Here is a 57,671-nt window from a genome sequence, read left to right as displayed (position 1 = left end):
ACTGGTCCACCAGTGCCGTCACGGGCACGCGTGAGCCGTTGCGCTTGGCTTCGTCGAGCACCAGGCCCAGGTCCTTGCGCATCCAGTCCACGGCAAAGCCAAAGTCGAACTTGTCGTCCACCATGGTCTTGCCACGGTTGTCCATCTGCCAGCTCTGGGCTGCGCCCTTGCCGATCACGTCGAGGACTTGTTTCATGTCCAGGCCCGCGTTCTGACCAAACGCCACCGCCTCGGACAGGGCCTGCACCAGTCCGGCAATACAGATCTGGTTGACCATCTTGGCCAGCTGGCCCGCGCCGCTTTCGCCCAGCAGCGTGAAGGCGCGCGAGAACGCCATGGCCACCGGCTGGGCGGCCTCGAAGGCTGCCGCATCGCCACCACACATCACGGTGAGCAGACCGTTCTGCGCACCGGCCTGCCCGCCCGACACGGGCGCATCCACAAACTGCAGGCCCAGGGCCTTGGCAGCTGCGTGCAGCTCGCGCGCCACCTCGGCCGACGCGGTGGTGTGGTCCACGAAGATCACGCCCGGCTTCATGCCCGCAAACGCGCCGTCGGCGCCCAGCGTGACCGAGCGCAGGTCATCGTCATTGCCCACGCAGCAGAACACGATGTCCGCACCCGCAGCTGCCTCGCGCGGTGTTGCTGCATGTTTTGGCGCCTTGGCGCTTGCGTACTCTGCGCACCAAGCTATCGATTTGGTAGCGGTACGGTTGTACACCGTGACCTCATGCCCCGCCAGCGCGAGGTGGCCAGCCATCGGGTAGCCCATCACTCCCAGGCCCAGGAAGGCGACTTTGCGGGAAGGGGTGGCGTCGTAGTTTCGGGGGTTGGTGCTTGGCATGGAAATGGTTCTTGTAAGAAAAGGCCGCCATGTCGGCGGCGTTTGAAACTGGCGCGGCCTGGGCCAGTGGACGCCGTGGAACTGGCTTTGCCAGGCCACTGGCGTCGTCCCCCTTCCCATCGCGCAGCGATGAGAGAAGGGGGAAGCGGCGCAGCCGCTCAGGGGAGTGTCACACGATCGCGAAGTGCTCGGTACCCGATGCAAGGTCGGGCGACTTGGCGCGCTGGCTGTTGAGCTTGATCTGCAGGCGCAGGTCATTGAGCGAGTCGGCGTTGCGCAGCGCATCTTCGTACGTGATCAGGTTGGCCTCGTACAGGTCGAACAGCGCCTGGTCAAAAGTCTGCATGCCGAGGTTGCGGCTCTTCTTCATGATCTCCTTGATTTCGTGGACATCGCCCTTGAAGATCAGGTCGGAGATCAGCGGTGTATTGAGCATGATCTCCACGGCGGCTGCCCGGCCCTTGCCGTCCTGCTTGGGGATCAGGCGCTGCGACACCATGGCGCGCAGGTTGAGCGACAGGTCCATCAGCAGCTGCGGACGGCGCTCTTCAGGGAAGAAGTTGATGATCCGGTCCAGCGCCTGGTTGGCGCTGTTGGCGTGCAGCGTGGCCAGGCACAAATGGCCGGTTTCCGCAAAGGCCACGGCATGCTCCATGGTTTCGCGGTCGCGGATTTCGCCCATCAGGATCACGTCGGGCGCCTGGCGCAGCGTGTTCTTCAGGGCTGCTTCCCAGCTGTCGGTGTCCAGGCCCACTTCGCGCTGCGTGACCACGCAGTTCTTGTGCGGGTGCACGAATTCCACCGGGTCTTCCACCGTGATGATGTGGCCGAACGAGTTCTCGTTGCGCCAGTCCACCATGGCGGCCAGCGTGGTCGACTTGCCCGAGCCCGTGGCACCCACCAGGATGCACAGGCCGCGCTTGGCCATCGTGACTTCCTTGAGCACCTGGGGCACGCCCAGTCCGTCGATGGTGGGCAATGTGAGCGGAATCGTCCGCATCACCATGCCAACCTTGCCCTGCTGGATGAACGCGTTCACCCGAAAGCGCCCGATGCCCGCGGGCGAGATGGCGAAGTTGCACTCCTTGGTGCGCTCGAAGTCCGCCACCTGTTTGTCGCTCATCACTGCGCGCGCCAGCGTGAGCGTATGGTTGGGCGAGAGTGGCTGGGGCGACACTTTGGTCACCTTGCCGTCCACCTTGATGGCGGGCGGAAACTCCGCGGTGATGAACAAGTCGCTGCCGTTGCGGCCCACCATCAACTTGAGCAGGTCATTGATGAATTTACTGGCCTGATCGCGTTCCATCAGAGTTTCTCCCGGGTCTGTTCGTCGGTCGGTCGACCGTGGGTCTTGGTTCGCCGCATCATTACTTCTGGTTGTCGCTCAGGCGGGCACTCACTACACGCAGGCGCAGCGACAGCTTGCGGGCCAGCAGCGCAATCAGGCTGGCGGCCAGCTGCGGGTCCTTGGTCATCATGTCGTCCATGGCTTCGGCGCTCAGCACGGCAATTTCGCAGTCCGTGAGCGTGGTGCAGGCCGAAAAGCGGATGCCGCTGTCGAGCAGCGACATCTCGCCCAGGATGTCGCCGGGCCGTGTCTCGGCCAGGCGCAGTTGCTCGCCCCAGGGCTGCACGCGGTCCACGGCGATGGTGCCGGTGAGCAGCACCACCATGAAGTTGCCGTACTCGTCCTGGCGGATCACGTCGCGGTTGGACGGAATGGCCGCAAATTCGAAGAAGCGCTCCATGCGCTCCACGGCGTCCTTGTCCAGGTGCGCCATGTATTTGTCCTTGGCCCACAGCCCCTGCAGCAGCTTGCCGCCACGGCTCGTGGGCAGGCGCTTGGCGCCCACTTCCACCGCACGGGCTTCCCAGGGCACCAGCATCGAATCGTCCACGCCCTGGCCGGCAAAGGCCGTGGAGAACAGCACGGAATCCGTGTGATCCTCCGCGGGCTTGCCACCCCGGGTTTTCATTTTCAGAAGGCTCAGAATGCCTTTCATACAGTGCTCCGGTGCGCGGCACATCGTGAGGCCGCTAGGTACATGGGTGGGCGCAGATCAGCCAGGGAAATTCTCAGGAATCTTGGCCTTGGCGCGCGCCTCGGCGGGGCTGATGATGTTGCGCCGCACGAGGTCGGTGAGGTTCTGGTCCAGCGTCTGCATGCCGACGCTGTTGCTGGTCTGGATGGTGGAGTACATCTGCGCGACCTTGGCCTCGCGGATCAGGTTGCGGATGGCGCTGGTGCCCAGCATGATTTCGTGTGCCGCCACGCGGCCCGAGCCATCCTTGGTCTTGCACAGCGTCTGCGAAATCACGGCCTGCAGCGATTCGGAGAGCATCGCACGGACCATTTCCTTTTCTTCGGCGGGGAACACGTCGATGATCCGGTCGATGGTCTTGGCGGCGCTGGACGTGTGCAGCGTGCCGAACACCAAGTGGCCCGTTTCCGCCGCCGTCATGGCCAGGCGGATGGTTTCCAGGTCGCGCATTTCGCCCACCAGGATGGCGTCCGGGTCTTCGCGCAGCGCGGACTTCAGCGCGGCCGCGAACGACAGCGTCATCGGGCCCACTTCACGCTGGTTGATCAGGCACTTCTTGGACTCGTGCACGAACTCGATCGGGTCTTCCACCGTGAGGATGTGGCCGTACTCGGTTTCGTTGAGGTAGTTCACCATGGCTGCGAGCGTGGTGGACTTGCCCGAGCCCGTGGGGCCGGTCACCAGCACGAGGCCGCGAGGTTTGAGGGCCAGGTCACCGAAGATCTTGGGTGCATTGAGCTGCTCCAGCGTCAGGATCTTGCTCGGAATGGTCCGGAACACGGCGGCCGCGCCGCGGTTCTGGTTGAAGGCGTTGACCCGGAAACGTGCCAGGCCTTCGATTTCGAACGAGAAGTCGACCTCGAGGAACTCTTCATACGTCTTGCGCTGCGAGTCGCTCATGATGTCGTACACCATGGCATGCACCGTCTTGTGGTCGAGCGCATCGACGTTGATGCGCCGCACGTCGCCGTGGACCCGGATCATGGGCGGCAGGCCTGCGGAAAGGTGCAGGTCGGAGGCCTTGTTCTTGACGCTGAACGCGAGCAGTTGGGTAATGTCCACGGAGTCCCTCTATCGTTTGGTACGCTTGCCAAACATTATGACCACGATTGCTAACAACCTCCAACAGGTTCTGGGCAGGATGGCGCAGGCATGCAAAGCTGCCGGGCGCGATCCGGCCGGCGTTTCCCTGCTGGCGGTTTCCAAGACCTTTGGCGCCGACGCCGTGGCCGAGGCCGTGGCCGCCGGCCAGCGCGACTTTGGCGAGAACTACATCCAGGAAGGGGTGGACAAGATCGTCGCCCTGCGCACTGCCCAGCCCGGCGTGGCGCTGCAGTGGCACTGCATCGGGCCCATCCAGAGCAACAAGACGCGCCTGGTGGCCGAGCACTTTGACTGGGTCCACACGGTGGACCGCCTGAAGATCGCCGAGCGCCTGTCGGCCCAGCGCCCGGAGCACCTGGCGCCGTTACAAATATGCGTGCAGGTCAACATCGATGGCGGCCCCACCAAGTCGGGCGTGGCGCCGACTGAGGCCTTGGAATTGGTCCGCGCTGTCGCGAAACTGCCACGGCTGGTGGTGCGCGGGATCATGAGCATTCCGGACCATGCTCCTGAATTTGAAGCACAACGCGCCCTTCATGCGAGCGCCAAGGCGCTTTTCGACCAGATAGCGGCGCTGCAGGAACCCCGCCTCGAGCGCTTCGACACCCTGTCCCTGGGCATGACGGCCGACCTGGAGGCCGCCATCCACGCCGGCAGCACCCTCGTGCGCGTGGGCACCGGCATCTTCGGCGGCAGAAACTAGAGGGCAACCCCCTGTGGCGCTGCGCGCCTCGGTGCTGGCCGCCGCAGTCGGCAGCTCTTCAGGCCGTCCAAGCCTGCGCAGGCAGGCTTGGAGCCGCGGCCCTCAGCCCCTTCTCTCGAATTGCTACGCAATGCGGGAAGGGGGACACCGTCAGCGCTGCGGGGCGGCCCTTGCGCGGCGGTCACTGGCTTGAAGCGTGTCGGTATTGAACGGCACGGGGAAAAGGCGCACGTAGGGGGGCGCCGCTCCTGCCTTACCTGCCGGTGAAACGCCCCACGCAGTCCAGCGCCGCTGTCACATCCGCCTCGCTCACATCCAGATGCGCCACCCAGCGCAGGCGGGTGGCGACGCCGTACAGGCTGCTCGTCACCCGCACGCCGTGCTCGGCCAGCCAGGCCGTGAAGGCCGGGGCCACGTCCGCGTGCAGGTCGGTGAAGAGGATGTTGGTCTGCCAGGGGTGGACCGTGATCTTGCCCTGCAGCACCGGATGGCTCTGGTTGATATCGCTCAGCCCCTGGGCCAGACGCGCCAGGTTGGCGTGGTCGTCGGCCAGGCGGCGCACGTGGTGCTCCAGCGCGTAGTGGCCCGCAGCGGCCAGCACGCCGGCCTGGCGCATGCCGCCGCCCAGGATCTTGCGGGTGCGGCGCGCCTGGCGGATGAAGTCGCGCGAGCCCAGCACCAGCGAGCCGACCGGTGCGCCCAGGCCCTTGCTCAGGCACAGCGACGCTGAATCGAAATGGCTGCACAGCGCACGCGCCTCGTCGTACACATCGGTGCCGTGGCGCGCCGCATTGGCCGTGGCGGCATTGAACATCCGTGCGCCGTCCAGGTGCATCGCCAGCCCCCGGCTGCGCGCCAGCTGGGCCACCTCGGCGACGTAGGCGGGCGGCAGCACCTGGCCGCCGGTCGTGTTCTCCAGCACCACCAGGCGGGTGCGCGCGAAATGCGGGTCGTCGGGTTTGATGGCAGCGGCGATGTCGGCAATGCGCAGCGTGCCATCGGGCTGTGTCTCGACCGGCTGCGGCTGGATGGAGCCCAGCACCGCCATGCCGCCGGCCTCCCAGCGGTAGGTGTGCCAGCTCTGGCCCACGATGGCCTCGTCGCCGCGCTGGCAGTGGCCCCACAGCGCGATCAGGTTGGTCTGCGTGCCCGAGGGGGCGAACAGCGCGGCCTCGAAGCCCAGCAGCTGCGCCGCATGCTCCTGCAGTGCGTTCACCGAAGGGTCGTCGGCAAACACATCGTCGCCCAGCGGGGCTTTGAACATGGCCTCGCGCATGGCGGGCGTGGGCTGGGTGACGGTGTCGCTGCGAAAGTCGGGCATGGGCGCGGTCCTTGTGGGTCGGGTCAATGAATGCAATGACCGGCCATGGTAGCGGCGCTCCGCGGCGGCTGCCGCTGTGGGGTTACGGCCCCTTCCCAAGCCGCGGCGTCAGGGCCGGTTCATCTTGCAGTCGGTGCCTTGCGCCAGCTCATTGCCGGTGTAGGCCGCATCGGTGCGAAAGCCGTAGTTCGTGCCTTCCCAACCGGCCTTGACCGTCTTGCCGTCCACCGGCGCGATGGTGTTGACCACCTGCGGCAGCAGCAGCTGGTGGTCCTCGCCGCGCATGCGCACGGGGCCCACCACCGAGTCGATGGTCAGCTCTTCCAGCGCGCGTGCCACCTTCACCGGGTCCGTGGACTGGGCCTTGTTGATGGCCGCCGCCAGAAAGCGTGGCGTCATCTCGATGCGTGGTGCAAGGAAGTCCTTGGTCGTCTTGGCCTTGTAGGCCTTGGCCAGCGCATCCACTTTGGGCGTATCGGCCTGGCCCGGGTGCCATTCGGCCACCCAGGTCAGCTGGCCCTGTTTGGCCTGCGACACCGCCAGCACCGTGCCAGGAATGGAGCCCGCGCTGTGATTGAAGTAGCGCAGGTTGTAGCCCGCATCGCCCGCAGCCTTGAGCAGCAGCGTCATGTCCTGCCCCCAGTTGCCGGTGATGACCGAGTCGGCCTCGCTGCTCTTGACCTTGGCGAGGTAGGGCGCAAAGTCCTTCACGCGGCCGATGGGGTGCAGCGCCTCGCCCACGAACTGGATGTCGGGCCGCGCCAGACCCACCATTTCGCGGCCGTAGTGCGCCCACTGCTTGCCGTGCGCGTAGTCCTGGTTCAGCAGATACACCTTCTTGATGTCCGGCTGCTTCTTGATGTAGTTGGCAATGGCCTTCATCTTCATGGCCGTGTTGGCTTCAAACTGGAAGTGCCAGAAGTTGCACGCCTTGCCCGTCAGCTCGGGGTCGATGGACGAGTGGTTCAGCACCAGGATCTCCTTGCCCGGGTTGCGCTGGTTGTGGCGCGCTGCGGCCTGCACCAGCGCCGTGACCACCGATGAGCCCGAGCCGCCGGTCACGATGGCCTTGGCGCCCTGGTCGATGGCGGCCTGCAGCGCGCTCTGGCTCTCCTGCGCCGAGAGCTTGCTGTCGAACTGCAGCAGCTGCAGCTTCACGCCCTTGAGCACGCCACCCTTGGCGTTGATGTCCTCGATGGCGTACTGCGTGTGCGTGAGCATCAGCTCGCCCACGTTGGCGAACGGGCCGGACAGCGGGTCGATGTAGGCGACCTTGAAGGTCTCCTGCGCGCTGACGGCCGTGCCGATGAGCAAGGCTGCCGCGGCGGCCAGTGGGGTGGTGAGGAAGGCGGTATTCATGGTGTCTTTGTCTCCTGTCGTAGTAAGGTTTGTCTTGGTCTGATGGGGCGCCGCCGCAGAGGGGCGTGGGGTGCTATGCGGTGTCCCGCTTGCGGGTGCGCCGCAGGCCCAGCACGCGCCAAGCCAGTTGTGCCAGCTCCTGCGCCACCTCGTCCTGCGACAGGCGGCCGTCGGGCCGGTACCAGTTGTAGAGAAAGCCGGGCAGGCTGCACGCGGCCAGCGCGGTGATCTTGGTGTCGTTGAACTCGAACATGCCGTCGTCGCGGCCCTGTTCGAGCAGCGCGCACAACTGGTCGTAGAAGTGGTTCGCCAGATGCTTTTGCGCCGCCAGGTACTCGGGCCGGTAGACCTGCGGCTCGCGGTACGGGAAGAACGCCGACGGGTGGTGCGCCAGCGTCGCGCGAATCAGCCGCTCGATGCCCTCCGTCACCTTCACATGCGCAGGCCGGTCATCGTCCGCCGCAAAGTCCATCGCAGTGAAACACGCCACGGCAGGCGCCCACGACAGCGTCTCGAAGATCTCCTGCTTGTTGCGGAAGTAGTAGTACACAAAGGGCTTGGTCACGCCCAGCTGCTGCACGATCTGCTCGATGGTGGTGTTGGCGTAGCCCTGCGCATCGAACAGCGCCTCGGCTGCGCGCAGGATGCGTTCACGCTTCTCGTCCGACCCGGCCGTGGCGGCCTTTTGCCGGCCGGTGGCCTGCACGGGGGGCTGCTGTTTCATGGCTGTCCTTTGTGCGACGGTTGATTTATACCCATGGGTAGCATTGTTCTACCGAGCGGTATATATTGGCAAGACGCTGGCGGGTGCGGCCACCCAGAGAAAACCCTGAGTGGCCGCCAAGAACCAGCGATTCCAGACACCTCGGAGACAACGCCATGCCTTCTGCCGCACCGCAGCTGCCGCTGCACGAACACCTGCGCCGCCACGCGCGCGAAACGCCCGACCGTGTGGCCTACCTCTGGTACGGCCAGCCCCTCACCTGGGCGCAGCTTGATGCGGCCAGTGATGCATTTGCCGCGCGCCTGCAGGCGCTGGGTGTGGGCAAGGGCGAGCCCGTGGCGCTGTTCATGAACAACTGCCCGCAGTACGTGATGGCGCACTACGGTATCCAGAAGATCGGTGCCATCGTCTGCCCCTGCGGGCCGCTGAACAAGGAGCATGAGCTGGAGTACCAGCTCACCGACCTGCAGGCCCGCGTGATCGTCGCGGCCGATGTGCTGCTGCCCGTGGTGGACAAGGTGCGCGCCAAGACCGCGCTGCAGCAGGTGTTTGTGGTGCGCTATGCCGAGCTGCTGCCCGAGGGCGCGCCCAGCATCGACGTGCCCGCCGAGCTGCTGGCCATGCGCGCTGCCATGGCGCCGGTGCCTGCGGGCTGCGAAGACTTCCTGGCCGCCACCCGCACCGGTGCGCGGCCTGCGCCTGTGGCGCTGTCGATGGACGACATCTCGCTCATGACCTACACCTCTGGCACCACCGGGTTACCGAAGGGCGCGATGCTGAGCTACGGCAACGCTACCTTCAAGACCGCCGCATCGGCCGACTGCAACGGCATGACCCCGCACGAGACGCTGCTGGCGGTGGCACCGCTGTACCACATCGCCGGCATGGTGATGGGCGTGAACCTGCCGGTCTACACCGGCGCCACCGCCGTGCTGCTGTACCGTTTTGACCCACTGGGCGTGGCCCAGGCGCTGGAGCGCCACCGCGTCACCTGGTGGTACAGCATCGCGCCCATGAACGGCGCGCTCATGCAGGTGCCCGGCGCACGCGACATGGACTGGAGCGCGCTGCGCCGCAACCCGGTCACGAGCTTTGGCATCACCTTCACCGAGGCGCTGGCCCTGCAGTGGCAGCAGTTCGCGCCGAACTGCATTGCGCACGAGGCGGCCTATGGCCTGTCGGAAACCCACACGGTGGACACCGCCATGCCGGTGGACGCGATCCGCTGGGGCACCCAGGGCAAGCCCGTGCCGGGCAACACCCTGCGCATCGTCGACCCCGACACCGGCGCGCCGCTGGCCGTTGGCGAGGTGGGCGAGATCACCATCCACGGCCCCGGCAACTTCAAGGGCTACTGGAACAAGCCCGAGGCCACGGCCAAGACCCTGCGTGACGGCTGGGTCTACACCGGCGACATGGGCAAGATCGATGCGGACGGCTATGTCACCTTCATCGGCCGTTTCAAGGAAATGATCAAGGTGTCGGGCTACAGCGTGTTCCCCGAAGAGGTCGAGACCCTGCTCATCAAGCACCCCGCCGTGGCCCAGGCCGCCGTGATTGGCGTGCCCGATGCGGAAAAGGGCGAGGTGGTGCGCGCCTTCATCGTCAAGAAGTCCGGCCAGGAGGTGGACGCCGCCGGCCTGGTGGCCTGGTGCCGCGAGAACATGGCGCCCTACAAAGCCCCGCGCGAGGTGCGTTTCATCGACGCACTGCCCGCCACCGGCGCTGGCAAAGTGCTGCGCCGCCTGCTTCGGGATGCGTGAAACACCCCCTGAGTCGCCTGCGGCGCCTTCCCCCTCTCTCTACGCGCTTCGCGCTAGGGAGGGGGACGCTCCCACCGCGGCGGGGCGGCCCTTGCGCGGGAGCCCTGGTGTGGGCCCCGCCAGCTGCAAGCGCTGCGAGGCAAGCGCAGTTCTATGAGTCCATCAATTGGAAGAAAAATGGCCGCCAGCGCTTATCAGTAAATCGCTAAATGCTATAAAAACAGAAGCAAATCATGACCCTGCCCCTCTTTGCCAAAGTCCTGATCGCCAACCGGGGCGAAATCGCACTGCGCACCGTGCGCGCCCTGCACGACCTGGGCATTGCCAGCGTGGCCGTGTATGCCGACGACGACGCCGCCAGCCCCCATGTGCACGCAGCCAGTGCGGCCGTGGCGCTGGGCGCCACCGGCCCGGCGGCGTACCTGGACGGTGCGCGTCTCATCGCCATCGCCCAGGCGCAGGGCTGCGATGCCGTACACCCCGGCTACGGATTCCTGAGCGAGCGCGCCGACTTTGCCCGTGCGTGCGCCGAGGCGGGGCTGCGCTTCATCGGCCCCACGCCTGTGCAGCTCGCGCTGTTCGGCGACAAGGCGCAGGCCCGTGCGCTGGCGCAGCAGGAGGGTGTGCCGCTGATGCCCGGCACGCAGGCGGCGGTGACGCTGCAGGAGGCGCAGGCCTTCTTTGCGCAGCATGCCCATGCCGGCATCGTCATCAAGGCCATCGGCGGCGGCGGCGGGCGCGGCATGCGCGCGGTGGCGTCGGCCGATGACTTGCCCGCTGCCTACGCGCGCTGCCGCAGCGAGGCGCAGGCCGCCTTTGGTGTGGACGGCGTGTACGTGGAGCGCCTGATGGGCAACGCCCGCCATATCGAGGTGCAGGTGCTGGGCGACGGACGCGAAGTGATCGCGCTGGGCGAGCGCGAATGCACGCTGCAGCGGCGCTTTCAGAAGGTGGTGGAGATCGCGCCCAGCCCTTCGCTGCCCGCAGCGCTGCGCGAGCGCATCACCACCGCCGCACTGTCCATGGCGCGGGCGGTGCAGTACGAAGGCCTGGGCACCTTCGAGTTTCTGGTGGACTTGGCGTCGAGCGACCTGCCGTTTGTCTTCATCGAATGCAACCCGCGCCTGCAGGTGGAGCACACCATCACCGAAGAGGTCACCGGCGTGGACCTGGTGCAGGCGCAGATCGCGCTGGCCGCGGGCCGCACGCTGCAGGACATCGGCCTCGACCCTGCCGCACCGCCTGCCGTGTTGGGCTTTGCCGTGCAGTGGCGCATCAACGCCGAGACGCTGGACGCACAGGGCAACGCCACCCCCGGCAGCGGTACGCTCAGCCGCTTTGACCTGCCCGCAGGCCCAGGCGTGCGCGTGGACACGCACGGCGCAGCGGGCGCCGCGCCGTCACCGCACTACGACACGCTGCTGGCCAAGCTCATCGTGCACACGCGCAGCCCGCACTTTGCCGATGCGCTGCGTCGCTCGCAGCGTGCGCTGGCCGAGTGCCGCATCGAGGGCGTGGCCACCAACCTGGCGCTGCTGCAGGCCCTGGCCTCTCGGCCTGAGATGGAAAGCCAGCAGGTGCACACCCGCTGGCTGGAGTCCGTGCTGCCCGCATTGCTGGATGCTACTAAAAACATAGCTGCTAGCGCTTATTCATCCAGCGGTAGCGGCCCAGAAGACTATAAAAATACGGTGTCCGCACCCTCGGGCGCCGTGCTCGCCCCCATGCCCGCGCGCCTGGTGCAGCTCAGCGTGGCCGAGGGCGACGTGGTCGCTGCCGGCGCCGAGCTGGCCGTGCTCGAAGCCATGAAGATGGAGCATGTGCTGCTGGCCCCACACGCGGGCCGCGTCGGCGCGCTGCTGGCCGTGGCCGGTGGCTACATCGCGCAGGGGCAGCCGCTGCTGGTGCTGGACGCGGTGGATGAGGCGGCCGATGTCGAAGTGCAGGGCGGTATGGCACATGACCCGCACCACATCCGCGCCGACCTGCAACGCGTGATCGACCGCCACGCCTTCACGCTCGACGCGGCGCGCCCCGACGCCATGGCCAAGCGCCACGCGCAAGGTGGCCGCTCCGCGCGCGAGAACATTGCCGACCTGTGCGACGACGGCAGCTTCATCGAATATGGCGCCCTCGCCATCGCCGCGCAGGCGCGCCGCCGCAGCAAGGAGGACCTGATTGCCAACACGCCCGCCGATGGCATGGTCACGGGCATTGGCGGCATCAATGGCGCACTGTTTGGCGACGAGAAGTCCCGCGTCGTGGTCATGTCGTACGACGCCACCGTGCTGGCTGGCACCCAGGGCGCGCGCAACCACGCCAAGACCGACCGTATGCTCGGCATCGCGCTGGCGCAGAAGCTCCCGGTGGTGCTGTTTGCCGAAGGCGGCGGTGGACGCCCGGGCGATACCGACATGCCCATCGTGGCAGGCCTGCACGTGCACACGTTTGCCAGCTACGCCGCACTGTCGGGCCAGGTGCCGGTGATCGGCATCGCGGCGGGGCGGTGCTTTGCGGGCAACGCGGCGCTGCTGGGCTGCAGCGATGTGATCATCGCCACGCGCGGCAGCAACATCGGCATGGGCGGCCCGGCCATGATCGAAGGCGGCGGACTGGGCGTCTTCAAGCCCGAGCAGATCGGCCCCAGCCGCGTGCAGCATGCCAATGGCGTGATCGACGTGCTGGTGGACGACGAAGCCGGGGCGGTGCAGGCTGCGCGCCACTACCTGTCGTTCTTCCAGGGCCGCACATCGCAGTGGTCTGCACCCGACCAGCGCCTGCTGCGCGCCGTGGTGCCAGAGAACCGCCTGCGCGTGTACGACACCCGCACGGCGATGGCGGGCCTGGTGGACGAGGGCAGCCTGCTGCCGCTGCGCACCGGCTTTGGCGCCGGCATCCACATCGCGCTGGCCCGCATCGAAGGACGCCCCGTGGGCATCCTGGCCAACAACCCGCTGCACCTGGGCGGCGCCATCGACGCCGACGCAGCGGACAAGGGCGCGCGCTTCATGCAGCTGTGCAACGCGCATGGCCTGCCCATCGTGAGCCTGGTCGACACGCCCGGCTTCATGGTCGGCCCCGAGGTCGAGGCCACGGCCCAGGTGCGCCACGTGAGCCGCCTGTTCGTCACTGCTGCCAGCCTGCGCGTGCCCACCTTCAGCGTGGTGCTGCGCAAGGGCTACGGCCTGGGCGCCATGGGGATGACGGCGGGGGGTTTTCATGCCCCAGTGTTCACGGTGGCGTGGCCCACCGGTGAGTTCGGCGCCATGGGCCTCGAAGGCGCGGTGCGCCTGGGCTTTCGCAAGGAGCTGGAGGCCCTGCCCGAAGGCGCCGAGCGCGACGCGCTGTTCGCCAAACTGCTGGCCAAGTCGTACGCCAACGGCGAGGCGCTGCACATGGCCGCCACGCTGGAGATCGATGCGGTGATCGACCCGGCCGACACCCGGGCGTGGCTCGCGCGCGGGCTGGCATCGGCGCAGGTGGGGCCGCTGGGGCACCGTTTCGTGGACACGTGGTGATAAGCTGGCCCGCTGATTTGTTCAACGGAGAGACTGCCCATGCCCGGCCTTTTGCCCGATATCGACCCTGATGGCCTGCTCGAATTTTCGGTGGTCTACACCGACCGCGCGCTCAACCACATGTCCAAGCGCTTCACCGGCGTGGTGCAGGACATTCTGGGCACGCTGAAAGAGGTCTACCACGCCCACACCGCCGTGCTGGTGCCCGGCAGCGGCACCTTCGGCATGGAGGCCGTGGCCCGCCAGTTCGCCAACCGCGAGAAGGTGCTCATCGTGCGAAACGGCTGGTTCAGCTACCGCTGGACGCAGATCTTCGACGCCGACAAGGGCCTGGGCGGCGGCTCGGTCGTGTGCAAGGCGCGCCCGCAGGGCAGCGGCCCGCAGGCGCCCTGGGCGCCATGCCCGGCCGACGAAGTCGCAGCCACCATCCGCGCCGAGAAGCCCAAGGTGGTGTTCGCCCCCCATGTGGAGACGGCCAGCGGCATCATCCTGTCCGACGACTACATCCGCACCGTGACGGCTGCGGCCCACGATGTGGGCGCGCTGTTCGTGCTGGACTGCGTGGCGTCCGGCGCCATGTGGGTGGACATGCAGGCCACCGGCGTGGATGTGCTCATCAGCGCGCCGCAAAAGGGCTGGAGCGGCTCGCCCTGCTGCGCCATGGTGATGCTGAGTGAGCGCGCGCGACAGGCCATCGACGGCACCACGAGCAGCAGCTTTTCGTGCGACCTCAAGAAGTGGATGCAGATCGCCGAGGGCTATGAAAAGGGCCAGCACGCGTACCACACCACCATGCCCACCGACGCGCTGGTGCGCCTGTCCGAAGTGATGGCCGAGACGCGCGCCTATGGCTTTGCCAAGGTGCGCGACGAGCAGATCGAGCTGGGCGCCAAGGTGCGCGCACTGCTCGAATCGCGTGGCTTCCCCAGCGTGGCCGCCGAGGGCTTCAAGGCCCCTGGCGTGGTGGTGAGCTACACCACCGACCCCGGCATCCAGAACGGCAAGAAGTTTCTGGAAGTGGGTTTGCAGACCGCTGCGGGCGTGCCGCTGCAGTGCGACGAAGGCCCGGACTTCAAGACATTCCGCGTCGGCCTGTTCGGCCTGGAAAAGTGGCACAACGTGGACCGCACGGTGGGCCATTTGTCGAAGGCGCTGGACCAGATTGCAGCCGCGCCCTGACATGCGTTGTGGCGCGGCGCGGGGCGTCGTGCCACCGCGCACCTTGTTGGCATGAACAGCAGCCCGCTACCCCCTTCTTCAGACACCACCGAAGACCCGGCACGCGCCCTGCGGCGCGCCAAGCGGCAGGCCCTGGGCTTGTTGCTGCTGGTCACTGCGGTGTTCGTGGCGACCAGCGTGGTCGAGCGCGGACTGTGGCTCAATTGCGTGAAGGCCATGGCCGAGGCCGCCATGGTGGGTGCGCTGGCCGACTGGTTCGCGGTGGTGGCGCTGTTCCGCCGCCCGCTGGGTTTGCCCATTCCGCACACCGCGGTCATCGCGCGCAACCAGGCGCGCATCGGCCGCAACCTGGCCACCTTTGTACGCGACAAGTTCCTGGATGTGCCTTCGCTCGTGTCGCTGATCCGCCGGCACGACCCCGCTGAGCGGCTGGCGCAGTGGCTCACGGCGCCGGGCAACGCCGCGCTGCTGGGGCACCAGGCCACGCGCCTGGCGTCGGCCGCGCTGGAGACGGTGCAGGATGCGCAGGTGGAGCGCTTTATCCAGAAGGCCGCGCGCACGCTGATCGGGCAGGTGGACATGTCGCGCGCCCTGGCGGCGGTGCTCGATACCCTCACGCACAACGGTCGCCACCAGGCGCTGCTGGACGACGTGCTGGCGAAACTCATCGAATTGCTGCAGAACGAACAGACCCGCGCCTGGGTGGCGCAGACCATCGTGCTGTGGCTCAAGAAAGACCACCCGCGCACCGAAAAGCTGTTACCCAGCGACTGGCTGGGCGACAAGGGGTCGGCCCTGCTGGCACGCGCTCTGGAGAGCGTGATGGCCGACGTCGCCGCCAACCCGCAGCATGCCTTGCGCGCGCAGTTTGATGCGGCGGTGCAGCGCTTCATCGAGCGCCTGCGCTGCGATCCGGAATGGGCGCGCAAGGGCGAGGAGATCCGCACCTGGTTGCAGACCGACGCCACTGTGGGCGGCTATGTGCAGACCTTGTGGCTGGACCTGCGAGGTGCGTTGCAGCGCGACCTGGCCGATGCCGATTCGGTGCTTGCGCGGCAGGTGGGCAAGTTGGGGTTGTGGCTGGGGGAGTCTCTGGCGGGGGATGCGGCGCTCAGGCAGTCGTTCAATGATCGGCTGGAACGTTGGGTGGAGGACCTGGCGCCGGATGTGTCGGCGTTCATTGCTCAGCACATTGAGGAGACGGTGCGGCGGTGGGATACCGAGGAGATGACGCAGCTGATTGAGCTGAACATTGGCAAGGACCTGCAGTACATCCGGATCAATGGGACGGTGGTGGGTGGGTTGATTGGGTTGGTGCTGTTTGCGGTGTCGCACGCGGGGGAGATTGGGCGGGCGATGGTGGGTGGCTGAGCCTGTTGAAGCCAGGGCTTGCGCGCTGGTTGGGGTGGCTGCCTTTGCCAAGGGCGGAAGCCGGGACTCGCCCCGGCGGGCGAGGTACTTGTTCTTTGCTTCGCCAAAGAAAAGTACCCAAAAGAAAGGCGACCCCCAGTCTGCGACCCCTGCGCTTCGCTACGGGGCAAACCTGCGGCGGTGCGGTTGCGGGGTGCGCCGTGGAACTCGCTTTGCGCTGCGCGCGCCGCTCGGACAACCACGGCGAGTCAGTTCACGAAGCACGCGCGCTCCGACGCGCATGCTCACCCCGCAACCGCCCCGCCGCAGGCGCAGCCAGCAGGGGTGGGGGAGCCGAACAGCCAAAAGCCGAACAGCCATTCGGGCCATCGCGTTGCTCGGCCGCGCCCGAGCTGTGTCGGCTAGCGTGCCGCCTGATCCGCAGCCATGTTGGCCGCATGTTCTTGCTGCAGGTGCTGCGCAATCTGCGCCCAGGCCAGCTTGGCGTCGGCGTCTTGCGCCCAGGCATAGCAACTGGCGATGTGCATGGCCGTCACCGCATGGTGGGGGTCGAGCGCAAAAGCCACCTCGCACTGTAGTGCCGCCTGTCGCCACATGGCAGTCGCATCTTCTGATCCTTCTTTCTGCAGCGCATGGGCTTCGGCCACCCACGCCTGACCCAGGCGAAACGCTGCTGCGTGTTGCGTGGGGTCGGCTTCGTGCGCCCGTTGAAACAACACCCCCGCCTGCCGCCACAGCGCTCGCGCTGCGGCAAAGTCTTGCGTGGCCACGGCCTGTGCCTGGGCGACTAGGGCGTTGCCGGATTGGAGGAAGGTATTGGGGGAGTCGCTGAGCATGGGTTTGGAAGAAGGATGGAGGGGGCGGATTGTCGGTGGTTTTGCTGGATGCTACCGGGCGATAGCTGCCGATGGCACCAGAGAAAGCAGCCGCTCACCGGCAACATGTGGAACCGCTGCAGAATGCGCACGCTGGGGCAACCCGTTAGGCCCGCACAGTAACAACGCCTCCGCGCCCGTATGCCAGGAAGTTGTCTTCGGCAAGGAACAGTCGTCGATCCGCTTGGCGCGATACCCGGGTGTTCATCCTGGCGACTACGTCGGCGCGCACGTTGATCACTGGTTTCAATGGTGTGCCGAGAATTCCAATGAAGCCCGCCTTCTTGCTAATGGGGAAAAACAATTCAGTGTTTTGCGTTAGGAACGATGGGTGACCGTGGAAGCCGTGTTCCATAACTAAGGAGAACGGGTAGTCAGAGGTGATGAACGAGCTGTCCTCTGGAGCTATCAGTACAGTCCAAGTGCGTTTGCCGAGCGCTGTCAAGAGTTCATCATGCGCGCGAAACTCTTCACGCAAAGTACCTTCGTTCCCAAAGTCGATGATGTAGTGTCGACCTTCGACGAACTGACGTGCGCGCTCGTAGCTCACATCTCCTTTGAACTCTTCGTCAGTCTGTTGAGCCAACGAGAGATGGTGCTCCCAATTGGCCTGAGATGCTACAAGCCACTTAAGTTTCTCGTCTGCGACGCGTGTTCGAGCACTGTTCAAGTTTCGTCTAGATTTTGGGTTCTGCACGATCACCAAACTCAGAAGATTGAGTATCAGATTGTGGTCCTCATCACTTGGGAACTCCCTTGATTCAGTCACACGACGAATTGCTTGTATGGCTCTATCCTCTATTGGGGCTAGGGCGTTTTCGATTGCATCTGGTGGTAGACCCTCAATATCTATGCGCTTGAAGTCCTTCTCGACCGCAACATTCAATGGCGACGTCCGAAAGCTCCTACTTTCCTGGAGGTCCAGGACGTGCAGCATTCCATCTTTTCGCCCGGAATCAGTGAAGCCGGCTAGATAACCCTGGGGGAGAAAATGATGTCGGCGGGCGACTGTCGGCATAACTTGGGATTCTTCGTGTTGAACGCGAGTGATGGCTTTGTAACTCTCACTTGGACGGCGGTCCTTGGCTCACTGCGGGCGGCGCCGGGGGCGGCATCGTTCAAAACCGCGGCAAATCCGGATGCTTGATCTGCCCCCCTCGCACCAACATCTTCCCGTACTCCGCACACCGATTCAGCGTCGGAATCACCTTCCCCGGATTCAGCAACCCCGCCGGGTCGAACGCATGCTTCAACCCAAACATCTGCGCGTTCTCCTCCGCAGAAAACTGCACACACATGCTGTTGAGTTTTTCCACGCCCACGCCGTGTTCGCCCGTCACCGTCCCGCCCATGGCCACGCTGGTCTCCAGAATCTCCGCGCCAAACAGCTCGCAGCGGTGCAGTTGGTCGGCATCGTTCGCATCGAACAGGATCAGCGGATGCAGGTTGCCGTCGCCGGCGTGGAACACGTTGGCGCAGCGCAGCTGGTATTTCTTTTCCATCTCCTGGATGGCCAGCAGGATGTCCGCCAGGCGCTTCCTCGGGATGGTGGAGTCCATGCACATGTAGTCGGGGCTGATACGGCCGCTGGCGGGGAAGGCGTTCTTGCGGCCACTCCAAAAGCGCAGGCGCTCGGCCTCGTCCTGGCTGACCGAGATGGCGGTGGCGCCGGCAGCGCGCAGCACCTCGCTCATGCGGCCGATTTCTTCTTCCACTTCTTCGGGCGTACCGTCGCTTTCGCACAGCAGGATGGCTTCCGCAGTCAGGTCGTAGCCTGCGTGCACAAAATCCTCGACGGCGGCGGTCATGGGCTTGTCCATCATCTCCAGGCCTGCGGGGATGATGCCGGCCGCGATGACGGCGGCCACGGCGTCGCCCGCTTTGCGCACGTCGTCAAAGCTGGCCATGATGCAGCGCGCCAACTGGGGCTTGGGGATGAGCTTGACCGTCACTTCGGTGGTCACGGCCAGCATGCCTTCGCTGCCGATCACGGCGGCCAGCAGGTCGTAGCCGGGGGCGTCGAGTGCCTCGCTGCCGAATTCGACGGGCTCGCCTTCCACCGTGAAGCCTTTCACCTTGAGCACGTTGTGCACGGTGAGGCCGTATTTGAGGCAATGCACGCCGCCCGAGTTCTCGGCCACGTTGCCGCCGATGGTGCAGGCGATCTGGCTGCTGGGGTCGGGAGCGTAGTAGAGGTTGTAGGGTGCCGCCGCTTCGCTGATCGCCAGGTTGCGCACGCCACACTGCACCACGGCCGTGCGGCTTTCGGGGTTCAGGTCGAGGATGCGGTTGAACTTGGCCAGCGACATCGTCACGCCCATGGCGTGGGGCATGGCGCCGCCCGACAGGCCCGTGCCCGCGCCCCGTGCCACCACGGGCACCTGCAGCCGGTGGCAGACCTGCAGCACGGCCTGCACTTCGTCGTAGGTTTCAGGCAGGCACACCACCAACGGGCGCTGGCGGTAGGCGGTGAGGCCGTCGCATTCGTAGGGCGTGGTGTCTTCGGTGTGCCAGAGCAGCGCGTGTGCGGGGAGCACACGCCCCAGGGCCTGGACAACCTCGGCCTGGCGTGCGGCGCGTTCGGACAGGGCTGCGGTGGGTTGGGCGGCAGTGTTCATGGCTGCCACTGTAGAGGAAGGCTGCGCGCGGGAGCGTGAGTTTTCTTGCAGCAGTCTGTGAAATGGCCTGGATGTGGCTGTTTGCTATGGTTTATATAGCTATTGGCGCTTTTGGATAAAGCGCTGAAGGCCAATTGACTCGAAATTTTGTTGTGAGCAGAGCCCGCAGCCCCCTCAAACAGGCCCGGGGCTGACCGGGCGTTGGCTGCCTTCCAGAAGCCACAGGCGTTTGCTGGCCCGCGTCATGGCGACATAGAGCATGTTGCGCTCCCGATAAGCCTCTTGTCGGGCGGCACTGCGCGGAAAGCGCCCGCGCTCGACCAGGGGTACGGCCACATAGTCGTATTCATGCCCTTTGCAGCGCTCCACCGTCAGCAGTTGCAGGCTCGATGCTTCCTGCTGCGTGTGCTGCTGGATGCTGGCCTGCACCATGAGCGCCAGCCGGCCCAGGAATTCGTCCACCGACAACCCGGCGCAGATGCGGGCCAGTGCGCGGAGGCTGTCTGTGCAATAGCGCAGCTCGTCCGGGCTGATGGGCGCCTGCGTAAAGAGCTGAAGCACCAGTGGGTGCCCGCACAGTTGCCCGGCGTCCGCACAGGCCTCGGGGGGCAAGGCCAGCAATTGTTCGCACAGGGGCGAAGCCACGGGGGCCTGGGGGTTGAAGCTGGCGCGCACCAGAAATCGGCGCATCAGGTCCCGCTTGCCGATGAGTTCTGCGGCCACGACGCGGGTGTCCACTTCGGCGGGGGAGTCTTCCACCAGCGCTTGTATGTCGAAAGCGCCATTGGCCAGCACATCCTGGTCGGGCTGGCTGCCGCGCTGCACGTAGCGCAGCAGGCCGTCCATCGCGCTGCTCAGAATGCCCTGCGTGAGCCGTACCCCGTCGCCGCAGCCCTGCATGGCCCCCATGATGGCGAGCACCAGCGCGATCTCGCGGCGCTGGTAGAAGCGTTTCATGCCTTTGCAGGCGTAGTGCACGCCTTCATGGGCAAACATCCATTCGAGCAGGATCGAGTCTTCCGGCGACCGCAGCACCACGTTCAGGCACGGTGCCGTGGGGCTGCCGGGCAAATGGGTCGAATGGGACGACTGCGACGGTGGGGGCGGCTGGTGCAGCACGGCGTCGTGGATCGCCAGCAGTTGCCGGGCGCAATCCTCGTCGTCGGTGTAGCTGCGCCGCTCAAACGCGGCAGGCTTGGTGGGGTAGTGCGCCGAAAACTTCACGCCGAACAAGGGGTTGAGCCCCTGGCAGATGGCGTTGCCGAAACGGTAGGTGGTGTTGAGGGCGACGACCTGCGTGTCTGCGGGCAGCTCTTGCCGGATGCGGGCCAGGCTGTCGCCAAAGACGGAGAACGCGCCGGGCAGGATGTGCTGGTTGAAGTCTCCCGCGCCGACAAAAAGACCGTTGCCGCCCTGCACCAGCGTCCGCAGCACCATCATGGCGGCCTCGTCCAGGTCCTGCAGCTCATCGAACAACACCGCATCAAAGCGCCCCTGCAGCGGCGCAAAGGCCTCGCCAAAATCCAGTTCGCCGAGCTGTGTGGCGATTTCATAGGTGCAGTCGCCGGGTGCGTAAAACTGCGGCTCGTTGTTCAGCCCCCTGCGCAGGCGCTCGTACTTGACCAAGAGCTGGTAGAGCCCGTAGTCGAGCTGGTGCTCGCGGCAGTAGGGCCCGGCGCCCAGTTCCGACTGGTCGATGGCGCGCAGCAGCAGCCGCTGCTTGGCCTGGGCTTCAAAGTCGATGAAGGCCTGCACGTCCAGATCGCGCGAGCGGAAGTCGCCGACTTCGGGCGAGCCATCCAGCGCGTCGTCCTGCAGCAGCGCGGCGTGGGCCTGGCGCACGAGCAGGCTCTTGTGCAGGGGCTCGGCCACGCGCACCAGGGGGTCGCCCTGTTCCTTGAGCACGGTGGCGCACAGCTGCTCCACGGTCATGATCTGCACCTGGCGGGGAATGGTGGGAACGAACTTTTCAAGCCGCTGCGCAATGGCCGCCAGCCCGGCCTCCGAATACGCGAGCATCAGGATGCGGCTCGCCCCCTGGGTGCGGATCAGGTCCGCAGCCTTGATGGCCAGGGTGGTGGTCTTGCCCGTGCCGGCCAGCGCGTTGACCAGCACCGCGCGCGCCGTGGCATTGAGCACCGCGTTCTGCTCCAGCGTGGGGTATCTCTTCTTGAAGTGGGCGTCTTGCGGCACGGCGTGGTGAGGGGGTGAAGGGGTCAAGAGACAGGCGAGATGTGAAAGGCGCGTGCCCGGTGGCTGCGGCAGGCGGGCTGTGGGAATCTGGAGTCCTGAGCGCCACGGGTGAAGGCTAGATACTTCAGGAATGCTATTGAATTTATAGCTTCTTGCGCTTTATGGGCAAGCGCTAGCGGCCAAAATCACCAGTAAATGGGTGTTCAGGCCATGGTCTTGCGCAGCCACTCGGCAAACGCCGCGCACTCCCAGCGGTCCATGGTGCCGGTGCGCCAGCACAGGTAGTGCGCGTGCGGGCTGGCGGTGTCGGTGGCAAACAGGCGCACCAGCGTGCCGTTCTCCAGCCAGGGTGCGCCGAGCTTGAGGCGCACCAGCGCCACGCCCATACCGGCGGCGGCGCCGTCGCACATCAGGCCGATGTCGTTGAACTGCGAGCCCTCGCTGGGCTCGGCCCAGTCCAGGCCCGTGGCGGCAAACCAGGTGCGCCAGGGCTCCAGCGGGCTGCGCAGCAGGGCCACACCTTCGAGATCTTCCGGCCGGTCGAACGGGCCGTGTTCGCGCACGAAAGCGGGCGAGGCCAGGGGGGTGACTACGTCACGGGCCAGCTCCACATGCTCCACGTCGGCATAGTGGCCGGGGCCAAAGCGCACCATCAGGTCGGCATCCTCGGCCACCACGTCCAGGAGCGGGATGGACACCTGCAGGGCCAGGTCGATCTCGGGGTAGGCCTCGGTGAACTGGCGCAGGCGCGGGATCAGGATGGTGCGCGCAAACGTGGGCGTGACGGCCAGCTTGAGCCGCCGCCGCCCCGGCGCCGATGCCGCACCCGGAAACCGTTGCAGCGCGCCCAGCCCTTCGCGCACGTGGGCCAGGTAGGCGCTGCCCTCGGTGGTCAGCGAAAAATCGGCGCGGCCAAACAGCCGCACGCCCAGGATCTGTTCGAGCTGCTTGACGCGGTGGCTCACCGCGCTGGGCGTCACGCACAGCTCCTCGGCGGTCTGCGTCACGCTGCGCAGGCGGGCCAGGGCTTCAAACGTCAGCAGGCACTGGATCGGCGGAATGCGCCGCGCCGCGCTGCTGAGGAAGGAGGACGGTGCTGCCGTGGCCATGGGGCAGAACGGACTAGCGGAAGATGACGGTCTTGTGGCCGTTGAGCAGCACGCGGTGCTCGCTGTGCCACTTCACGGCGCGGGCCAGCACCTGGCTTTCGGTGTCGCGGCCGCGGGCCGTGAGGTCTTCCACCGTGTCTGTATGGTCGGCGCGGGCCACGTCCTGCTCGATGATCGGGCCTTCGTCCAGGTCGGCCGTCACGTAGTGGGCCGTGGCGCCGATGAGCTTCACGCCCCGGTCATGGGCCTGGTAGTACGGCTTGGCGCCCTTGAAGCTGGGCAGGAAGCTGTGGTGGATGTTGATGGCCCGTCCGGCCAACTTTTGACATAGGTCAAGCGAAAGCACCTGCATGTAGCGGGCCAGCACTACCAGTTCGGCACCTTCGGCCTCGATAATCTCGAACTGCTTTGCCTCGGCCTGGGCTTTGGTGGCAGCGGTGACCGGGATGTGGTGAAACGGCACGTTGTAGCTGGCCGCCAGTTGGTAGAAGTCGCGGTGGTTGCTGATGATGGCGCGGATGTCGATGGGCAGCAGGCCACTCTTCCAGCGGAACAGCAGGTCGTTCAGGCAGTGGCCTTCCTTGCTGACCATGAGCACGGTTTTCATGGGCGCAGCTGTTGCGTGCAGACGCCAGTGCATGTTGTAGGGCTCTGCAAACGTGGCCAGGCGGGCCTTGAGCGTGGCGTGGTCGTGCTGATCGCAGGCAAACTGAACGCGCATGAAGAACAGGCCAGTATCGTGGTCGTTGTACTGCGCGGCTTCTTCGATGTTGCCGCTGTGCTCCAGCAGAAAGCCCGAGACGGCATGCACCAGCCCCAGGCGGTCGGGGCAAGACAGGGTAAGGATGTAGGCGTTTGTCATAGCTGCCCAATTGTCGCAGCATGGCTGGGGCTGTGTGGACGACCCCTTCGAGGTCGAACCTTCGGTCTACGGGAATGGGGGAAATCGATGGTCAATCCGGGCGAGGCCCCGCGTTTTGCCCCCTGGCGGGGGATGCTGCTGTACCTGGTGCTCGGGGTGGCCTGGGTGTTTGCGGGCGACGCGCTGCTGGCGCACTGGGTGACCGACCCCGCACAGCTCACGCATTGGCAGACGTGGAAGGGCTGGGGCTATGTGCTGCTGACCAGCGTGCTCGCCTGGTGGATGCTGCGGCGCATGCGCCGTGCCGAAAAGGTGCGCTGGGCCGTGGCGCGGGAGCTGTCGCAGGTGGTGCGCCATGCGCCGGCCGGGTTTGCGCGGGTAGCACCGGACGGGCGCTTCCTGTGGGCCAACGCACGCTTGTGTGACCTGCTGGGCGCATCCCTGGCGCGGGTGTGCACCCTGAACTTTCGTGACGTGATGCTGGCGGTCGACCGCGACTGGGCGGCGGCACAGCTGTCGCGCCTGCTGGCGGGCGAGATCGACCACTACGTGGGCGAGCGTGACTGCCTGCGGCCGGGCGATGGCCGCAAGGTGGCGGTGCTGTGCACCGTGACGCTGGTGCCCGAGTCGGACGCCGAGCCCGCCCACCTGGTCTGCGTGGTGCAGGACCTGGACGAGATCAAGGCCGCACGCGCCGCGCTGAAGCACAGCGAGGCCCGCCAGCGCCTGGCCGCCACGGTGGTGGACAACACCATCGAGGGCGTGGTGGTGACCGACGCGCAAAGCCGCATCCTGTCGGCCAACGCCGCGGTGACGCGCCTGCTGGGCTACACCGAGGACGAGCTGCTGGGCCAGACGCCGCGTGTCTTCAAGTCGGGCCGGCACGACAAGGCGTTTTACGAGGCCATGTGGGGCACGCTGCGCCAGACGGGCCACTGGCAGGGCGAGATCTGGAACCGCCGCAAGAACGGGGAGATTTTTCCGGAGCACATGTCCCTGTCGGCCGTGCGCGACCCTGCGGGCCAGATCACGCACTACGTGTGCATGTTCACGGACATCTCCGAAGAAAAAGTGCAGCAGCAGCGGCTGGAGTTCCTGGCCCACAACGATGCGCTCACGGGGCTGTCCAACCGCGCCTGGTTCGGGCACCAGCTGGAGCAGGCCGTGCAGTCGGCGCGCGCCAGTGGCGAGCACCTTGCGGTGCTGCTGCTCAACCTCGACCGTTTCAAGGATGTGAACGACAGCTACGGCCATGCCACGGGCGACGAGGTGCTCAAGCACATTGCGCGGCAGGTGCAGTCGGCCCTGCGGCCGGGTGACGTGATGGGGCGGCTGGCCGGGGACGAGCTGGCCGTGGTGGCGCGCCACCTGCGCCATTCCGACGGCGCTGCTGCCGTGGCGCGGCACCTGATCACGGCCGTGGCCGAGCCCTGGCGTTCGCCCGACGGTTTCGAGGTGGTGGCGGGGGTGAGCGTGGGCATCTGCATGTTTCCTGAACATGCGGGCACCACCGAGCTGCTGCTGCAGGGCGCCCACGCGGCCGTGTACGGCGCCAAGGCGCGGGGCCGGGGCGCGTGGTGCTTCTTCCATGAGGCCATGACCCAGGCCGCGCGTGAGCGGCTGGCACTGGAGTCGCGCCTGCGCCTGGCACTGGCGCAGGGCCACCTGCAGATGTACTACCAGCCGCAGGTGGACATTGCCACAGGCCGCATCCAGGGCGCCGAGGCGCTGGTGCGCTGGAACGACCCCCACGAGGGCCTGATCTCGCCCGCGCGCTTCATCCCGGTGGCCGAAACCTCGGGCGTGATCGGCCCGCTGGGCGAATGGGTGCTGCGCGAGGTCTGCCGCCAGGGCCAGCAGTGGCGCCTGGCGGGCCTGCCGGACCTCACACTGGCGGTGAATGTGTCGCCGCGCCAGTTCCACCTGACGGACCTGGCGGGTTGCGCGTCGGGCGCACTGGCCGATTCGGGCTTCCCGCCCGAGCTGCTGGAGCTGGAGATCACCGAAACCGCGCTCGCCGAGCGCACCGAGGAGGCGCGCCAGGTGCTGATGCGCCTGCGCGCCCTGGGCTTGCGCATTGCGGTGGATGACTTTGGCACGGGGTACTCGTCGCTGGCGCAGCTCAAGCGGTTTCCGATCGACGTGCTCAAGATCGACCAGGGCTTCATCCGCGACATTCCGCAAAGCGAGGACGACATGGCCATCAGTGCCGCCATCATCGCCATGGGGCACAGCATGGGGCTGTCGGTGCTGGCCGAAGGGGTGGAGACCGACGGCCAGCTGGCCTTCCTGCGCGAGCGGGGCTGTGATTCGTACCAGGGCTACCTGTGCAGCCGTCCCGTGCCCGCCGATGACTTCGCGGCGCTGCTGCGGGCGCAGCCGCTGCCAGCCGTCCCATAGATAACGTCAAGGCGCTGAGGACGTCGGGCGCCATTTTGCGCGCAGCTCTGCACAGGCATCGCGCGGGGGCAGGGCGGGGGTGTTGATCACCGTATCTGCACCATTTTTGATAGCTGTTGGCGCTTGTCCTGCTTGCGTAAAGACCACTTTTGATACCATATTTTCAGGCCAGTGGGTGGGCACGCCCAGGCCACGCAGCACATGGCCGCCCCCGGCCACCAGCAGCACCGTCTGCCCGGGGCGCAATGCCTGCTGGGCGGTGCGCGCCATGCTCGCGTCGCGGGCGATCTGGATACGGGCCATGGGCACGATTTGCGATTCGGGCAGCAGGCCGCAGTGGCCGTCGCGCAGCGCCTGGTACTGCAACGCCAGTGCGGGGGCCGGCAGGTGCTGGTCCCAGGCGGTTTCGCCCATCGCGGCGCGCATCTGGGCGCGGGGCAGGTTGCCACCCAGCACCGGCACACCTGCGGCCACGGCCGCCATGACCACGGGGCCATAGGCCTTCCATGGCCAGGCGGCATCGTTCCACTGCAATGCGGCCTGGGCCTGGGCTTCGGTGGCGTCGCGCGCCAGCGCCCGGGTGTGGTGCCCGCTCTCGGCCATTTCCAGGACCACGGCGGCAAGCTGGCCCCTGGCCGCCAGCCACAGCACGGCTTCGCGCTGCAGGCGCTGGTGGTCGGGCGCATCGTGCTGCTCGCCGAGCAGCAGCACATCGGCGGGAAGCAGGGCCTGCAGGCGGTCGGGCCATGGGGGGGCAGGCTGGGTGGCGGTCAGGGTGGCGGTCAGGGTGCCAGGGGGCGGGGCTCCCGCGCAGCCCGCCAGCGCCGCCAGGGCGCCGCCGAGTGCCAGCCAGGTCCGCAGGGGGAAGCGTGTGGGTCGTTGCATGGCGCCATGCTACGCGGGCCAGCCTTGACCTAGGTCAAGAGTCGGCGCAAGCTCGGTGCCTACACTGCCCTGCATGCGCACCAAGCCCACACTGACCACCAAACTGCTGGCCATGGGCGCGGGCTTTTTGCTGGTGGCGCTGGCCTCGATCAGCCTCACGCTGTGGGTGACCTGGAAGCTCGAAGGCGGGGCTGCCGCCGTCAACGAGGCCGGGCGCCTGCGCATGAACATGCTGCGCATGGTGCTGGTGCTGCAGACCGAACCGGCCGAGGCGGTGCAGGAGCGCGCCCGCCTGTTCGACGCGAGCCTGGATCTGCTGCGCACGGGTGATCCGTCGCGCCCGCTGTTCGTGCCCTGGAGCGACGAGACCCGCACGCGTTTTGAGGCCATTCGCACCCAATGGGCGCAGGCGCGCAGCGGCTGGGTGGCCACGCTGCCGCCCGACCGCGCGCAGACACTGGCGCAGGCCGATGCGTTTGTGCAGCAGGTGGATGGGTTTGTCGATGCCATCGAAATCCAGATCGCAGGCTGGACGGCGGCCTTGCACCTGTTCCAGCTGTTCATGATGGCGCTGGCCATCGTGGCCGCCGTGACCTTCATGGCCGTGAGCTATCTGCTGGTCATCAACCCGGTGGCGCGCCTGCAGCAGGCCCAGGCCAGGCTGCGCCAGGGCGAACTGGGCACGCGCCTGCCGGTCGATACCGATGACGAGTTTGGCCAGCTGTCGGCGGGCTTCAATCTCATGGCGCACGCGTTGCAGGCATCGCACGACGATCTGGAGCACAAGGTGCGCGAAAAGACGGCCAGCATCGCCGTGCAGAACCAGCGCCTGGCCGCACTGTACGAGGTGAGTGCGCTGGCCTCCACCGCCAGCAGCCTGGAGCTTCTGGCCCAGGGCTTCGTGCAGCAGATCCGCCGTGTGGCCGGGGCCGATGCGGCCGCCGTGCGCTGGTCCAACGAGGCCAACGAACGTTATGTGCTGCTGGCCGCAGACGGCCTGCCGCGCTCCATGGCCGAGGGCGAGCACTGCCTGCACACCGGCAGTTGCCTGTGCGGCCAGCCCCAGGCCCAGGCGCGCACGCGGGTCATCCCCATCACGCCGTCCACCCACGTCGCGCTGCCCCACTGCCGCGAAGCGGGTTTTGAAACCATGGTGACCATCCCCGTGCAGATGCAGCAACGCCTGCTGGGCGAGGTGGACCTGTTCTTCCGATCACCCGTCGAGCTGACCGACGAGCTGCGCGACCTGCTCGAAGCCATGACGCGCCACCTGGCCAGCGCCATGGAAGGCCTGCGCGCAAACGCCCTGGAGCGCGAAGCCGCCGTGGCCGAAGAGCGGAGCATGCTGGCGCGCGAGCTGCACGACTCCATCGCCCAGTCGCTGGCCTTCCTCAAGATCCAGACCCAGCTGCTGCGCGATGCCGTGGCGCGTGGCGACGAGGCCAAGCGCGACCGCAGCATCGGCGAGCTGGATGTGGGCGTGCGCGAGTGCTATTCCGACGTGCGCGAGCTGCTGGTGCACTTTCGCACCCGCACCAGCGAGGAAGACATTGAATCCGCCCTGCGGGCCACGCTGTCCAAGTTCGAGCACCAGACCGGCATGGCCACCACGCTCGGCATGGTGGGCCATGGCCTGCCGCTGGCGCCAGACCTGCAGATTCAGGTGCTGCACATGGTGCAGGAAGCACTGTCGAACGTGCGCAAGCATTCGGGCGCCACGCGGGTGGACCTGCTGGTGCACCGGCATCCGCGCTGGCGCTTTGAGGTGCAGGACAACGGAAAGGGCTTTGACGTGGCCACGGTGCCGCCCGATTCGCTGCATGTGGGCCTGGGCATCATGCGCGAGCGGGCCCACCGCGTGGGTGCCGTCCTGCAGGTCGAATCCACCCCGGGCCAGGGCACGCGCGTGTGCATCGAACTGCCCACGGTGACTTCCGCCACCACCCTGCCAGCCCAGCCTGCGCCGTGTCCTGCTGCGGAGCACATCGACCAAGGCGCCGCTTTTGGCGGCGAATTCCCCCCCGCCTTGGCCGACGGCCGGGTGGCAACACTCACTCCATGACGACCTCCACCATCCCTTTCGCAACACCTGCTAGTGTGGCCCCCCACGTCCCGGCGCCACCGCCGGTGACGCTGCTGGTGGTGGACGACCATACGCTGTTCCGCCGGGGACTGATCGCGTTGCTGGGGCAGGACGCGGGCCTGCAGGTGGTGGGCGAGGCGGGTGACGCTGCCGAGGCGCTGCGCCTGGCGCCCCAGCTGCAGCCCCAGGTGATCCTGCTGGACAACCACCTGCCCGGCGTGATGGGCGTGGACGCCATCCGGGGCCTGCGCGAGGTGTCGCCTGCGTCGCGCGTGCTCATGCTCACCGTGAGCGAAGACGGGCAGGACCTGGCCGCCGCGCTGCGCAATGGCGCGCAGGGCTATTTGCTCAAGACCATTGACGGCGACCTGCTGGCCCAGGCCATCCGCCGCGCGGCCCGTGGCGAACCGGTGGTGAGCCCCGAACTCATGGGCAAGCTGGTCTCAGCGTTCCAGTCGCAAGGTGTTGCCGAGGCGGCAGCGCTCATTGCGCCCAATATGTCTGCCGCGCCCGCAGCGCCTGCCGCGCCCGCGCAGCCGCCCGAGGCCGTCCATGGCGCAGCGCCCCTGTCGCCGCGCGAGGAAGACGTGCTGCGCGAGATCGCGCGGGGTGCCAGCAACAAGGAAATCGCGCGCACGCTCGACATCGCCGAGACCACCGTCAAGATCCATGTGCAGCACATCCTGCGCAAGCTGGGCCTGAGTTCGCGCGTGCAGGCTGCGGTCTACGCCTCAGACCGCCAGCGCGCGGAGTAGCCGAATAGCGGATTCGCTGCGCGCACGGCCGTGCGGTCGCCTGTGCGTGGGTTTGCTATATTTTCAATAGCTATTTGCGCTTTCCTATCAAGCGCTGGCGGCATTTTTTGCTGAATTTTTTCGGTGCGGAGCCCGTCGCCGCTGCAGCGTTGCGCCCGCGGGCCTTGGTGCTCCGTCCCTCCCCTGTATTTCCTCTCTCGAACCGGCCCGCCGCTGCGCGCGCCTGCCTGGTCATCCATCCATAGTTCTTTCGGACGATGGGCCGGTGCGGTGGCGTAGGCCCGGACTAGTCCTTCTGCCGCGCCCCAGGTGTCCTTGCGAAGGATAGGCAGTGCGTGCCCAAAGCGGGACGATACCGCCATACGCAAAGAGAAGAGGAACCGCGCAATGGCACACACCATTTTGCCCCCGGGCGACAGCCCACAGCGCACCCGCCAGGCCTGGTCGGTGCTCATCGTCAGCACCTTCGCATTCACCGTCTGCTTCATGGTCTGGATGATGTTCGGCGTCATCGGCATTCCCATCAAGAAGATGCTCAACCTGAACTCCACGCAGTTCGGGCTGCTCATGTCCATGCCCGTGCTCACGGGCTCGCTGGTGCGGGTGCCGCTCGGCATCTGGACCGACCGCTTCGGTGGCCGCATCGTGATGACTGCGGTGATGGCCACCACCGTGCCTGCCATCTGGATGATGGGCTACGCCACCGAATACTGGCACTTTCTCACCATCGGCCTGTTTGTGGGCCTGGCAGGTGGCTCGTTTTCGGTGGGTACGCCCTATGTGGCGCGCTGGTTTCCGAAGCACCGCCAGGGCACGGCCATGGGGGTGTATGGCGCGGGCAATTCGGGCGCAGCCGTGAACAAGTTCGTGGCTCCGGTGCTGCTGGTGGCCTTTGGCTGGACCATGGTGCCGCAGGTGTATGCGGCCATCATGCTGGGCACCGTGGTGCTGTTCTGGCTCTTCAGCTACAGCGACCCGGCCCACCTGGTGCCCAGCAGCGTCAAGTTCACCGACCAGCTCAAGGCGCTCAAGGACCCCAAGGTGCTCAAGTACTGCCAGTACTACAGCATCGTGTTCGGCGGCTACGTCGCGCTGTCGCTGTGGATGGTGCAGTACTACGTGGGCGAGTTTGGTCTCGACATCCGCGTGGCGGCTTTGCTGGCGGCCTGCTTCTCGCTGCCGGGCGGTGTGCTGCGCGCCATCGGCGGCATGCTGAGCGACAAGTACGGCGCCCACAGTGTGACCTGGTGGGTGATGTGGGTGAGCTGGATCTGCCTGTTCCTGCTGAGCTACCCACAGACCGATTTCACCATCCTCACCGTCAACGGCCCCAAGACCTTCCACCTGGGTCTCAACGTCTACGCGTTCACCGGCCTGATGTTCCTGCTGGGCATTTCGTGGGCCTTCGGCAAGGCCAGTGTCTTCAAGTACATCAGCGATGACTATCCCAAGAACATCGGTGCCATCAGCGGCATCGTGGGCCTGGCCGGTGGCCTCGGCGGCTTCATCCTGCCCATCCTGTTTGGTGCGCTCATGGACCTCACCGGCATCCGCTCCAGCGCCTTCATGTTGATGTATGGCGTGGTGTGGGTCTCGCTCATCTGGATGTACTTCACCGAAGTGCGCAATACCCGTCTCATGGGCTCGCAGGGCGCTGTCGCACAGCCTGCCACCCGCTGATTTTTCAAGGAAACCTCACCATGTCTGCCACCACCAACAGCGGGCGCCAGGGGCGCCTGCTCACCCTCTGGACCCCGGAGGACAAGTCCTTCTGGGAGCGCGAAGGCGAAGCCGTCGCCAAGCTCAACCTGTGGATCTCGGTGCCCGCGCTGTTCCTGGCCTTTGCCATCTGGCAGGTCTGGAGCGTGGTCGCAGTGAGCCTGCCAGGCCTGGGCTTCAAGTATTCGACCAACCAGCTGTTCTGGCTGGCGGCAGCGCCCGCGCTCTCGGGCGCCACGCTGCGCATCTTCTACTCGTTCATGGTGCCGCTCGTGGGTGGGCGCCGCTGGACGGCGATCTCCACCGCTTCGCTGCTGATCCCTGCGATTGGCATCGGCTTTGCGGTGCAGGACAACACCACCGCGTACCCCACCATGCTCATCCTGGCGCTGCTGTGCGGCCTGGGCGGCGGCAACTTCAGCTCCAGCATGGCCAACATCAGCTTCTTCTTTCCGAAGGAGCGCAAGGGCTCGGCGCTGGGCGTGAACGCGGGCCTGGGCAACCTGGGCGTGTCGGTGGTGCAGTTCCTGAGCCCGCTGGTGGTCACGGCCGGCATCTTCGGCATCTTTGGCGGCGAAGGCCAGACCATTGTGAAGAACGGCCAGACCGTGCAGGTGTGGACGCAGAACGCCGCCTTCATCTGGGTGCCATGGATTGCGCTGACGGCGCTGGCCGCCTGGTTCGGCATGAACGACATTGCCGACGCGCGCGCCTCGTTCGCCGCCCAGGCCGCCATCTTCAAGCGCAAGCACAACTGGCTGATGTGCGTGCTGTACCTCGGCACCTTCGGCTCCTTCATCGGCTATGCCGCAGGATTCCCGCTCCTCATCAAGAGCCAGTTCCCTGGCGTGAACCCCCTGGCCTACGCCTGGCTGGGCCCACTGGTGGGTGCGGTGATCCGCCCGTTTGGCGGCTGGATGGCCGACAAGCTTGGCGGTGCGCGCGTCACGCTGTGGAACTTCATCGTCATGGCCATGGCGGTGGTGGGTGTCACGTTCTTCCTGCCCTCGGCGGGTAACGAAGGCCAGTTTGCAGGCTTCTTTGTGTGCTTCCTGGTGCTGTTCCTCACCACCGGCATCGGCAACGGCTCCACCTTCCGCATGATCCCCGTGATTTTCCTGACCGAAGCCATGCGGGGTGTGGACCCCCGCAACACCGCCGCCGTGGCCCAGGCCAACAAGGAAGGCAACACGCTGGGCGCTGCCACGCTGGGCTTCACCGCCGCCATGGCCGCCTATGGCGGGTTCTTCATCCCCAAAAGCTATGGCAGCTCGATTGCCCTGACTGGCAGCCCCCATGCGGCGCTGTGGACATTTTTCGCTTTCTATCTCGTTTGCATCGTGATCACCTGGTGGTACTACGCACGCAAGCATGCCGAGATGCCTTGCTGATCACCCCTGGACAGAACAGAAAAAGGAGCCCCCGATGAGCCATTTCCTCGATCGCCTTTCGTACTTCTCGCAGCCCCGCGAGACCTTTGCCCAAGGCCACGGCGAAACCAACGGTGAAGACCGCACCTGGGAAGACGCCTACCGCGACCGCTGGGCGCACGACAAGATCGTGCGCAGCACGCACGGCGTGAACTGCACGGGCAGTTGCAGCTGGAAGATCTACGTCAAGGGCGGCATCGTCACCTGGGAAACCCAGCAGACCGACTACCCCCGCACCCGGCCCGACCTGCCCAACCACGAGCCCCGTGGCTGCGCGCGCGGCGCCAGCTACAGCTGGTACCTGTACAGCGCCAACCGCGTGAAGTACCCCATGGTGCGTGGCCGCCTGCTCAAGCATTGGCGCGCTGCCATTGCCCTCGCCAAGAGCCCGGTGGACGCCTGGGCCAGCATCGTCGAGAACGATGCCTCCAAACGCGAATGGCAAAAGCAACGGGGCCTGGGCGGCTTCGTGCGCAGCACCTGGGAAGAAGTGAACCAGATGATCGCTGCGGCCAACGTGTACACCATCAAGAAGCACGGGCCGGACCGCATCATCGGCTTCTCGCCCATCCCTGCGATGTCGATGATTTCGTACGCCGCGGGCAGCCGCTATCTCAGCCTGATTGGTGGCGTGTGCATGAGCTTTTACGACTGGTACTGCGACCTGCCCCCGAGCAGTCCGCAAGTTTGGGGTGAGCAGACCGACGTGCCCGAGTCGGCCGACTGGTACAACAGCTCGTACATCATTGCCTGGGGTTCCAACGTGCCCCAGACGCGCACGCCCGATGCGCACTTTTTGACCGAGGTGCGCTACAAGGGCACCAAGGTCGTGTCCATCACGCCCGACTATTCCGAAGTCGCCAAGCTGGGCGATTTGTGGATGCACCCCAAGCAGGGGACGGACGCCGCCGTGGCCATGGCCATGGGCCATGTGATCCTGAACGAGTTCTACTTCAAGGACGGCGGCAAGGGCCGCAGCGCGTACTTTGACGACTACGCGCGCCGCTACACCGACCTGCCGCTCCTGGTGGTGCTCAAGGAAAAGAAGCTGCCCGATGGCCGCACGGTGATGGTGCCCGACCGCTATGTGCGCGCCAGCGACTTTCCGAACAAGCTCGACCAGTCGAACAACCCCGACTGGAAGACCGTGGGCTACGACGAACTGGGCCAGGTCACGCTGCCCAATGGTTCCATCGGATTTCGCTGGGGGGCGGACGGCCGCCCCGACCAGGGTCTGTGGAACCTGGAGAACAAAGAAGCACGCACCGGCAACACCGTCAAGCTCAAGCTCTCGGTGATTGAAGACGGCGAGCAGGCGCACGATGTGGCTGATGTGGGCTTCCCGTACTTTGGTGGTGTAGCCACGCCCAACTTCACGGCCAATGAACAAGGCGGTGACGTGATGGTGCGCCGCGTACCCGTCACCCACCTGGAACTGGAAGGCTACGAAGCCCAGGGCCGCGTGATGGTGGCCACCGTGTTCGACCTGTTGGCCGGCAGCTATGGCATCGACCGCGGCCTGCCGGGCGAAGAACCAGGTGGCAGCTACGACGCTGACCGCCCCTTCACGCCCGCATGGCAAGAAAAAATTACCGGTGTGCCGCGCGAGCAGATCATCACCGTAGCCCGCCAGTTCGCCGACAACGCGCACAAGACCCATGGCAAGTCCATGGTGATCATCGGCGCGGCGATGAACCACTGGTACCACAGTGACATGAACTACCGCGGCATCATCAACATGCTGATGCTGTGCGGCTGTATCGGCCAGAGCGGCGGCGGCTGGGCGCACTATGTGGGCCAGGAAAAGCTGCGCCCACAGACGGGCTGGACGGCGCTGGCCTTTGCGCTGGACTGGATCCGTCCACCGCGCCAGATGAACAGCACGAGCTTCTTCTATGCCCACACCGACCAGTGGCGCTATGAAAAGCTGGGCATGGAAGAGATTCTGTCGCCCCTGGCCGACCAGCGCGCCTACCACGGCGCACAGATCGACTACAACGTGCGTGCCGAGCGCATGGGCTGGCTGCCATCGGCCCCCCAGCTCAAGACCAACCCGATGCAGGTGGCCAAGGATGCCGCTGCCAAGGGCATGGATGCCAAGGACTACGTGGTGCAGTCGCTCAAGGACGGCAGCCTCACGATGAGCTGCGAAGACCCGGACCACCCTGCCAACTGGCCGCGCAACATGTTCGTGTGGCGCTCCAACATCCTGGGCTCGTCGGGCAAGGGGCACGAATACTTCCTCAAGCACCTGCTGGGCACCACCCACGGCGTGCAGGGCAAAGACTTGGGCAAGGACGAAGCCAAGCCCGAGGAAGTGCAGTGGCACGCCAATGCGCCCGAGGGCAAGCTGGACCTGCTGGTCACGCTCGACTTCCGCATGAGCACCACCTGCCTGTACTCCGACATCGTGTTGCCCACGGCCACCTGGTATGAGAAGAACGATCTCAACACCAGTGACATGCACCCCTTCATCCATCCGCTGTCCACGGCGGTGGACCCTGCCTGGCAGGCCAAGAGCGACTGGGAGATCTACAAGGGTTTCGCCAAGGCCGTGAGCGAGGTCAGCGTGGGCCACCTTGGCGTCGAGAAGGACGTGGTGCTCACGCCCATCATGCACGACACCCCCGGTGAAATGGCCCAGCCATATGGCGTGCGCGACTGGAAGAAGGGCGAGTGTGAACTCATCCCCGGCAAGACCGCGCCGCAGGTCACCGTGGTCGAGCGCGACTACCCCAACCTCTACAAGCGCTTCACGGCCCTGGGCCCGCTGATGGACAAGGCGGGCAACGGCGGCAAAGGCATTGGCTGGAACACGCAGACCGAAGTGGGCCAGCTCGGTGACCTGAACGGCCGCGTGAAGGAAGAGGGCGTGACGCAGGGCATGCCCCGCATCGTCACCGACATCGATGCCACCGAAGTGGTGATGATGCTGGCGCCTGAGACCAACGGCCACGTGGCCTGCAAGGCCTGGGAGGCTCTGGGCAAGCAGACCGGGCGCGACCACGTGCACCTGGCGCTGCACCGCGAGGACGAAAAGATCCGCTTCCGCGACATCCAGGCGCAGCCACGCAAGATCATCAGCTCACCCACCTGGTCGGGCCTGGAAAGCGAAAAGGTCAGCTACAACGCCGGCTACACCAACGTGCACGAGTACATCCCATGGCGCACCCTCACGGGCCGCCAGCAGTTCTACCAGGACCACCCGTGGATGCGTGACTTTGGTGAAGGCTTCGTGAGCTACCGCCCACCCGTGCACTTGAAGACGCTGGAAGAGGTCGAAGGCAAGAAGCCCAATGGCAACCGCGAGATCGCGCTCAATTTCATCACGCCGCACCAGAAGTGGGGCATCCACAGCACGTACAGCGACAACCTGATGATGCTCACGCTCAACCGGGGTGGCTCGGTGGTGTGGCTGAGCGAGGACGACGCGAAGAGCGCCGGCATCGTGGACAACGACTGGGTCGAACTCTTCAACGCCAACGGCGCGATTGCAGCCCGCGCGGTGGTGAGCCAGCGTGTGAACCCCGGCATGGTGATGATGTACCACTCGCAAGAGAAGATCATCAACACCCCTGGTTCCGAGATCACCGGCACGCGCGGCGGCATCCACAACTCGGTCACGCGCATTGTGCTCAAGCCCACCCACATGATTGGCGGCTATGCGCAGTTGAGCTACGGCTTCAACTACTACGGAACCATTGGTACCAACCGCGACGAGTTCGTGCTGGTGCGCAAGATGGACCGCGTGGACTGGCTCGACGACGAGCCCGTGTCCAGCACGGCAGCCCACGCCTGAAGCCGAAGACAAGGAGAAACACGATGAAAATTCGCGCACAAATCGGCATGGTGCTGAACCTGGACAAGTGCATTGGTTGCCACACCTGCTCGGTCACCTGCAAGAACGTCTGGACTAGTCGCCCGGGCGTGGAATACGCCTGGTTCAACAACGTCGAGACCAAGCCCGGCATCGGCTACCCCAAGGAATGGGAAAACCAGGACAAGTGGAACGGCGGCTGGGTGCGCAACCCGGACGGCTCCATCGCCCCCCGCCAGGGCGGCAAGTGGAAGCTGCTCATGCGCATCTTCGCCAACCCCAACCTGCCGCAGATCGACGACTACTACGAGCCCTTCACGTTCGACTACGACCACCTGCAGTCCGCGCCTGAGAGCAAGGCCGCACCCACAGCCCGCCCGCGCAGCCTGATCACCGGCAAGCGCATGGAGAAGATCGAGTGGGGCCCGAACTGGGAAGAAATCCTGGGCGGCGAGTTCAGCAAGCGCAGCAAGGACAAGAACTTCGACGATGTGCAAAAGGACATCTACGGCCAGTTCGAGAACACCTTCATGATGTACCTGCCGCGCCTGTGCGAGCACTGCCTGAACCCGGCGTGTGTGGCATCGTGCCCCAGCGGCTCGATCTACAAGCGCGAGGAAGACGGCATCGTGCTGATCGACCAGGACAAGTGCCGCGGCTGGCGCATGTGCGTCAGCGGCTGCCCCTACAAGAAGATTTACTACAACTGGCAATCGGGCAAGGCCGAGAAGTGCATCTTCTGCTACCCCCGCATCGAAGCGGGCCAGCCGACCGTGTGCTCGGAAACCTGCGTGGGCCGTATCCGCTACCTGGGTGTGCTGCTGTACGACGCAGACCGCATCCAGGAAGCCGCCAGCGTGGAACGCGACCGCGACCTGTACCAGGCGCAGCTCGACATCTTCCTGGACCCGAACGACCCCGATGTGATCCGCCAGGCGCGCATCGACGGCATTCCGGACAGCTGGATGGACGCCGCCCGCAACAGCCCGGTCTACAAGATGGCCGTGCAGTGGAAGGTGGCCCTGCCGCTGCACCCCGAGTACCGCACGCTGCCCATGGTCTGGTATGTGCCTCCGCTCTCGCCCATCACGGCCGCAGCCAACGCGGGCCATGTGGGTGTGAATGGCGACATCCCGGATGTGTCGCAGCTGCGCATCCCCGTGCAGTACCTGGCGAACCTGCTGACCGCCGGCGACACCGGGCCTGTGGTACGGGCGCTGGAGCGCATGCTGGCCATGCGCACCTACCAGCGCGACAAGCATGTGGAGCAGCGCCAGAACCTGGGTGTGCTCAAGCAGGCGGGCCTGTCGATGGCCGAGGTCGAGGAGATGTACCACGTGATGGCGATTGCCAACTACGAGGACCGCTTTGTCATCCCATCGGCCCACCGCGAATATGCCGAAAACGCGTTCGACATTCGGGGTGGTTGCGGATTCTCGTTTGGCAACGGCTGTTCCGATGGCGCCACCGAGACCAGCATGTTCGGCGGCAAGAAGCCCCGCACGATCCCGATCAAAGCCACGGTCTGAAGCTCAGGCAAAGGAATCACCATGTTCAAAAAGAACCCGACCTCCGTGCGCCTGACCCTGCGCGCCCTGGGCTACCTGCTGAGCTACCCCGATGCGCAACTGCGCAGCGTGATGCCGCAGCTCATCGACGCCCTGCAGGCAGAGCAGGCCCTGACAGCCGATCGCATGAATGAACTGAAGGCTGTGTGCGAGCACCTGGCTGCACTCGACCCGCTCGAAGCCGAAGCCCGCTATGTGGACAACTTCGACCGGGGCCGTCAGACCTCGCTGCATCTGTTCGAGCATGTGCACGGCGACTCGCGCGACCGGGGCCCGGCGCTTATCGACCTGCTGCAGACCTACGACAAAGCAGGCCTGAAGTTCGAAGCCGACGAACTGCCCGACCACCTGCCGGTGGTGCTGGAGTTCGCCTCCACCCAGCCTGTGGAAGTGGCCAAGGAGTTCTTGGGCGAGATGGCCCACATCCTGAACGCGCTGTTCAGTGCGCTGGTGGCACGCAACAGCCCCTATGCCAGCGTGATTGCTGCGGTGCTCGAAGTGTCGGGCCAGCGCGTGCAGTCGGTAGCGCTGACCCCCGAGCCGCCGATGGACGAGGTCTGGGCCGAGCCCGAGGCGTTTGGCGGTTGCAGCACCCAGGGCCAGTCCAAGCCGGACCAGCCACAACCTCTGCATTTTGTTCGTACCCCCCGCGCCGAGCGGGCACCTGAAGGAGCAGCGCTATGACTCTCGATGCCTGGATCAACACCCTCCTGTTCGGTATCTATCCCTATGTGTGCCTCACGGTGTTTTTTGTCGGCAGCTGGATCCGGTTTGACCGGGACCAGTACACCTGGAAGAGCGACTCGTCGCAGATGCTGCGCACCGGCAGCCTGCGCTGGGGCAGCAACCTGTTCCATGTGGGCGTCATTTTCCTGTTCTTCGGGCACTTCGTGGGCATGCTCACGCCGCACGCCTGGTACGGGCCGTTCTTCACCGCAGGTACCAAGCAGATCGTGGCCATGACCATGGGCGGCATCGCGGGCCTGATGGCGCTCGTGGGCCTGACCTTGCTGCTGCACCGCCGCCTGTCGGATGACCGCCTGCGCGCAACCTCCAAGACGAGCGACATCCTTATCCTCGTGCTTTTGTGGCTGCAGCTGGTCCTCGGTCTGGCCACCATTCCACTGTCTGCGCAGCATCTGGACGGTTCGATGATGATGAAGCTGGCCGACTGGGGGCAGCGCGTGGTCACCTTCCGCTCCGGTGGTGTCGAACTGTTGGCCGATAGCGGCTGGGTGTTCAAGGCCCATATGCTGCTCGGTATGACGGTGTTCCTGGTGTTCCCCTTCACCCGCCTGGTGCATGTGTGGAGTGGCTTTGCCTCGCTGGCCTATGTGCTGCGCCCCTACCAGGTGGTGCGTGCGCGCCGCCTGAATCTGCCACCCGGCCACATGCAGTCGCAAGACCGCCGTGGCGTTTGAATTCATACCACCCAAGGAGCACACCATGAGCGGATGTGGAACCGGTAGCTGCGGTTGCGGCACCAGCGCAACCAGCCAGAGCGCCCCCCAAAGCACGCTTTCCCCCGAGCAAACGGCCGCCTACGAGGCGCTCTCCGCCACGGTAGGAGCGACTGCCATGGCAGATGCGCCCGCCATGGCAACCCCTCAGCCCATGGGGCAGGCCCCGGTGGCGCGCATCAACGGCGTGGCATTGAATTCAACGGCCGAGTGGCTGGATGATGAAGCCTTGCGCCAGCGTGCCTGCACCGAGCTGTTGCGGCAGGCAGCCCAGCAAGGCGGCTTGCTGGCACAGGACGATGTGCCGGGTGTTGAAGGGGCCATCAGCACCAAGGCCTCGAATGCCATCGAGCAACTGCTGGAGCGCGAGCTGCCCATCCCCGACCCATCGGAAGAAGCCTGCCGCCGCTACCACGATGCCCACCCTGCGGCACACGCCCATGGTGAGCGGGCCCAGCTGCGCCACGTGCTGTTTGCCGTGACGCCCGGCGTGGACGTCAAGCAGCTGCGCCTGCGTGCCGAAGCCATGCTGATTGACCTGCGCTGTGCGGACGACGGTGGCGCCAAGTTTGCCGAAGCGGCAGCGCAGTGGTCCAACTGCCCCAGCGGCCAGCAAGGCGGCGATCTGGGCTGGCTGACCCGCGCCGACTGTGCGCCTGAATTCGCCCGCGAGGTGTTTGGCAGCGCGGAGATCGGTGTGCTGGCACGCCTGGTGCACAGCCGGTTTGGCCTGCATGTGGTGGAGGTGGTGGCGCGCGACCCCGGGCAGCAGCCTTCGTTTGAAGAAGTGCGCCAGGCCATTGCGCTCACGTTGCGCCAGCAGGCCTGGGTGAATGCGCTGCGCCAGTACCTGCAATTGCTGGCGGGCGCTGCCGTGGTGGAAGGCGTGGCACTGGACGCGGCCGACTCACCGCTTGTACAGTAGTTGCACCACGCTTCAACCGATTGCCCCATGCCCGACGAGCTGCTTGATCGCCTGCGCCGTTTCCATAACGACGCCTTTCCCCAGTACCGCGAGCAGTTCCAGGCGCTGGTGGACGAAGGGCAGCACCCGACCACCCTGTTCATCGGCTGTTCCGACTCGCGCCTGGTGCCCTACCTGCTGACCGGTGCGGGCCCGGGGGAGCTTTTCCTGGTGCGCAACGTGGGTGCGTTCATCCCGCCGTATGACGGATCTCACGGCCACCATGGCACCACGGCGGCCATCGAGTTTGCGGTGCTCAACCTGCAGGTGCGCCGCATTGTGGTGTGCGGCCACAGTCACTGTGGGGCTATCAAGGCGATGTATGGTGAGGTTTCGCCCGAAGCGCCCAACCTGAACCGCTGGCTGGACCTGGGGCGAGAGGCCTTGTTGCCCATGCAGCCCGGACCTGAGGTGCTGCGCCGCACCGAGCAACGCGCCGTGGTGCTGCAGCTGGAGCGGCTCATGGAGTACCCCATGGTGCGGAGCCGTGTGCAGTCAGGGCAGATCAGCCTGCATGGCTGGCACTATGTGATCGAGGAAGGAGAAGTCCATGTGTTTGATGTCAAGACGGGCGGCTTTGTGCCGGCCTCGCGGGCGGACAACAGCGGCACTGGTCCCTACCACCCCTACGTGGAGCATGATGGGCAAGTTCTTCTGGACGAGCTTTGACCTTGTCCGGCATTCTCGCGGCATATCCGTGAGGAATGAGGCCCTCTTGATGGAACGCAAGACCTCACTGGCGTGAAACCCAAATCATCGGCCCCCATGAAACGCGAACCACAGCCCCCCCTCAAGCCCACCTCTTCATTGCAGCCCATCAGCCTGGATGTGTTGCGTGAGAAATACCTCAAACCCGGGGAAACCACCGCAGACGAGCTTTACCAGCGTGTGGCGCGGGCCCTGGCCTCGGTGGAGGCGCCGGAGCTGCGCGACAAATACGAAGTCCTGTTCCTCGCCAACCTGAAGGCGGGCGCCATCGGAGCGGGCCGGATCATGAGCGCGGCAGGCACCGACATCCAGGCCACGCTGATCAACTGTTTTGTACAGCCCGTGGGCGACTGCATCCAGGGGGTGGACGACGAGGGTTTTCCAGGCATCTACGAAGCCCTGCGCGAGGCTGCAGAAACCATGCGCCGTGGGGGCGGCGTGGGCTACGATTTCTCCCGCATCCGGCCCAAGGGCGCGCAAGTGAAGGCCACGGCCTCCATGGCGTCGGGGCCGTGCAGCTACATGAATGTGTTCGACCAGTCGTGCTCGACCGTGGAGAGCGCAGGTGCGCGCCGGGGGGCTCAGATGGGTGTGCTGCGCATTGACCATCCCGATGTGCACGAGTTCATCACCGCCAAGCGCACGCCGGGCCGCTGGAACAATTTCAACGTATCGGTGGGCGTGTCGGATGCGTTCATTCACGCCGTGCAGAACAACGCGCAGTGGGAGTTGGTGCACAAGGCGAAACCAGGTGCCGCTTTGCTGGCCCAGGGCGCCCGCCAGCGTACGGATGGCCTGTGGGTCTACGCCACCGTGCCCGCGCGCGAACTGTGGGACACGATCATGAAGTCGGCCTACGACTTCGCCGAGCCCGGCATCCTGTTCCTGGGCCGCATCAACGAAGACAACAACCTGCACTATTGCGAAGACATCGCGGCAACCAACCCTTGTGGCGAGCAGCCATTGCCGTCCTACGGGTGTTGTGACCTGGGCCCTATCATCTTGACCCGCTTTGTGCGCCACCCCTTCGGTTTCGGGGGCGTGGCTGCGTTTGATTTCGATGACTTCACCAAAGCCGTGGCGCTGCAGGTGCGAGCGCTGGACAACGTGCTCGATGTGACCTATTGGCCGCTGCCGCAGCAGCGCGACGAGGCCATGGCCAAGCGCCGCATTGGAGTGGGCTTTACCGGCATGGGCAACACGCTGGCCATGCTGTGCCTGCGCTACGACCTGCCCGAGGGCCGCACCATGGCGGCCCGCATTGCCGAGTGCATGCGCGATGCTGCCTATGCCGCGTCGGTGGACCTGGCGCGCGAGAAAGGGGTGTTCCCCAAGTTCCAGGCGGAGCCCTACCTGTCGGAGGGCACCTTTGCCAGCCGCCTGCCCGAATCGCTCCAGGCGGCCATCCGCCAGCACGGCATCCGCAACAGCCACCTGCTCTCCATCGCCCCTACGGGCACGGTGAGCCTGGCCTTTGCCGACAACGCCTCCAACGGCATCGAGCCGCCGTTTTCGTGGATGTACAAGCGCAAGAAGCGTGAATCCGACGGCACTACCTCGGAATACGCCGTCGAAGACCACGCCTGGCGGCTGTACCGCGAACTGGGCGGTGATGTGGAGGCCTTGCCGGACTATTTCGTCTCGGCCCTCGCCATGCCCGCCGAAGGCCACATCGCCATGATGGAAGCTGTGCAGCCCTTCGTGGACACGGCCATTTCAAAGACGGTGAACATCCCCGCCGACTATCCCTACGAAGGTTTCAAGGACCTGTACCTGCAGGCCTGGCGCGCCAAGCTCAAGGGCCTGGCCACCTACCGGCCCAATGCCATCCTGGGATCGGTGCTGGAGACCCATGCAGCGCCTGAACCCGCAGCCTTTGCCGCACCTGTAGTACCCCCCGCACCTCCGGTGGACCCCATGCGTACCGTGATCGAAAGCCGCCCGCAAGGCGGCCTCTCGGCGGTGGCCGAAAAGCTCGAATACTGGACGCAGGAAGGCCACAAGACGCTGTACCTTATCGTCTCGTTCTTGCCGGTCCCCACGGGGGTTGGCAATGGCACGGTGGACCGGGCCATCGAGTTCTTCATGCCTGTAGGTCAGAGCGGCGAGTCGCAGCAGTGGATCACGTCCAGCATGCGCATGTTGTCGCTGGCGGCGCGCGGCGGCTTCCTGGAGCGGGCGCTCTCCGACATGCGCAAAGTGGCCTGGGACCGTGGGCCCGTGCGCCTGGGCACCCACCGCAAGGACGACGGCACGCTGGTGCCCATGTGGCATGACTCCGAAGTGGCGGCCATGGCCTATGCCATCCAGAACATCCTGGCGCGCCGCGTGGCGGACCCGGTGCAACAGCAACTGCCGCTGGATGAACCCGCGCCCGCGCCTCTGGCGGTCCCGCAGGCCATGGCGGGCAAGAAGTGCAGCGAATGTGGCGCCCATGCAGTGATCCGCAAGGATGGTTGCGACTATTGCACGCAGTGTGGGCACCTGGGGGCCTGCGGGTGACGTCTCGTCCTGTCATCCCACTGCGTACCGCGTCGGGAAAACCTTCGCCCGAAGTGCTGGCGTCGTTGGACAGTCACTGGCGCTGGCGCTATCTGATGCTGGCGCCGCACCGGTTGGGGTTCTTCCTGGCCATGGTGGTGCTGGTGGCGTCGGGGGGGTGGTGGGCATTGGTGCAGGTGGCGCGGTCTACCGGTGGGTGGGGGCTCTATTACGCGGTGTCTCCCACGCTGGTGCACTCGACCGTGATGGCGTTCGGATTTATTCCACTGTTCTTTTCGGGCTTCTTGTTCACGGCAGGCCCCAAATGGCTTGGGGTGGAGCCTTTGCCCGTGCAGGCGCTTCGCACACCCCTGGTGGCGCAGGCGGTGGGGTGGTTGCTGTGGCTGGCAGGCGCGCACCTGTGGGTGGGTGTGGCGCTGGGCGGGCTGGCGGTGGCGGTGGTGGGCCTCGTCTGGATGACCGTGCAGTTCTGGGGGCGTGTGCGAAAAAGCCAGTCCGAGGACCAGTTGCATGCTCGCACCATCGCCTGGGCTTGCACGCTGGGCTGCGTCAGTCTTGCAGGGCTGTGGCTGAGTCTGGCGGTGGGGACCCATGCGCTCGCGCGTGTCTGGGTATTCACCGGTCTGTGGGGATTTGTTGTCGTGGTGTATGTGACGGTGGCGCATCGCATGATTCCGTTTTTCACCTCCAGCGCCATGCCCATGGTGAAGGCGTGGAGGCCTTTCTGGGTGCTGTGGTTGATGCTGGCAGCGGCCCTGCTGCAGGTGCTGGCTGCATGGTTGGAATGGGCCGGATTGCCTGCCGGTGCTGCAGGGACGGTTTGGGGGCTGGTATACGGCACGCTGCAATTGGCCGTGGGTGGCGTGCTGGTCTGGCTGGCCTGTGTCTGGGGCCTGGTGCAAAGCCTCAAGAACAGGCTGCTCGCGATGCTGCACATTGGTTTTCTATGGCTCGGCCTGGCTTTTCTTCTTGGCGGGCTGTCACCGTGGCTGGCCTGGGGCTTTGGCATGGGAGCGCTGGGCCTGGGAGCACTGCACGCGTTGACCATGGGCTGCCTGGCATCGCTGATGCTGGCCATGGTGACGCGAGTGTCCTGTGGACACAGTGGCCGTGCGCTGGTGGCAGACCGCACGGCATGGACGCTGTTCTGGATCCTGCAGGTGGCCACGGTACTGCGCATTGCCGCGGCGGTGCCGGGGGTATTTGGCGTTGCGTGGGTGTCGCTTTTGCCGCTGGCGGCATGCCTGTGGGCCGCCACCATGGGCGTGTGGGGTGTCCGGCTTGGCAGGTGGTACGGCTGCCTGCGGGCTGACGGTCGCCCGGGCTGACGGCGGCTCTTTCAAGGATCTGCGATGGCTGTCATTCCCTGGCCTTTGAAGCATGCACAACGGCGCATGCCCGCTGCGGCGACCACCTCAGACGACACTGCCGCGATGGCTGCTGCGCTGATCCAGTCGCGCCAGACCATCCTGCCCAAACGCTTGGCCGCCCCAGGGCCTAGAGGGGGGGAGCTGGCCCAGATTCTTGGCGCTGCGGCCCATGCCCCCGACCATGGCCAATTGACGCCCTGGCGTTTTGTGCTGGTGTCCGACGCGGCGCGGCCAGCGCTGGCAGACGTGTTTGCTCGGGCTCTTCGTGAGCGCGATCCAGCCGCCACACCAGAGCAGGCCGAGCAGGCCCGCGAAAAAGCCTACCGAGCCCCGGTGCTCATGCTGGTGGTGGTCGACGGCCAATGCGGGGACCCCGCCATCGACCTGTCCGAACGCCTGGTGTCAGCAGGCTGTGCCGTGCAGAACATGCTGCTGATGGCCACTGCGCAGGGCTATGGATCCGCCCTTACGAGTGGAAAAGCGCTCAAATCAGCTGGATTGCGCGGCTTGTTCCAGCTGGCAGCCTGGGAGCAGGCGCTGTGTTTTATCAGCATCGGTACCGTGCAATCGCGCAAGACCGTGCGGGCGCGGCCCGTTGCAGATAGTTATGTGAGCACGCTGGACGCGCAGCAGGGCGTGGTGCCTGGTTTCTGAGCAAGCCAGAAAGAACCCGACAGCATTTTTTATTTCATCAAGATTTTTATGAACATTTCCAGCTTCGACGATCTGTTGCAGGCAGCCCGCATGCAACCCGAACCTCAGCGTCTCTTGTTTGTGTTTGCTGCCGTTGAACTCCCCGACGACGCCACCCCCGCACAGCGCGCGCGCTTTGAAGCCGGGCAAGGCGGTGCCCTGGTGCCGCTGATGTGCGTGGACAAAACGCCGCAGGAACTGCCATCATTCGACGCACTGGTAGGAGAGGCGCGCCAGTTCACTGCCCCTGGCCACGACTGGGCCATGGTGTTTGCAGCCGCGATGTCGGGCACGCTCAACAAGGCGCCCACCAGCGCCGATGCCGAGGCGCCTTTGCAGCGCATGGTGGATGCGATCAAGGGCGGCGCACATGGTGCCTACATTCCCTTCGACCGCCAGGGCCAGCCCGTGCGTTTTGGGTGAGGCGAGGATGGCGTCCTCTCCTGCACCCGCTCGCCACATTCCTGGCTTCAGCGCGCCCGCAGTAGGGTTCGAAGAGCCCTTTGCCATGCTGGAAGCCTGCCACGAACGCGTGCAGCGCACACTGGCACTTCTGGGCCGCCTGCGTGAGCATGTCCGCCAGCAAGGTGCTGACGAGAGCGCGCGCCAGGCCGCACGCGATGTGCTGCGCTACTTTGATGTGGCTGCGCCATTGCACCATGAGGATGAGGAGCTGCATGTCTTCCCGCTGCTCCTGGCCCAGGCCTCGCCTGAGGTGAAGGTGCTGGTGCAGGCATTGCAAAAGGACCATGTGGACATGGTGGCTGACTGGGAGGCGGCGCGAGTTCCGCTACAGGCGCTGGCGCAAGGGTCTATCCAGGGATTCTCGGAATCGATCGAGGCGCTCTTTGATCGATTTGCGGCGCGCTATGCGAGCCATATCCACCAAGAGGAACATCTGGCCTACCCGGCTGCGCTGCATCTGCTGGAGCCCGCTGTGCTTGGCCGGATGGGGCAGGAGATGGCGCACCGGCGGGGCGCTGCCTGAGGCGCAGGCAGGCTCCATCAGCGCGCTCTGAAACAGGGCGTTACGCTACCCGCTTTCCATGGTGGTTCGCTTGACGGTGAGTGCTTGGCTGTTGGCCCGGGAGCGGCCCGGCTAGCGTCGGACGGCGGTTCGGTACTGCGCAGGTGTTTACCATGAGGGGATGTCAACCTCTCATCCGTATCGGGAAGCACCTTGACCGACGCAAAGAAACCCCATTTCGGCCAGTCCTTCAAGCCTGGCGCCGTACCATCCAGCCAGCCCAGTTTCAAATTCGGAATCAATTACGGAACGGGCTTGGTTGCGGGCGGTAGAGCTGTGGAGTCGCCCCTTCCCGATGATGCGACGGCGTGCAACACCCGGGGCAATGAATGGCTGCTGTCCAACCGGCCCGCAGACGCCATTCGCGCCTACGACCGGGCCATCGCTCTCAAGCCCGACTACATTGATCCCTATTTCAATCGTGGCAACGCGCTGCTACGCCTGCAGCGCAACCAGGAAGCGCTGGCTTCGTTCGACCAGGCCATCGCGCTGTCGCCCGCATTGGGGCTCGCGCATTACAACCGGGGAACGGTCCTGCAAACCTTGGACCGGTTGCCGGAGGCCATGGAAAGCTACCGCAAGGTGCTGGCGATAGATCCTGCGAATGTTCAGGCGCGTTTCAATCTGGGCTGCATTCACCTGCAGATGAAGCAGTTTGATGAAACCCTGGAGTGCATGGACCAGGTGATCGAACGCGCACCCCAGATACCGGAGCCGCACAACAACCGGGGCACGGCCTTACTCAGGCTGGGCCGGTATGCAGAAGCGGTCGCTGCCTTCAGCCGGGCGCTGGAGCTCAATCCGCAGTCCGCCGAGGCGTACAACAATCGTGGCGAGGCGCAACTGCAATTGAGAAATTTGGAAAGTGCACTGGCGGACGTTAGCCGGGCGATCGAGCTTCGGCCCCAGCAAGCGGAGTCCAGGTTTCTTATGGGCCGGCTTTTGCGGGAGATGAAGCGGTACGACGAGGCTTTGCAGCAGTTCTATGTGGCCCAGCGCCTGCCTGCTCCTTTGGCGATGCTGCAAAGCGAGATAGTTACCGCCAAGGTCCATGGTTGTATTTGGGAAAACCTGGATGAGGAGTTACTTCAACTCCAGCAAGAAATCAGGGCTCGGAAGCCTGTCCTTGAGCCTTTCTCTGCCCTGTCCGTGTTCGACCAGCCTGCCCTCCACAAAGAGGTTGCACGCCTTCTTGTAGAACGCGATCTGCCAGCGTCTGCGGCGTTGGGCGCGATTCCTGTTCGTGCAAGGGGCGAGAAGATTCGCATCGGTTACTACTCCGCAGATTTTCGCAACCACCCCTCTGCGTACTTGATTGCAGAGCTGATTGAAGTGCATGACCGCGAGCGATTTGAGTTGTTCGCGTTTTCGGTCAGTCCCCAAGTGCACGACAGTATGCGCGAGCGACTGGTGGTGGCTTTTGACCATTTTCTGGATGTGCGTGAGCGTACCGATCTTGATATTGCGAGGCTTTCGCGAGAGCTTGGTATCGACATTGCCGTGGATCTGATGGGCTTTACGCAAGCGACGCGTTTGAGGTGTTTTTCCTACCGATGTGCACCCGTTCAGGTCAGCTACCTGGCTTACCCTGGCACCACCGGCGCCAGCTACATGGACTACGTGATTGCCGACAAGGTGGTGATTCCTCCCCATGCCCAGGCCGACTTCACTGAAAAAGTGGTCTATCTGCCGCACAGTTATCAAGTCAACGACTCCCAGCGGAAAGTAGCTGATCGCAGCTTTTCCCGCGACGAACTGGGTTTGCCCGCTACTGGTTTTGTGTTTTGCTGCTTCAACAACAATTTCAAGATCCTGCCGTCCACATTCGACGGCTGGATGCGCATCCTCCACGCTGTTGAAGGCAGCGTCTTGTGGCTGCTGGAAGACAACCCGATTGCGGCCCGGAATCTGCGCCGAGAGGCGCAGGCCCGGGGGATTTCTGCAGACCGCCTCGTGTTTGCCGGCCGTGTGTCCATGGATCAGCATCTTGCCCGCCAGCGGATGGCCGACCTTTTCCTTGACACGCTGCCCTACAACGCGCACACCACCGCGAGCGATGCATTGTGGGTAGGGCTGCCAGTTCTGACGTGTTCAGGGCAGTCGTTTGCGAGCCGAGTGGCTGCAAGCCTGTTGCATGCTGTCGGGTTGCCCGAGCTTGTCACCGAGACGCAGTCTGCATTTGAGTCCCGAGCCATAGAGCTTGCCCGCGATGTGACACAGCTCGGGCGCATTCGGGACAAGCTGGGGGAAAAAAGGCCCCATTCGCCCCTGTTCAATGCCCGGCTCTTTGCGCGGCATATCGAGTCGGCGTACACCACAATGGTCGAACGCGTGCACCAGGGGCTACCTCCCGATGTGATTGAGGTGTGAAACTTCACGGCGCCCTTCACGTGGGCGCGAGCCTCGTGTGTTGTATTTCTCATTTTTTGCCCCCTTCATGAATCTCACCTTGTTCGGAACCGGTTACGTGGGGCTCGTTACAGGCGTATGCCTTGCGGAGCTGGGCAATGATGTCCTGTGCATCGACACGGATGCCGACAAGATCGCCACACTGCAGCGCGGAGAGGTGCCAATCTATGAGCCCGGGCTGCAGGAGTTGATCGTCGGCAATGTCCGCGCCGGCAGGCTGGCGTTTTCCACCGACATGGCGCGCGGTGTTGCCCACGGTGATGTGCAGTTCATCGCGGTGGGAACACCCTCTGCGGACGATGGCAGTGCGGACTTGAGCCATGTGTTTGAGGTGGCGGGTGCCATCGCGACCCACATGACCGGCTTCAAGGTGATCGTCAACAAATCCACCGTACCTGTGGGCGCGGGCGAAGCGGTGCACAAGGCCGTAGCCACTGTGCTTGCCCAGCGCTGGCCAGATGCCCAGCCAGCACCTGGCTTTGCGGTGGTATCGAACCCAGAGTTCCTCAAAGAGGGCAGTGCGATCAACGACTTCATGCGGCCTGACCGCATCATCGTTGGGTTGGGCGACGGGCCCGAAGAGCAGCGTGCCGGTGATCTCATGCGTGCGTTGTATCGGCCATTTGGGCATGGGCATGATCGTGTCATCTGCATGGACCGTCGCAGCGCCGAGTTCACGAAGTACGCGGCCAACGCCATGCTCGCAACGCGCATCAGCTTCATGAATGAAATGGCCAATCTGGCCGACCGCCTGGGTGTGGACATCGAGCCAGTGCGGGTGGGCATTGGCGCCGACCCTCGCATTGGGGACAGCTTTCTTTACCCGGGCGTGGGCTACGGCGGCAGCTGTTTCCCCAAGGATGTGGCCGCGTTGCAGCGGATGGGAAATGACGTGGGGCTGCCGCTGCAGTTGCTTGCAGCGGTGGCACACGTCAACGATGGCCAAAAGCGGCTGCTGGTGGACAAACTCGTACAACGGCTCGGACCGGATCTCTCCGGCCGCCGGCTTGCCTTGTGGGGTCTGGCCTTCAAGCCCAATACCGATGACATGCGTGAGGCTCCCAGCCGGGTGCTGGTGCGCGAATTGCTGGAGCGTGGGGCCGTGCTTCAGGTATTCGATCCGGTAGCCATGCAGGAGGCTCGCCGCTGTCTGGAGGACGACCTGCGCGACAGGCCTCACCTGCTGGAGCGTATTTGCTATGCCCAGGGCCCTATGGAGGCGGCGCGCGACGCAGATGCCTTGCTGATCGTGGCCGAATGGCAGGTTTTCCGCAGTCCCAATTTCGATGCCCTGCGGGCGGCCCTGCGGCAGCCGCTGATCGTGGACGGGCGCAATCTTTACGAACCACGTTCCATGCGAGCCCTGGGTTTTGACTATCTGACCGTGGGCCGTAACGCGTTGGAGGCACTGGGATCCACCACACCATGACGACGGCGAAGAAAATCCTGGTCACCGGGGGCGCGGGCTTCCTTGGCTCCCATCTGTGCGAGCGCCTGCTGGGCGATGGCCATGCGGTGTGGTGCATGGATGACTTTTCGACGGGCTTGGAAAAAAACATCGCCCACTTCCAGGCTTTGCCGGGCTTTCGCTTGCTTCGCCATGATGTCACCCAGCCGCTGGATGTCGAGGTGGATGAAATCTACAACCTCGCCTGCCCTGCATCACCTGTGCATTACCAGGCCGATCCACTGCGGACCCTGCGCACCAGCGTGATCGGTGCGATGAACCTGCTGGAGCTGGCCCGTAAGTGCGGGGCCTTTATTCTGCAGGCTTCCACCAGCGAGGTGTATGGCGACCCCAGCGTGCATCCGCAGCCGGAGTCCTACTGGGGCAACGTCAACCCCATCGGGGTGCGTGCCTGCTACGACGAGGGCAAGCGCTGTGCAGAGACCCTGTTTTTCGACTACCGGCGCCAACATGGTGTGCGCACGAAGGTGGTGCGGCTGTTCAATACCTATGGCCCCCGCATGCGCCCCGACGATGGCCGGGTTGTTTCCAACTTCATCGTCCAGGCTCTCAGTGGCGCGGACCTGACGGTATATGGTGCAGGGGCACAGACCCGCAGTTTTTGCTATGTAGACGACCTGGTGGAAGCCCTGGTGCGCACGATGGCCACGCCCGACGAAGTGGCGGGCCCCATCAACCTGGGCAATCCGGACGAGTTCACCATCCTGGAGCTGGCGCAAAAGGTTCTCGCGCAGACCGGGTCCTCTGCCCGGATCACCCACCATACCCTGCCGGGAGATGACCCCCGTCAGCGCCAACCCGACATCGCGCTGGCGCGGCAGCTGCTGGGTGGCTGGGAGCCCCGCATTGATCTTGACGCCGGTTTGCGCAAGACCATTGCCTATTTCAGGGCGGAGGGCACCGGTTGAGTTGAAAAGGCGCGATGGGCACCGGGTGGCATGGAGTGTTGTGGGATCTGGCTCTGGGAGTTTGCGTTGGCATTCCACGATGCCCCCCATTCCATTTTCCTCCGGTGGTTTGAGTCCAAGTGAGGGTATGGTCCCCGTGGGAGGCGCCGCCTTGTGCTCCGTAAGCATCCCAAACCCATGCCTGTGAATTTTCTGCTTCGCGTCCTTTTCACCCTTTTTCTCGCCCTGGTTGCCGCCGGTGGCTGTGTTGCGCTGCACACGCCCTTGCCGTGGATGATCGGTCCGTTGTTGGCTACGTCCATCGTGTCGATGGCGGGTGGCCCTACGCACAGCTGGGGGCCGCTGCGCAATGCGGGGCAATGGGCCATTGGTGCGGCGCTGGGTTTGTATTTCACCCCGCAGGTGGTCGTGCTGATTGGGGGGCTCTGGTGGGCCATTGCGCTGGGTGTCATGTGGGCGTTGTTCCTGGGCTGGCTGTTCGGGGCCTGGTTGTACCGTGTGCATGCACCGCGTATGCATGGTGTACCTGCACCCATGCTGCGTGCCACGAGCTATTTTTCCGGGGCCATTGGTGCGGCATCTGAAATGACATTGCTGTCCGAGCGTGAAAACGCCCGGACGGACCTTGTGGCGGCCAGCCACAGCCTGCGCCTGCTGATCGTCACCTTGACGATCCCGTTTGCCCTGCAGTGGAGTGGCTTGCAGGGGCTGGACATGCTGCCGCCGATGGCCCGCGTGGTGAGCTGGCCCGGGCTGGCGCTGATGGCGCTGCTGACGGGGGCTGGGGCTTTGTTGATGGACCGGCTGGACCGGGCCAACCCCTGGTTCATGGGGGCCATGCTGGTGTCCATGGGGCTCACCATGGCGGGCATCACCCTGTCCGCCGTGCCGCAGTCGATGGTGAATGCAGCGCAACTGGTGATCGGCATAAGCCTGGGCGTCCGGTTTCGCGCAGATTTCCTGCACACGGCGCCGCGCTGGCTCGTGTCTGTGTCTGCGGGCACCGTGGTGCTGATGGGGGCGTGTGCGCTGTTTGCGGTACTGCTGGCCTGGGCCACCGGGCTGCCATGGGTCACGTTGCTGCTGGGTACCTCGCCAGGAGGCATCACCGAGATGGCCATCACCGCCAAGGTGCTGCAGCTGGGCGTGCCGGTGGTCACTGCGTTTCAGGTGTGTCGGCTGATGGCCGTGCTGATGCTGGTCGGCCCGCTCTACCGGTGCATCTACCCTGCCACCGTGGCCTGACCGGTTGCGGGCGCGTCACAATCCCACCTCTGTCGACGCTGATGGATTGTCCTGGCGACGGTCTGTGAGCGTTCCCATCCGTTGCACATCCCCGACCATGAGCATTCACTACAACTTCGGCGTACGCCCTCCCCAAGCAACGAAAGCCCAGCTGGCCGCGTGGCTGGAGCAGGCCATGCAAGCGCACCAGCAGGGAAGCCTTGCGCAGGCCAACCAGCTCTACAACACCATTTTGAAGAATGATCCGAAAAACGTTGGCGCCCTGCACATGCAAGGTGTGCTGGCGTACCAGGCGGGCCATCTGCAAATGGCGGTGGATCTGATCGGCCAGTCCATCAAGCTGGTGCCAGAGGATGCGGCTCCCCATGTCAATCGCGGGCTTGCCTTGGGTGCTTTGAAGCGCCATGACGAAGCACTGGCGCACTTTGAGCGGGCCATCAGCCTGCGCCCTGGTTTCGCCGAGGCCTATGTCAACCGGGGGATCACCCTGAAAGAGCTGTCGCGGCCCCTGGATGCCATTGCGAGCTACGACCAGGCGATTGCCCTCCATCCCCGTCTGGCGGCCGCGTTCAACAACAAGGGCAATGCCTTGCGCCAGCTCGACCGGTTGGAAGAGGCGCTGAAATGTTATGAGCAGGCCTTTGCTCTGGACAGCGACGACGTGGATGCGTGTCAGAACATGGGCATGCTGCATGCCGACGCAGGCCGCCCGGACGAGGCTTTGCAGTGCTTTGACCGGGTCATCGCTCTGCGGCCGCAGCATGCGGAAGCCCACAACGGCAAGGGCGCGATCCTGGCGCAAAGGGAGCAGTGGACGCAGGCCATTGCGCACTTCGAGGCCGCCATTCAGGGCAATGAAAAACTGGTCCAGGCACACAAGAACCTGGGGCTCGCGCAGCGCAGTCTTTTCCAATTGTCGAATGCCGTGACGGCTTTTCAGAGGGCTGCGCAGCTGAGCCCGCAAGATGTGGAGATCCTGTCGTTTCTGGCCCTTTCATTGCTAGAAGCGGGGCGGTATGCCGAAGCACTGGCCGCCTACGACCAGGCGATTCGGTTGGCGCCTGAAAGGCCGGACCTGTACTACAACCGCGCAAATTTGCACATCCGGTTCAACCGGCATGAGGATGCCGTGGCCGACTACATGGCGGTGTATCGCCTCAAGCCAGATGCCAAGTATCTGCTGGGGTATCTTGCGAGCAGTCGGCTCAAGACCGGTGATTGGAGGCACCTGGCGGACGATATGGCGCAATGTGAGCAGAGTATCCGGGCCGGTGAGCTGGGTGTGAAGCCCTTCATCGCTCTTTCGCTGTTCGACGCGCCCGAGCTGCACAAGCAGGCGGCACAAGCTTCCGTGCAGCAGGATTTCCCAGAGTCCACCGTCCTGGGCACCATCCTTGCGCGTGCTGGCGGAGGCAAGATCCGGGTCGGTTACTACTCTGCGGATTTCCACGGCCACGCCACTTCGTATCTGATAGCGCAGCTTTTCGAAGTCCACGACCGTGAACGCTTCGAGTGGTTTGCGTTTTCGTTTGGACCTCCCGCGACGGATGCCATGCGCGCGCGTCTGGTCGCAGGTTTCGACCATTTCATCGACGTGCGCGAGCGCAGCGAGATCGATATCGCCCGCTTGTCGCGGGAGCTGGGCATTGACATCGCCATTGACCTGATGGGTTTCACGACGGGCTGCCGATTTGGCATTTTTGCCCACCGCTGCGCACCCGTCCAGGCCGGTTATCTGGGCTACCCGGGGACGACCGGTGCGAACTATATGGACTACGTGATTGCCGACAAGGTGGTCGTCCCAGCCCAGGCGCAGATCCATTTCACCGAAAAACTCGCCTACCTGCCGCACAGCTACCAGGTCAATGACTCGCAGCGCGCAATCAGTGATCGGGTCTTCACCAGAGAGGAGGCACGGTTGCCTGCGACAGGGCGCGTGTTCTGCTGTTTCAACAACAACCAGAAGATCCTTCCGAAGGTCTTTGACAGCTGGATGCGCATCCTGCAGGCGGTTCCGGACAGCGTTCTCTGGCTTTTGGCAGATAACCCTGCTGTGGAGGGCAGCCTGCGGCGTGAGGCGCAGGCGCGCGGCGTGGCGCCTGAGAGGCTGGTGTTTGCACAGCGCCTGCCTCTGGATCAGCACCTGGCGCGCCACCGGCTGGCTGACCTGTTTCTGGATACCTTGCCCTACAACGCCCACACCACGGCCAGTGATGCCTTGTGGGCGGGTCTACCGGTGCTTACGCGGCTGGGAGAATCGTTTGCGGCGCGTGTGGCGGCGAGCCTGCTGCATGCCGTGGGCCTGCCGGAACTCGTGACCCACAGCGCCGCAGAGTATGAAGCTCTGGCGATCTCACTCGCGCGGGATCCTGCGCGCCTGAAAGCGCTGCGCGACAAACTCCAAGCGGAAAAAGCCCAGGCCCCACTGTTCAACACCCTTCAGTTTGCGCGCGACATCGAGGCAGCCTATGTCGCGATGCATGGGCGGTACATGCAGGGCCTGGCGCCTGAAGTGATCGAGGTATAGAGCCGGAGGCGGGGAGGGCATGCTCCCCAGGCTCTGGATTTTGGCGAGGCCCGTAGGGCCTCCGGGTGTGCCGCTACCGTTGCAGTAGAAACAGCTGAAGCGCAGGTGGATCAGTGAACGACCACGGGGTTCTGCGCCAGGCCCGCATAACGGTCCAGCGCGTCTTCCACTTCTTCTTGCGTGGGGGTGTCGCGCTGCCAGGCCAGGATCTGCTCCTGGAACATCTCGGCCCAGGAACCGTCCAGGTACACCTCTTTGCCCGAACGCTTGTCCACGATTTCAAAGCCATGGCGTGCGAGCTGGGGAACTGCGGGGGCGGTGTCGTTGAGCGCCTGGGTGCTCTTTTTCTCCACGGCGTCGGGCAGCATGTGGACCACCACGAAGGATTCTGAGTCGTAGAGCATGTGCATCGTGTTCCCCTTGTCGATATAGATGTCAGATGACAGCGGGTTCGCAGAGTTCAAGGCCCAAGGCAGCTTCCAGGAAACGCTGGCAAGGTCGTAACGCCTTGTCCTACGGATCGGTTATCAGGGGAAGCCCGCTCTGGGCTTGGTTCTCTGCTGCGTTCCAGTATTTCATGAAAAAGTGATGCGACCGGGTTCGTGCGGGTTTTTTACCGCTCCAGGGCTCGGGTGGCGTTCGGGCGCAACACTTTGATGCAGGAGGGGTGTCGCAGCCGTCCGCTCTGCCGCCTTCTCTCTCGCGGAGCCTGGCTTCAGTCGGCCTCGCCCCGACCACGCCTCAAGGTGCGCCACTGCTGCGCAGTAGCAGGTCCGCAAAGTCGCCGTTGGCCTGGGTCAGCTTGATGCGCACGGGCAGGTAGTTGAGGCTGGGCGCCACCCACAGCTCGGCCTTCTGGTCGTAGTCCTTGCGGGGCAGGCGCAGCAGCTTCAGGGCGGGGGTGGGGCCTGCAGGCAGGTCCAGCGTTTCCGGGCCCTCCACGGTGAAGGTCCAGCGGTCGGCGGTGCGGGCGCTCACGGTGGTGATGGTGACCTGGGTGCCGGGCACAAAACGGACGGGGTCGGCGGCCAGCATGGCGCCCAGCTGGATAAACAGGCTCAGCCGGTCCTGCGCGCCAGGGCCCACGGCGGCCTCGGGCGTGTTGGCGCTGAAGGTCACCCGGCCCTTGGCATGGTCGAAATGTGCAGCCTGCTCGCTGCGGGACTTGTCGGAGAACTTCTCGGGCAACAGGCCCTGGGCCGTGATGGCGCCCACGCTGCGCTGCGTACGGCTGCCCACCAGGAAGGCGCTGACCTCCTGGCGCGCTTCGTAGCGGCTGCCGTCGTGTTGCCAGAGCAGCTCGGCACGGGCGTTGTAGGCGAACTTCTTGGCCTGCCCGCTCACGTCGAACACCAGCCGGGTGGGGGCCGGAATCCGTACGGGGGGCGGTGGGGCGCCTGCAGTGCGGTCTGTGCCGGAGCCAGGGGGCGCGATGTCGATCCCGGCGGCGGTGGTTTCTACTGCAGACGGTGCCGAAGCCCCTGACGCCGGCACCTCGGCCGGGGGGGCTGATGCTGGGGTGGCTGTGCTTGGCGTGGCAATGTCTGGTGCTGGCGCCGCGGCGGTGGAGTTTGCGCTGGCCTCTGCACCCGCCACCTGCACAGAGGCCTCGGGCGCCGCAACCGTCGGATCTGCTGCAGCCGGGGAGGGGGCGGGTGGCGCCTGTCTTCTGCGCACCACGGGCTTGGCCGCTATGGCCGCAGGCGGGGTGGGCGCGGCTGTTGGGGCCGCAACGGGGGCTGGTGCGGGTGGCGCGGCTGCCACGCTGCGCGTGCTGAAGACGCGGCCCGCCATCGGCTGCTGAGGGCTGTCCCAGGCCAGGGGCACGCCGTGCAGCACCAGCCAGTGCAAGGCCAATACCAAGGCGGTGATGAGAACCAGGGCCTGCCGTGGCATCCAGTCGGTCGCTGTACGGTGGTGGATGTCAGGCGCTGCCTGCGCCCAGATCACTGGAGAGCTGGGCGGCAGCCGCGCGCAGCGGCACGTCAATGGCGCCGCCCCACTCGGGGTCGAAGGTGGCGATGGAGCCCAGCGTGGTGATGCCCAGCTCCAGGTGCCCGTCCGAATCGAACACGGGCGCGCAGAACGCCACGATGCCTGGCAGCAGGGTGTCGACCACGCGGGCGGCACCGCGCGTGCGCACCTCGG

43 protein-coding genes (2 of these 43 only partly in view) are annotated in these 57,671 nt (G+C 65.2%); 26 read left to right on the top strand and 17 right to left on the bottom strand.

Annotated elements, in window-relative coordinates; genetic code table 11:
- The 4 genes from ASE39_RS18640 to ASE39_RS18625 all read right to left on the bottom strand — a co-directional run.
- Positions 1-844 carry the 5' portion of an NAD(P)-dependent oxidoreductase gene (locus ASE39_RS18640; RefSeq protein WP_057272096.1) on the bottom strand. The gene continues 71 nt to the left of window position 1, outside the view, so only the first 844 of its 915 coding nucleotides appear in the window; its start codon is at positions 842-844; the stop codon falls past the left edge of the window.
- A gap of 169 nt (positions 845-1,013) precedes the next feature.
- Positions 1,014-2,150: a PilT/PilU family type 4a pilus ATPase gene (locus ASE39_RS18635; RefSeq protein WP_010463050.1), complete on the bottom strand. Its 1,137-nt coding sequence runs from the start codon at positions 2,148-2,150 to the stop codon at positions 1,014-1,016.
- A 61-nt stretch (positions 2,151-2,211) separates the two neighbouring features.
- Complete coding sequence (locus tag ASE39_RS18630; RefSeq protein ID WP_010463048.1) at positions 2,212-2,847, bottom strand: cyclic nucleotide-binding domain-containing protein; 636 nt, start codon at positions 2,845-2,847, stop codon at positions 2,212-2,214.
- Between the two features lie 57 nt (positions 2,848-2,904).
- Positions 2,905-3,948, bottom strand: coding sequence for a type IV pilus twitching motility protein PilT (locus tag ASE39_RS18625; RefSeq protein WP_010463046.1), 1,044 nt, complete (start codon positions 3,946-3,948; stop codon positions 2,905-2,907).
- Between the two features lie 37 nt (positions 3,949-3,985).
- Between ASE39_RS18625 and ASE39_RS18620 the strand changes: the two genes are divergently transcribed.
- Entirely contained in the window at positions 3,986-4,693 is a 708-nt protein-coding gene (locus ASE39_RS18620; protein ID WP_029414011.1) for a YggS family pyridoxal phosphate-dependent enzyme, read from the top strand.
- Between the two features lie 253 nt (positions 4,694-4,946).
- On the opposite strand, the gene ltaE is transcribed toward ASE39_RS18620, so the two are convergent.
- The 3 genes from ltaE to ASE39_RS18605 all read right to left on the bottom strand — a co-directional run bounded on the left by ltaE (position 4,947) and on the right by ASE39_RS18605 (position 8,097).
- The gene (gene ltaE, locus ASE39_RS18615; RefSeq protein WP_057272095.1) at positions 4,947-6,014 is read right to left on the bottom strand and encodes a low-specificity L-threonine aldolase; all 1,068 of its coding nucleotides are present in this window, start codon (positions 6,012-6,014) and stop codon (positions 4,947-4,949) included.
- Between the two features lie 108 nt (positions 6,015-6,122).
- Positions 6,123-7,373 carry a branched-chain amino acid ABC transporter substrate-binding protein gene (locus tag ASE39_RS18610; protein ID WP_140426824.1) on the bottom strand — a complete coding sequence of 417 codons (1,251 nt, stop codon included), beginning with the start codon at positions 7,371-7,373 and terminating at the stop codon, positions 6,123-6,125.
- A gap of 73 nt (positions 7,374-7,446) precedes the next feature.
- Positions 7,447-8,097, bottom strand: a complete 651-nt coding sequence (locus tag ASE39_RS18605; RefSeq protein ID WP_057272094.1) for a TetR/AcrR family transcriptional regulator — start codon at positions 8,095-8,097, stop codon at positions 7,447-7,449.
- 155 nt (positions 8,098-8,252) lie between these two features.
- Here ASE39_RS18605 and ASE39_RS18600 point away from each other — a divergent pair, with 155 nt between their 5' ends.
- From ASE39_RS18600 to ASE39_RS18585, 4 genes are all read left to right on the top strand, one after another.
- Positions 8,253-9,860, top strand: coding sequence for an AMP-binding protein (locus tag ASE39_RS18600; RefSeq protein ID WP_057272093.1), 1,608 nt, complete (start codon positions 8,253-8,255; stop codon positions 9,858-9,860).
- Between the two features lie 233 nt (positions 9,861-10,093).
- Positions 10,094-13,378 (top strand): carboxyl transferase domain-containing protein, encoded by a 3,285-nt coding sequence (locus ASE39_RS18595; RefSeq protein WP_057272092.1) that lies wholly within the window; start codon positions 10,094-10,096, stop codon positions 13,376-13,378.
- A gap of 39 nt (positions 13,379-13,417) precedes the next feature.
- Positions 13,418-14,557, top strand: a complete 1,140-nt coding sequence (locus ASE39_RS18590) for an aminotransferase class V-fold PLP-dependent enzyme (RefSeq protein WP_057272091.1) — start codon at positions 13,418-13,420, stop codon at positions 14,555-14,557.
- A gap of 51 nt (positions 14,558-14,608) precedes the next feature.
- Positions 14,609-15,928 carry a DUF445 family protein gene (locus ASE39_RS18585; RefSeq protein WP_057272090.1) on the top strand — a complete coding sequence of 440 codons (1,320 nt, stop codon included), beginning with the start codon at positions 14,609-14,611 and terminating at the stop codon, positions 15,926-15,928.
- Positions 15,929-16,329: 401 nt separating this feature from the next.
- On the opposite strand, the gene ASE39_RS18580 is transcribed toward ASE39_RS18585, so the two are convergent.
- The 6 genes from ASE39_RS18580 to purU all read right to left on the bottom strand — a co-directional run bounded on the left by ASE39_RS18580 (position 16,330) and on the right by purU (position 23,585).
- Entirely contained in the window at positions 16,330-16,764 is a 435-nt protein-coding gene (locus tag ASE39_RS18580) for a hypothetical protein (protein WP_057272089.1), read from the bottom strand.
- 145 nt (positions 16,765-16,909) lie between these two features.
- Entirely contained in the window at positions 16,910-17,821 is a 912-nt protein-coding gene (locus ASE39_RS18575) for a DUF4238 domain-containing protein (protein WP_082615504.1), read from the bottom strand.
- Between the two features lie 100 nt (positions 17,822-17,921).
- Entirely contained in the window at positions 17,922-19,421 is a 1,500-nt protein-coding gene (locus tag ASE39_RS18570; protein ID WP_057272087.1) for an FAD-linked oxidase C-terminal domain-containing protein, read from the bottom strand.
- Between the two features lie 174 nt (positions 19,422-19,595).
- Positions 19,596-21,641, bottom strand: a complete 2,046-nt coding sequence (locus ASE39_RS18565) for an ATP-dependent helicase (RefSeq protein ID WP_242421488.1) — start codon at positions 21,639-21,641, stop codon at positions 19,596-19,598.
- A 176-nt stretch (positions 21,642-21,817) separates the two neighbouring features.
- Positions 21,818-22,723: a LysR substrate-binding domain-containing protein gene (locus ASE39_RS18560; protein ID WP_010463019.1), complete on the bottom strand. Its 906-nt coding sequence runs from the start codon at positions 22,721-22,723 to the stop codon at positions 21,818-21,820.
- 13 nt (positions 22,724-22,736) lie between these two features.
- Complete coding sequence (purU, locus tag ASE39_RS18555) at positions 22,737-23,585, bottom strand: formyltetrahydrofolate deformylase (RefSeq protein ID WP_057272085.1); 849 nt, start codon at positions 23,583-23,585, stop codon at positions 22,737-22,739.
- Positions 23,586-23,672: 87 nt separating this feature from the next.
- Here purU and ASE39_RS18550 point away from each other — a divergent pair, with 87 nt between their 5' ends.
- On the top strand, positions 23,673-25,985 hold the full coding sequence (locus ASE39_RS18550; RefSeq protein WP_057272084.1) for a bifunctional diguanylate cyclase/phosphodiesterase: 2,313 nt from the start codon (positions 23,673-23,675) through the stop codon (positions 25,983-25,985).
- Between the two features lie 6 nt (positions 25,986-25,991).
- Here the strand turns inward: ASE39_RS18550 and ASE39_RS18545 are convergent, their stop codons facing one another.
- Entirely contained in the window at positions 25,992-26,870 is an 879-nt protein-coding gene (locus tag ASE39_RS18545; RefSeq protein ID WP_057272083.1) for a ChaN family lipoprotein, read from the bottom strand.
- 73 nt (positions 26,871-26,943) lie between these two features.
- Between ASE39_RS18545 and ASE39_RS18540 the strand changes: the two genes are divergently transcribed.
- The 20 genes from ASE39_RS18540 (at position 26,944) to ASE39_RS18445 (ending at position 55,523) form a co-directional block, all read left to right on the top strand.
- Complete coding sequence (locus ASE39_RS18540; protein ID WP_057272082.1) at positions 26,944-28,932, top strand: type IV pili methyl-accepting chemotaxis transducer N-terminal domain-containing protein; 1,989 nt, start codon at positions 26,944-26,946, stop codon at positions 28,930-28,932.
- Positions 28,929-29,708 carry a response regulator gene (locus tag ASE39_RS18535; protein ID WP_241777085.1) on the top strand — a complete coding sequence of 260 codons (780 nt, stop codon included), beginning with the start codon at positions 28,929-28,931 and terminating at the stop codon, positions 29,706-29,708. Before ASE39_RS18540 ends, ASE39_RS18535 begins: the two co-directional genes overlap by 4 nt.
- Before the next feature lie 387 nt (positions 29,709-30,095).
- Positions 30,096-31,388, top strand: coding sequence for a nitrate/nitrite transporter (locus ASE39_RS18530; protein ID WP_057229561.1), 1,293 nt, complete (start codon positions 30,096-30,098; stop codon positions 31,386-31,388).
- Between the two features lie 20 nt (positions 31,389-31,408).
- On the top strand, positions 31,409-32,818 hold the full coding sequence (locus ASE39_RS18525) for a NarK family nitrate/nitrite MFS transporter (protein WP_010463005.1): 1,410 nt from the start codon (positions 31,409-31,411) through the stop codon (positions 32,816-32,818).
- 34 nt (positions 32,819-32,852) lie between these two features.
- Complete coding sequence (locus ASE39_RS18520) at positions 32,853-36,656, top strand: nitrate reductase subunit alpha (RefSeq protein WP_057272081.1); 3,804 nt, start codon at positions 32,853-32,855, stop codon at positions 36,654-36,656.
- 23 nt (positions 36,657-36,679) lie between these two features.
- On the top strand, positions 36,680-38,203 hold the full coding sequence (narH, locus tag ASE39_RS18515; protein ID WP_010463003.1) for a nitrate reductase subunit beta: 1,524 nt from the start codon (positions 36,680-36,682) through the stop codon (positions 38,201-38,203).
- Between the two features lie 21 nt (positions 38,204-38,224).
- On the top strand, positions 38,225-38,926 hold the full coding sequence (gene narJ, locus ASE39_RS18510; RefSeq protein WP_057272080.1) for a nitrate reductase molybdenum cofactor assembly chaperone: 702 nt from the start codon (positions 38,225-38,227) through the stop codon (positions 38,924-38,926).
- On the top strand, positions 38,923-39,663 hold the full coding sequence (gene narI, locus ASE39_RS18505; protein WP_057272079.1) for a respiratory nitrate reductase subunit gamma: 741 nt from the start codon (positions 38,923-38,925) through the stop codon (positions 39,661-39,663). Before narJ ends, narI begins: the two co-directional genes overlap by 4 nt.
- Positions 39,664-39,820: 157 nt before the next feature.
- The gene (locus tag ASE39_RS18500; RefSeq protein WP_057272078.1) at positions 39,821-40,627 is read left to right on the top strand and encodes a peptidylprolyl isomerase; all 807 of its coding nucleotides are present in this window, start codon (positions 39,821-39,823) and stop codon (positions 40,625-40,627) included.
- A gap of 27 nt (positions 40,628-40,654) precedes the next feature.
- The gene (locus tag ASE39_RS18495; RefSeq protein WP_057229552.1) at positions 40,655-41,335 is read left to right on the top strand and encodes a carbonic anhydrase; all 681 of its coding nucleotides are present in this window, start codon (positions 40,655-40,657) and stop codon (positions 41,333-41,335) included.
- Positions 41,336-41,431: 96 nt separating this feature from the next.
- Positions 41,432-43,876, top strand: a complete 2,445-nt coding sequence (locus ASE39_RS18490; RefSeq protein ID WP_057272077.1) for an adenosylcobalamin-dependent ribonucleoside-diphosphate reductase — start codon at positions 41,432-41,434, stop codon at positions 43,874-43,876.
- Positions 43,873-45,204 (top strand): NnrS family protein, encoded by a 1,332-nt coding sequence (locus ASE39_RS18485; RefSeq protein ID WP_242421487.1) that lies wholly within the window; start codon positions 43,873-43,875, stop codon positions 45,202-45,204. Before ASE39_RS18490 ends, ASE39_RS18485 begins: the two co-directional genes overlap by 4 nt.
- Before the next feature lie 24 nt (positions 45,205-45,228).
- Positions 45,229-45,900: a nitroreductase gene (locus ASE39_RS18480; RefSeq protein ID WP_010462996.1), complete on the top strand. Its 672-nt coding sequence runs from the start codon at positions 45,229-45,231 to the stop codon at positions 45,898-45,900.
- A 48-nt stretch (positions 45,901-45,948) separates the two neighbouring features.
- Complete coding sequence (locus tag ASE39_RS18475; protein WP_010462995.1) at positions 45,949-46,362, top strand: hypothetical protein; 414 nt, start codon at positions 45,949-45,951, stop codon at positions 46,360-46,362.
- A 7-nt stretch (positions 46,363-46,369) separates the two neighbouring features.
- Positions 46,370-46,927 (top strand): hemerythrin domain-containing protein, encoded by a 558-nt coding sequence (locus tag ASE39_RS18470; protein ID WP_057229550.1) that lies wholly within the window; start codon positions 46,370-46,372, stop codon positions 46,925-46,927.
- A gap of 192 nt (positions 46,928-47,119) precedes the next feature.
- On the top strand, positions 47,120-49,336 hold the full coding sequence (locus ASE39_RS18465) for a glycosyltransferase family 41 protein (RefSeq protein ID WP_057272076.1): 2,217 nt from the start codon (positions 47,120-47,122) through the stop codon (positions 49,334-49,336).
- A 67-nt stretch (positions 49,337-49,403) separates the two neighbouring features.
- The gene (locus ASE39_RS18460; protein ID WP_057272075.1) at positions 49,404-50,804 is read left to right on the top strand and encodes a UDP-glucose/GDP-mannose dehydrogenase family protein; all 1,401 of its coding nucleotides are present in this window, start codon (positions 49,404-49,406) and stop codon (positions 50,802-50,804) included.
- Entirely contained in the window at positions 50,801-51,751 is a 951-nt protein-coding gene (locus ASE39_RS18455) for a UDP-glucuronic acid decarboxylase family protein (RefSeq protein ID WP_057229544.1), read from the top strand. The genes ASE39_RS18460 and ASE39_RS18455 overlap by 4 nt, the downstream gene beginning before the upstream one ends.
- Before the next feature lie 177 nt (positions 51,752-51,928).
- A complete protein-coding gene (locus tag ASE39_RS18450; RefSeq protein ID WP_057229542.1) occupies positions 51,929-52,996 on the top strand; it encodes an AbrB family transcriptional regulator in 1,068 nt (355 codons plus the stop codon).
- Positions 52,997-53,093: 97 nt separating this feature from the next.
- Entirely contained in the window at positions 53,094-55,523 is a 2,430-nt protein-coding gene (locus tag ASE39_RS18445) for a tetratricopeptide repeat protein (RefSeq protein ID WP_057272074.1), read from the top strand.
- Between the two features lie 110 nt (positions 55,524-55,633).
- Here ASE39_RS18445 and ASE39_RS18440 read toward each other — a convergent pair whose 3' ends face one another.
- The 3 genes from ASE39_RS18440 to ASE39_RS18430 form a co-directional block, all read right to left on the bottom strand.
- A complete protein-coding gene (locus tag ASE39_RS18440) occupies positions 55,634-55,933 on the bottom strand; it encodes a DUF3567 domain-containing protein (protein WP_010462989.1) in 300 nt (99 codons plus the stop codon).
- Between the two features lie 331 nt (positions 55,934-56,264).
- Positions 56,265-57,419: a DUF3108 domain-containing protein gene (locus ASE39_RS18435; protein ID WP_057272136.1), complete on the bottom strand. Its 1,155-nt coding sequence runs from the start codon at positions 57,417-57,419 to the stop codon at positions 56,265-56,267.
- Positions 57,420-57,447: 28 nt separating this feature from the next.
- Positions 57,448-57,671, bottom strand: partial view of an IclR family transcriptional regulator gene (locus ASE39_RS18430; protein WP_010462987.1) — the end only. 559 nt of this gene lie beyond the right edge of the window; only the last 224 of its 783 coding nucleotides appear in the window; the start codon falls outside the window, past its right edge; its stop codon occupies positions 57,448-57,450.

It is taken from the genome of Acidovorax sp. Root267 (assembly GCF_001429215.1).
Classification (GTDB): domain Bacteria; phylum Pseudomonadota; class Gammaproteobacteria; order Burkholderiales; family Burkholderiaceae_C; genus Acidovorax; species Acidovorax radicis.
The sequence above is the reverse complement of the archived record's forward strand: the minus strand, read 5'-3'. Positions and strand labels throughout refer to the sequence as shown.

Bases quoted from the DNA above. Each gene is read 5' to 3' on its own strand.
- ASE39_RS18635 (WP_010463050.1), bottom strand. From the start codon at position 2,150: ATGGAACGCGATCAGGCCAGTAAATTCATCAATGACCTGCTCAAGTTG.
- ASE39_RS18630 (WP_010463048.1), bottom strand. From the start codon at position 2,847: ATGAAAGGCATTCTGAGCCTTCTGAAAATGAAAACCCGGGGTGGCAAG.
- ASE39_RS18620 (WP_029414011.1), top strand. From the start codon at position 3,986: ATGACCACGATTGCTAACAACCTCCAACAGGTTCTGGGCAGGATGGCG.
- ltaE (WP_057272095.1), bottom strand. From the start codon at position 6,014: ATGCCCGACTTTCGCAGCGACACCGTCACCCAGCCCACGCCCGCCATG.
- ASE39_RS18610 (WP_140426824.1), bottom strand. From the start codon at position 7,373: ATGAATACCGCCTTCCTCACCACCCCACTGGCCGCCGCGGCAGCCTTG.
- ASE39_RS18605 (WP_057272094.1), bottom strand. From the start codon at position 8,097: ATGAAACAGCAGCCCCCCGTGCAGGCCACCGGCCGGCAAAAGGCCGCC.
- ASE39_RS18600 (WP_057272093.1), top strand. From the start codon at position 8,253: ATGCCTTCTGCCGCACCGCAGCTGCCGCTGCACGAACACCTGCGCCGC.
- ASE39_RS18595 (WP_057272092.1), top strand. From the start codon at position 10,094: ATGACCCTGCCCCTCTTTGCCAAAGTCCTGATCGCCAACCGGGGCGAA.
- ASE39_RS18590 (WP_057272091.1), top strand. From the start codon at position 13,418: ATGCCCGGCCTTTTGCCCGATATCGACCCTGATGGCCTGCTCGAATTT.
- ASE39_RS18585 (WP_057272090.1), top strand. From the start codon at position 14,609: ATGAACAGCAGCCCGCTACCCCCTTCTTCAGACACCACCGAAGACCCG.
- ASE39_RS18580 (WP_057272089.1), bottom strand. From the start codon at position 16,764: ATGCTCAGCGACTCCCCCAATACCTTCCTCCAATCCGGCAACGCCCTA.
- ASE39_RS18575 (WP_082615504.1), bottom strand. From the start codon at position 17,821: ATGCCGACAGTCGCCCGCCGACATCATTTTCTCCCCCAGGGTTATCTA.
- ASE39_RS18570 (WP_057272087.1), bottom strand. From the start codon at position 19,421: ATGAACACTGCCGCCCAACCCACCGCAGCCCTGTCCGAACGCGCCGCA.
- ASE39_RS18560 (WP_010463019.1), bottom strand. From the start codon at position 22,723: ATGGCCACGGCAGCACCGTCCTCCTTCCTCAGCAGCGCGGCGCGGCGC.
- purU (WP_057272085.1), bottom strand. From the start codon at position 23,585: ATGACAAACGCCTACATCCTTACCCTGTCTTGCCCCGACCGCCTGGGG.
- ASE39_RS18550 (WP_057272084.1), top strand. From the start codon at position 23,673: ATGGTCAATCCGGGCGAGGCCCCGCGTTTTGCCCCCTGGCGGGGGATG.
- ASE39_RS18545 (WP_057272083.1), bottom strand. From the start codon at position 26,870: ATGCAACGACCCACACGCTTCCCCCTGCGGACCTGGCTGGCACTCGGC.
- ASE39_RS18540 (WP_057272082.1), top strand. From the start codon at position 26,944: ATGCGCACCAAGCCCACACTGACCACCAAACTGCTGGCCATGGGCGCG.
- ASE39_RS18535 (WP_241777085.1), top strand. From the start codon at position 28,929: ATGACGACCTCCACCATCCCTTTCGCAACACCTGCTAGTGTGGCCCCC.
- ASE39_RS18530 (WP_057229561.1), top strand. From the start codon at position 30,096: ATGGCACACACCATTTTGCCCCCGGGCGACAGCCCACAGCGCACCCGC.
- ASE39_RS18525 (WP_010463005.1), top strand. From the start codon at position 31,409: ATGTCTGCCACCACCAACAGCGGGCGCCAGGGGCGCCTGCTCACCCTC.
- ASE39_RS18520 (WP_057272081.1), top strand. From the start codon at position 32,853: ATGAGCCATTTCCTCGATCGCCTTTCGTACTTCTCGCAGCCCCGCGAG.
- narH (WP_010463003.1), top strand. From the start codon at position 36,680: ATGAAAATTCGCGCACAAATCGGCATGGTGCTGAACCTGGACAAGTGC.
- narJ (WP_057272080.1), top strand. From the start codon at position 38,225: ATGTTCAAAAAGAACCCGACCTCCGTGCGCCTGACCCTGCGCGCCCTG.
- narI (WP_057272079.1), top strand. From the start codon at position 38,923: ATGACTCTCGATGCCTGGATCAACACCCTCCTGTTCGGTATCTATCCC.
- ASE39_RS18500 (WP_057272078.1), top strand. From the start codon at position 39,821: ATGGCAGATGCGCCCGCCATGGCAACCCCTCAGCCCATGGGGCAGGCC.
- ASE39_RS18495 (WP_057229552.1), top strand. From the start codon at position 40,655: ATGCCCGACGAGCTGCTTGATCGCCTGCGCCGTTTCCATAACGACGCC.
- ASE39_RS18490 (WP_057272077.1), top strand. From the start codon at position 41,432: ATGAAACGCGAACCACAGCCCCCCCTCAAGCCCACCTCTTCATTGCAG.
- ASE39_RS18480 (WP_010462996.1), top strand. From the start codon at position 45,229: ATGGCTGTCATTCCCTGGCCTTTGAAGCATGCACAACGGCGCATGCCC.
- ASE39_RS18475 (WP_010462995.1), top strand. From the start codon at position 45,949: ATGAACATTTCCAGCTTCGACGATCTGTTGCAGGCAGCCCGCATGCAA.
- ASE39_RS18470 (WP_057229550.1), top strand. From the start codon at position 46,370: ATGGCGTCCTCTCCTGCACCCGCTCGCCACATTCCTGGCTTCAGCGCG.
- ASE39_RS18460 (WP_057272075.1), top strand. From the start codon at position 49,404: ATGAATCTCACCTTGTTCGGAACCGGTTACGTGGGGCTCGTTACAGGC.
- ASE39_RS18455 (WP_057229544.1), top strand. From the start codon at position 50,801: ATGACGACGGCGAAGAAAATCCTGGTCACCGGGGGCGCGGGCTTCCTT.
- ASE39_RS18450 (WP_057229542.1), top strand. From the start codon at position 51,929: ATGCCTGTGAATTTTCTGCTTCGCGTCCTTTTCACCCTTTTTCTCGCC.
- ASE39_RS18445 (WP_057272074.1), top strand. From the start codon at position 53,094: ATGAGCATTCACTACAACTTCGGCGTACGCCCTCCCCAAGCAACGAAA.
- ASE39_RS18440 (WP_010462989.1), bottom strand. From the start codon at position 55,933: ATGCACATGCTCTACGACTCAGAATCCTTCGTGGTGGTCCACATGCTG.
- ASE39_RS18435 (WP_057272136.1), bottom strand. From the start codon at position 57,419: ATGCCACGGCAGGCCCTGGTTCTCATCACCGCCTTGGTATTGGCCTTG.